The sequence below is a fragment of the Mycobacterium sp. UM_11 genome, from assembly GCF_001414075.1.
Taxonomy (GTDB): domain Bacteria; phylum Actinomycetota; class Actinomycetes; order Mycobacteriales; family Mycobacteriaceae; genus Mycobacterium.
Genome location: NZ_LATC01000003.1, coordinates 57410 through 113416 on the forward strand (window position 1 = coordinate 57410; position 56007 = coordinate 113416).

Consider the following 56007-nt stretch of genomic DNA (forward strand, 5'->3'; position numbering starts at 1 on the left):
CACGGCCTGGTCGCCGACCTGGGCGACGGCTCCGGCGATGACGTCGTCGATCTGCCCCGGGTCCACGCCGGTGCGGGCCACCACTTCCCGCAGGCTGTGCGCCAGCAGGTCGGCCGGCAGCACGTCGTGCAGGGCGCCGGTGGGTTTGCCCTTGCCGATGGGCGTGCGGACGGCTCCGACGATGACGGCGTCGCGGTTCATGGCTCCTCCTCGAGTCCCAGCATCTAGGTATAGATTTCTGTACTCAGGTAAACATCTGGGTACACTAAAAGCAACCCAGCCGGGGAGGTGATCTATGACACTGCTGCAGGGACCGCTGGCCGACCGCGATGCCTGGTCGGCCGTCGGCGAGTGCGCGATCGAGAAGACCATGTCGGTGGTGGGCACCAAGTCCGCGATGCTGATCATGCGCGAGGCGTACTACGGCACCACGCGGTTCGATGACTTCACCCGCCGGGTGGGCATCACCAAGGCCGCCGCCGCGGCGCGGCTGTCCGAGTTGGTCGAGCTGGGGCTGCTCAAGCGGCAGCCCTACCACGAGCCCGGGCAGCGCCGCCGCGACGAGTACGTGCTCACCGAGGCCGGCATCGACTTCATGCCGGTGGTGTGGGCGATGTTCGAGTGGGGCCGGCGGCACCTGCCGGGGCGGCACCGGCTGCGCCTGACGCACGTGGGCTGCGGCGCCGACGCGGAGGTCCAGATACGTTGCACCGAGGGGCATCTGGTGCCGCCCGACGAGCTCGGCGTGCGGCTGGCTAAGCCTGATTGAGCGCGGCCAGCAGCCGGCGGGCCGCGGCCACGCGGCGCGCGGCGGGGCCGGAGAGGGTGTCGAGCGCGCACTCGGGGTCGGCCGGCGGCCCCATGTGTCCGCAGCCGCGCGGGCAGTCCTCGATCGCCTCGGCGAGATCCGAGAACGCCATCAACACGTCGTCGGGCTCGATGTGGGCCAGCCCGAACGAGCGGATGCCCGGGGTGTCGATCACCCAGCCCGACGTCGCGAGCGGAAGCGCCACCGACTGGGTGGACGTGTGCCGTCCCCGGCCGATGTCGGTCACCTCACCGACCGCCCGTTCCGCCTGCGGCACAAGGCGATTCACCAACGTGGACTTGCCGACGCCCGAATGCCCGAGCAGCACCGTGATCTTGCCGTCGAGCAGGTCGGCCACCGCGAGCAGCGGGTCGTCGCGGCCCGCCGCGACCACCGTCAGGTCCAAGTCCACGAACTGCTCGGCGAACGGCTCGGGCGGCGCGAGGTCGGTCTTGGTGAGGCACAGGATCGGCGTGAGCCCGCCGGCGAAGGCGGCGATCAGCGCCCGGTCGACCAGGCCGCTGCGCGGCGGCGGGTCGGCCAGCGCCACCACCATCAGCAACTGGTCGGCGTTGGCGACCACCACCCGCTCGGTCGGATCGGTGTCATCGGCCGTGCGGCGCAACACCGTTCGCCGCTCCGCGCGCCGGACGATTCGAGCCAGCGTGTCCGGCCGCCCGGACAGATCACCCACCACGTCGACGTCGTCGCCGACGACGATCGGCGTGCGGCCCAGTTCCCGGGCCCGCATCGCGGTGACCCGCCGCTGCGGGTCGCCGCCCAGCACGCATCCCCAGCGGCCCCGGTCGACGCTGACCACCATCGCGGCCTCGGCGTCGGCGTGCTCGGGACGAGTCTTGGTGCGCGGTCGCGAGCCCCTGCCGGAGCGGACCTTGACGTCGGACTCGTCGTAATCGCCGGGCCTCAACCGGTGGACCCCGGCTTGATTGTCCGACTCCTCCTCTGGCCGCTCGCGCGGCCCGCATCGTCGCCGGACCCCAGCATGTCCGCCCACAGCCGCGGAAACTCCGGCAGCGTCTTGGAGGTGGAGCCGATGTCGTCCACCTCGACGCCGGCCACCCGCAGCCCGACGATCGCGCCCGCCATCGCCATCCGGTGGTCGGCGTAGGCCCGCCACACGCCTGGGCGCAGCGGGGTCGCGGTGATCACCAGGCCGTCGGGCGTTTCGGCGCAGTCGCCGCCCAGGCGATTGATCTCGGCGCTCAGCGCCGCGAGCCGGTCGGTCTCGTGGCCGCGCAGATGCCCGATGCCCGAAAGGTGGGACACCGAGCCCGGGGTCGCCAGCGCGGCCAGCGCCGCCACCGACGGGGTCAGCTCGCCGACCGCGCGCAGGTCGACGTCGAAGCCGTCATACGCCGCGGACCCCTGCACCTCGAGGAACGAATCGCCTTGATTGACAGTGGCATTCAGCTTGCCCAGCACGGTCAGGATGTGGTCGGCGGGCTGCACGCTGGTTTCCGGCCAGCCGGTGATGCGCACCGTTCCGCCGCTGATCACGGCGGCCGCCAGGAAGGGAACGGCGTTCGTCAGGTCGGGTTCCACCTCCCAGTGCCGGGCCGCGACCGGGCCGGGCCGCACGCGCCAGCGGTTGGGCACCGAGTCGTCGACGTCGACGCCGGCCTGCCGCAGCATCTCCACCGTCATGGCGATGTGCGGCGCCGACGGCAGCGTCGCGCCGGTGTGCCGCACGGTCAGGCCCTCGGTGAACGACGGCGCGCACAGCAGCAGTCCCGACACGAATTGCGAGGACGCCGAGGCGTCGATGTCCACGGTCCCGCCGGCGACCGATCCGCCGCCGTGGACCCGGAAGGGCAGGCCGGCGCCCTCGATCGGCACGCCGAGGCCGCGCAGGGCGTCGAGCAACGGCGCGATCGGCCGCGCGCGGGCCTGTTCGTCGCCGTCGAACTCGACCACCGCCTCGGCCAGCGCCGCCAGCGGCGGCACGAACCGCAGCACCGTGCCGGCCAGGCCGCAATCCACCCGCGCGTCGGGCCCGGGGGCGATCCGGCCACCGACCGTCAGCTCGGACCCGGACCCGTCGACGCGCAGGCCGAGGGCGCGCAGCGCGCCGATCATCAGGTCGGTGTCCCGGCTGCGCAGCGCCCCGCTGATCGTCGGGTTGCCATGCCCTTGCGCGGCGGCCAGGGCCGCCAGCACCAGCGCGCGGTTGGTCTGCGACTTCGAGCCCGGAACGGTCACGGTCGCGTGCACCGGTTTCGGCGCGCTGGGGGCCGTCCACATGCTCACCGGTCCATCATGGCGTGTCGCCACGCAATGCCACTATGGAAGGTATGTGTGGACGGTTCGCGGTCACCACCGATCCGGCGCTGCTGGCCCAGAAGATCAAGGCGATCGACGAGGCCACCGGCGCCTCGGAGAACGCCGGGGCGCCCAACTACAACGTGGCCCCGACGACGACCATCGCGACCGTCGTGACCCGCCACACCGACCCCGACGACGACCCCACCCGCCGGGTGCGGCTGATGCGCTGGGGTCTGGTGCCGCCGTGGATCAAGGCCGGTTCCGACGGCGCACCGGAGACCAAGGGCCCGATGCTGATCAACGCCCGCGCCGACAAGGTCACCACCTCGCCCGCGTTCCGGTCCAGCGCCAAGTCGAAGCGGTGCCTGATCCCGATGGACGGCTACTACGAATGGCGCGTCAACGAACCGGCCGGCGGCAAGAAGTCACGCAAGACGCCGTTCTTCATGTACCGCGAGGACGGCGAGCCGCTGTTCATGGCGGGGTTGTGGTCGGTGTGGAAACCGGCCAAGGAGGGCTCGCCGCTGCTGAGTTGCACGATCATCACCACCGACGCGCCCGGCGAGCTGGCCGAGATCCATGACCGGATGCCGCTGGTGATGCCCGAGCGCGACTGGGACCGCTGGTTGGACCCGGACGCCCCGATCGACGAAGAACTGCTGACGCGGCCGCCCGATGTGCGCGCCATCCGGATGCGCGAGGTCTCCACGCTGGTCAACAATGTGCGCAACAACGGGCCGCAGCTGCTCGAGCCGGCGGACCCGGAGCCCGAACAGGCCACACTGCTTTAGTTGCTGAGGACCAGCTTCCAGTTGCCGTTGATGTTGCGGTCCGGGACGCACCAGAAGTTGTTCCAGTTGCCCGGCGTCGAGGCCTTCACGCCCGGCCCGGCGTCCTGGCAGGCCGCCCGGGTCGGGTAGTTGCCCTCGGTTTGGATGGTGTCGGCGGTGCTGGTTCCGACGCCGACGGTCAGCAAGCCGGCGAACGCGAGCACACCGGCAGCGAAAGATCTGTTGATTGATCGCTTCATGCCGATAACGGTATGCGTAAACGGGCGATCACAAGGGCTTTTTGCGGCGACCGCCGATGCAGGCACGCGATACCGAATTGTGTCCGAAAGGCCCTGTTGCCGTTGCTCTGGGACAGCGGAGCATATTGGCATGACAACCACCGAAAAAGCTGTTTTCGAGGGCCCGCTGCAGCAACTTGCCCGTAGCGCATGGCAGCTGGTTCTCTTCATCGGCATCCTCGCCGTGGCGCTGGGTGTCATCGTCCTGGCCTGGCCCGGCAAGACCCTGTTCGTGGCCGGGGTGCTGTTCGGCATCTACCTCGTGGTTTCCGGAATTGGTTACGTGTTCGCCGCCTTCGGCGCGCACACCGGTGCCGCGATGCGCGTGCTGGCATTCCTGACCGGCGTCGTGTCGTTGGTGCTGGGCTTCTTCTGCTTCCGGGACAGGTTCGAGGCGGCCTGGCTGCTGGCCCTGTGGATCGGGATCAGCTGGGTGTTCCGTGGGATGAGCCTGCTCGCCGCGGCGCTGTCCTTCGACCACCTGCCCGGCCGCGGATGGCAGGTCATTTCCGGGCTGATCATCATCATCGGCGGCGGGGTGCTCATCATCTATCCGCAGGATTCGCTCGCGGTGTTGACCCTGGTCGCGGGGTGCTGGCTGATCGCCATCGGCATCGTCGACGTCATCAGCGCGCTGCAGATCCGCAGCCGGCTTCGGGCGTGACGGTCCGTCACTCAGCCAGGAAGTTGTCGGTCGATCTCGAAGGCCAGGCATAGTTCCGCGAGCTCCGTGGGCCGCGAGAGCGACCGGCCGGTCAACTCCTCGATCCGGCGCAGCCGGTGCCGAACCGTGTTGGGGTGACAGTAGATTCGGGCCGCGGTGTCGTTCGCGGAGCCGCCCGCCTGCAGCCAGGCGCCGAAGGTCTGCAGCAACACGGCGCGCTCCTCGGCGGGCAGTTCGTCCACCCGCCGCAGCAGCTCCGACTTGATCTTGCCCATCACCTCGGGCGCGCTGACCGCCGCGACCGCGAGCGGGGTGCCGTCGAAGACCGCGACGAGTGAGTTTTCCGATCGCTTCTGGCTCAGGGCGATTCGCGCGAAGCGCAGCGCGCCGGTGGTCTCGGTCAGCTCCTGGAACACCGGACTGATCCCCACCCGGGCCGTCGCCGTGTGCCCGAGCACCTCGACGAGGGTGCCGAGCGTGCCGGACGGCGCCGGATTGCGAACGTGCACGATTCCGGCTTGCAGGTCGGGCAGCAGCCGCCACGCCGAGCGGATGTCGCGGGCCCACAGCTTGTTCTCGATCGAGGGCAGGCCGGCCCTGCCGATCGCGGGCAGTTCCGCGGCCACGACGACGTACGGGCCCCCGGTGGGCAGCCGCAGTAGCTCGGCCGCCTCCCAGAGGCTGTGTGCGCCGGTCATCCGGCCCGACAAGAGCGCTTCGACCAAAGCGGACCGCTCTTCCTCGCGCTGAAACATCTGCGCCGTGAGCTGCTGGCGGTACGCGCCGCTCATCGCGTCGGTGAACGTCTCCTGGGCGAAGAAGACCCGCGCGGTCGCGTCCAGGATCGAGTCGGTGGGTATGTGCTCGGCCCGGGCGGTGGCGAGCGTCTGCTCCCACATGAACCGGAAACCGATCCGGTACGCGGTCATGACCGCCGGTAGGGGGACACCCGCCATGGCGCGCTCCGCGCCGGTCCGCTCGGCCGGAGCAACGTCGACGTCGGCGTCGCCGGCGAGGGCATGGAAGATGAAAGTGACGTTGGCCGAGCAACTTTCGGCGACCTGATCCGTCGTCACCAGGCCGCCGTCGCGATACGCGTCGATTTCACGGCACAGCACCTCGGCCATCGCCTTGCCCAATTCGGGGGCCCGGGCCAGCATCAGCCTGCCCAGCCTGACCACCTGCGGGTCGACTCCGGCGCCACCTTGCGCGGAGCGGGGTTTCGATGCCAAACCCATACCGGAAAACCCTAGGCCAGCGCCCGGGCGAATGTGGGCGGTAACACCAAACGGGCCCGGTCGTTGTTAGCGCGGACATTGTGGCGTCAGGGCCGCGGGATCACGCTTTAAACAAGCACTGCAACACTTCCCGGAGCGTCCCATGACCACCTTGAGCGCCAACCTCGTCTCGTCGATGCGACGGCACCCCGAGCGCATCGCGCTGCGCTACGACGACCTGACATTCACCTTCGCCGAATTCCACGCCGCCGCCGCGCGGGTGGCGGCGTTGCTGGAACGGGCCGGGATCCGTCCGGGGGATCGGGTCGGGGTGATGCTGCCCAACACACCGGCCTTCGCGCTCGCCTTCTACGGCATCATGTACCGCGGCGCGATCGCCGTCCCGATGAACCCGCTGCTGAAGGAGCGGGAGATCTCCTACTGCCTGTCGGACAGCGGCGCCGCCGCGCTGTTCGCCACACCGGCCTTCGCCGGCGAGGCCACCGCGGCCGCCGCGCACGTCGGGGCGCGGTGCTGGCTGGTCGATGACGCCGGCCTGATGGAGTTGATCGCCGAGGTGCCGGAGCAACAGACCGCGGTGGAGCGCGGCGGCCACGAGGTCGCGGTCATCGTGTACACCTCCGGCACCACCGGAAAACCCAAGGGCGCCATGCTCACCCACGACAATCTTCGGCACAACGCCGACGTCGGCGTGACCACGCTGCTCGAGTTGGGCCCGGATGACGTGGTGATGGGCTGCCTGCCCCTCTTCCATGTCTTCGGCCTCACCTGCGGGCTCAACGTGTCGGTGCGCGCCGGCGCGATGCTGACGCTCATTCCGCGCTTCGACCCGGTGAAGGCCGTCGAGGTGATCGAGCGTGACGCTGTCACGATCTTCGAGGGGGTGCCGACGATGTACTCGGCGCTGCTCGGCGTGGCGGATAGGGCCCCGAACGGCGCGCTGCGAAGCTTGCGCGCCTGCGCCTCCGGCGGGGCGGCGCTGCCCGTCCAGGTCCTCACGGACTTCGAGCGGGCATTCGACTGCGCGGTTTTAGAGGGGTACGGGCTGTCGGAAAGCACCGCCGTGGCGTCCTTCAACCACCCGCAGCGGCCGCGCAAGGCGGGTTCGATCGGCACGCCGGTCGAGGGTGTCGAGATGCGGGTCGTCGACCCGGCCGGGAGCGAGGTTCCCGAGGGCGAGGTGGGCGAGATCCAAATCCGCGGCCACAACGTGATGACGGGGTACTGGAACCTGCCGGAGGCGACGCAGGCCGCCATCACGTCCGACGGCTGGCTGAACAGCGGCGACGTCGGTCGCGTCGACGAAGACGGGTACTTCTACGTCGTCGACCGCACAAAGGACTTGATCATTCGCGGCGGCTACAACGTCTATCCGCGCGAGATCGAGGAAGTGCTCTACGAGCATCCGGCGGTGGCCGAAGCCGCCGTCATCGGCGTCCCGAACGAATACCTCGGCGAGGAGGTCGGCGCCGCCGTGGGGCTCAAGGAGGGCTGCGAGGCGACCCCGGAGGAACTCCGCGACTACGTCAAAACCCGGGTCGCCGCCTACAAATACCCGCGCCTGGTCTGGCTCGTCGACGAGCTGCCCAAGGGACCGACCGGCAAGGTCCAGAAGCGCGACATCACCGTTCCCGCAACAGAAAGCATGCGATAACCATGGCCACCCAAACCGCCAAAGCCGACGAGCTCGCCGTCCCGCTCGACCTGCTCTTGACGAGCGCCACCAAGCCGTTCGCCAGCCGGATGCTGCCCGACGACACCTGGACCCGCTTCGCCGTCAGCCTCGCCAGGCAGCCCGGCTGGGTGGCCGGCCGGATCGGTGCGCTCACCCGCGAGCTCGGCGCCGTCGCGGCGGGCAACTCGCACCGGGCGCCGGCCCGGGCCGACAAGCGATTCGCCGACCCGGCGTGGGAGCAGAATCCGGTGCTGCGCCGGATCATGCAGGCCTACCTCGCCGGCGCCGAGACCGCCGAGGGACTGCTCGCCGACGCCGGGCTGGACTGGCGGGACCAGGAGAGGATGCGCTTCGTCGTCGACAACCTGGTCGAGGGCCTGGCCCCCAGCAACAACCCGCTGATCAGCCCGCTGGGGTGGAAGGCGATGATCGACACCGGCGGGCTGAGCGCGGCGCGAGGCCTGAAAGCCTTTGCACGGGACATGCTTTCGAAGCCGCGGGTGCCAGCGATGGTCGAACCCGACGCCTATGTGGTGGGCGAAACCTTGGCCCTCACCAAGGGGGCGGTCGTGCTGCGGACGTCCATGTTCGAACTGATCCAATACGCCCCGCAGACCGCGAAGGTCCGTGAGGTGCCGCTGCTGTTGGTGCCGCCGGTGATCAACAAGTACTACATCATGGACATCGCGCCCGGGCGCAGCATGATCGAGTACTTCGTCGCGCAGGGCCAGCAGGTGTTCGTCATCTCCTGGCGCAATCCACAAAAGCGGCACCGGGATTGGGGCTTCGACGCCTACGGCGCGGCGATCATCGAGGCGATGGACGCGGTGCAGAAGATTGCTCGCACCGACCGCACCCACCTGCTGGCCACCTGCTCGGGCGGCATTCTGGCCGCGATGACGGCGGCCCACCTGGCCGACATCGGCGAGGGTGACCGGGTGGCGGGCCTCAACCTGTCGGTCACCGTGCTGGACGAGAACCGGGCGGGGCTGGCCGCCGCGGTGATGAGCGACCGCGCGGCCCACGCGGCGATCCGGGTCTCGAGCCGGAAGGGGTACCTGGACGGCCGCGACATGGCGGAGATGTTCGCCTGGCTGCGGCCCACCGACCTGGTGTGGCGGTACTGGGTGAACAACTACGTCCAGGGCCGCAAGCCGGCGCCGTTCGACGTGCTGTTCTGGAACGCCGACACCACCCGGATGACGGCCGCGTTGCACCGCGACATGGTGCTGATGGCCGTGCGCAACGCGCTCGTCACCCCGGGCGCGCTGACGATGCTGAACAGTCCGGTCGACCTGGGCAAGGTCACCGCCGACGCGTATATCGTCGGCGGCGTGGCCGACCACATCTCCCCTTGGCAGGCGACCTATCGCAGCGCCCGGTTGCTCGGCAGCAAGGACAACCGCTACGTGCTGTCCACCAGCGGCCACATCGCGGCGCTGGTCAACCCGCCGGGCAACCCCAAGGCTTCGTACCGGACCGGTCCGGTCGACGCGGAGGATCCGCAAGAATGGCTCGAGTCGTCGCAGAAGTCCAGCGACTCCTGGTGGCCGGACTACGTGCAATGGCTCGCCGAGCGCAGCGGCCCGGAGGTCAACGCCCCGAAAGCCCTTGGCGGCAAAGGGCTCCCGCCGCTCGGCCCCGCTCCCGGCGGCTACGTGATGGAGAAGTGAATGAAGCGTAGCCCACAGCAGAGGCGCCTGCGGGTGGTGCAGCCGAGCACGGTGGGCCAGGAGCGCTACCTCAACACCGGCGGGCAGCGAATCCGGGTGAACATCCGCCCGGGAACGGGCGTCCCGCTGGTGCTGTGCAACGGCATCGGGGCCAGCCTGGAGGTGCTCGACCCGCTGGTCGAGCAGCTGCCGATGACCGTGGTGAGGTTCGACGTGCCGGGTACCGGGGGATCGCCGACCTCGCCGCTGCCGTACGGCTTTCCCTACCTGGCCTGGGTCTTGGGGCGGGTGCTGTCCAAACTCGACATGGGCGTTGTCGACATCCTCGGGCTCTCCTGGGGCGGCGCGCTGGCGCAGCAGTTCGCTTTCCAGAATCCGCGCCGCTGCCGGCGCATGGTGCTGGTGGCGACGGGCACCGGCGTTCTCATGGTGCCCGCCAGCCCGTTCGTGTTGGCGAAAATGGCCACCCCGCGCCGGTTCTCGGATCCCAACTACGCCGCGGCGATCGCCGGTGACCTCTACGGCGGCACCGTCCGCGCTCACGGGGAAGACGTGGCCAAGTTGTTCGTGCGGCAGCTGCACGCCGGTTCGAAGATGGGTTACCTGCACCAACTGCTCGCCGGGGCGGTCTGGACGAGCCTGTTCGCGCTGCCCGCGGTGCGGCAGGAGACGCTGATCGTCGCGGGCACCGATGACCCGATCATCCCGGTGGCCAACGCCCACATCCTGCACCGGTTGCTGCCCCATGCGATGCTGCACCTGCATTCGGGCGGTCACATCGACATCGTGCACAACGCGACCGAACTCGCCCCCGTGATCGAGGGCTTTCTGAGCGAGGCGGGCGAGCGGGCCTAGGCGCGGATGTCCGCGGTGACCGCATTCGTCAACCGGACCAGGTCCTGCGGCGAAACGCCGACGTCCCAGCCGCGCCGGCCCGCACTGCAGTACACCCGATCCCAGGCGAGGGCGCCCGCGTCCAGCACGGTCGGCAGGGTCCTGCGTTGCCCGAACGGCGACACCGCGCCCACCACGTAGCCGGTGGCCCGCTCGGCGGCGGCGGGCTCGGCCATGCCGGCCTTGGCCACCCCGAGCGCCGCGGCGGCCGCCTTCAGTGAAAGCCGGTGCGGCACCGGCAGTATCGCGACGGCGAGCCCGCCCGGCACCGTGATCACCAGGGTCTTGAAGATCTGCTCGGGCGCGATGCCGCGGTCGGTCAGCGCGTGGACCGCCTCCGCGCCGAACGAGCGTTCGCGGCGATCATGGTCGAAGGCGACGACCTCGTGCGGCACACCGGCTTTCGCCAGCGCCGCCAGCGCGGGCGTCGCGGCGCGGGGCGTCAGGGCTCGGCCCGACTAGGGGCCCGAGTACCCCGGCGGGTTGACCCCGTCGACCCAGAAGTCGACGCCCAGCTGCCCGCCCGGCACGCAGTTGTACACCGACAGGTCGGAAACGCCGGACTCCAGCAGCACGTCCTCACACAGCAGCATGTTGCCGGTGTACTCGCGGGCGGGCTTGTTGAGGATGACGTAGGCCGCGTCGGAGTACACCTCGGGCTTGCGGGCGCGACCCATCGCCTCGTCACCGCCGAGCAGGTTCTGCACCGCGGCGGTGGCCACCAGCGTGCGCGGCCACAACGTGTTCGACGCGATGCCGGCGTCGCGCATCTCCTCGGCGATCCCCAGCGCGCACAGCGTCATACCGAACTTGGCCATCATGTAGGCGGTCGGCTTCAGCCACTCCTTGCCGAGCAACACCGGCGGCGACAGCGTCAGGATGTGCGGATTGTCCGCGGCCTTCAGGTGCGGGATGCAGGCCTGCGACACCGCGTACGTACCGCGCACCTGGATGCCGTTCATCAGGTCGAACCGCTTCATCGGCACCTCGGTGATGGACCCCAGGTTGATCGCCGACGCGTTGTTGACGCAGATGTCGATGCCGCCGAACTGCTCGACGGCCTTGGCCACCGCGGATTCGACGGACTCCGGATCGCGGACGTCCCCGACGATCGGCAGCGCCTGCCCGCCGGCCTCCTCGAGCTCCTTGGCGGCGGTGTAGACCGTGCCCGGCAGCTTCGGGTGCGGCTCGGCGGTCTTGGCGATCAGGGCGATGTTGGCGCCGTCTTGGGCGGCGCGTTTCGCGATCGCCAGGCCGATGCCACGGCTGGCGCCGGAGATGAACATGGTTTTGCCTTGCAGAGACATGGCGTCACAGTAACGCCCGGCGGCCGGCGGCCCGATCGGGGGACAGGCGGCCCAGAATGGCGCCGGGAAATAGCACGTCGGCCCCCGCTGTTGACACAGTCGGTCTCAAAAGTCATGCGGGCGCACCCGGGCGGACAGTGTCGGTGGCAGCCTCTAGATTGGGAGGAGCGGTTTGGTGTCAGCGGCGACGAGCCTGTTGGACCGTCCAATGGGTGCCGAGCAGTTGGCTTGCTTTGCAAGCCCGGTGGCGCTTTCAGCGCTGCCCGGTGACACCGCAGCAGAAGGGACCGGGGTACTCGACATGGCCGACATCGACGGCGCCACCGCAGCGGAGCTGCCCGATCCCGCGGCGCAGGAGACGGACGCGGAGCTGATGGCGCGCTTCGAGCGCGACGCGATTCCCCTGCTTGACCAGCTCTACGGCGGTGCGCTGCGCATGACGCGCAATCCCGCCGACGCCGAGGACCTGCTGCAAGAGACGATGGTGAAGGCCTACGCCGGCTTCCGCTCGTTCAGGGCCGGCACCAACCTCAAGGCGTGGCTGTACCGGATCCTGACCAACACCTACATCAACAGCTACCGCAAGCGGCAGCGGCAACCGGCGGAGTACCCGACCGAGGAGATCACCGACTGGCAGCTGGCGTCCAACGCCGAGCACTCGTCCACCGGATTGCGTTCGGCCGAGGTGGAGGCACTCGAGGCGCTGCCCGACAACGAGATCAAGGAAGCGTTGCAGGCGTTGCCGGAAGAGTTCCGGATGGCCGTCTACTACGCCGATGTCGAGGGTTTTCCGTACAAGGAAATCGCCGAGATCATGGATACGCCCATCGGGACGGTAATGTCACGGCTGCACCGCGGCCGGCGTCAACTGCGTTCGCTGTTAGCTGACGTGGCCAAGGAGCGGGGCTTCAACCGCGGACAGCAGGCGCACGAGGAGGTGTCGTCATGAGCGAGTTCTCCGGCTCCAGCGACACGTGCCCCAACGACGACGCCCACGGCGCCGTCGGCTGCGCCGAGGTGATCCGCCAGGTCTGGCTTCTGCTCGACGGCGAATGCACACCCGAATCCCGCGACCAGCTGCGCCGGCACCTCGAGGCGTGCCCCGGCTGCTTCAAGCACTACGGCCTCGAGGAGCGGATCAAGGCGCTGATCGCCACCAAATGCAAGGGCGAGAAGGCCCCCGAGGGCCTACGCGAGCGGCTACGCCTGGAAATCCGCCGGACCACCATCATCCGGGAATCGCAGTAGCGATCCTCAGGCGTTGGGCCGCTTGCCGTGGTTGGCCTTGCTGTGCTTGCGGTCGCGCTTCTTCCGGCCCCGTTTGGCCATGTTGGAATCCTCCGTTGATTGCGGGCGTCCGGCGCCCGTTAGCTTGCCTCACATTCTCGCACGGCCTGTCGGGGCCCGTGCGCCGCGGTGCGGCGGGGGCCTGTGGTTCGATATACCCGAGCCTGACGGAAGCTTGATGGACCAGCAGCCAGCCTGCGCGATGGCCGAAATGAGTGGGGTGAAGATGGCCGAGGATGTGCGCGCCGAGATTGTGGCCAGCGTGCTCGAAGTCGTAGTCAACGAGGGTGACCAGATCGGCAAAGGCGACGTCGTGGTGCTGCTGGAGTCGATGAAGATGGAGATTCCCGTCCTGGCAGAGGTCGACGGCACCGTCAGCAAGGTGAGCGTCTCGGTGGGCGATGTCATCCAGGCCGGCGACCTGATTGCCGTGATCAGCTAGCCCACGAAAGATCTTGAAGCCTTCTTGTCCAGCCGGGGGATGGCCCGGGGAGTGAGTGATGTCGACTCTCGGTGATCTGCTTGCCGAACACACCGTGCTGCCGGGCAACGCCGTGGACCACCTGCACGCGGTGGTGGGCGAGTGGCAGCTGCTGGCCGACCTGTCGTTCGCCGACTATCTGATGTGGGTTCGCCGCGACGACGGCACGTTGGTGTGCGTGGCGCAGTGCCGGCCCAACACCGCGCCCACCGTGCTGCTGACCGACTCGGTGGGCAGCGTGGTCGCCGCCGACCGGTTGCCGCTCGTCGCCGGAACCTTCGACTCGGGCACGGCGCAGCGGGATCACGATGCGGCACAACGGGATTCGTGGCTGCCCGGCCCGCACGTCGAGGCCTCCCCGGTGCGGTACGGCGGTCAGGTGGTGGCCGTGCTCACCCGGCACCAGACCGCCGTCGCCGCCGACCGCGCGTCCGGCCAGCTGGAAACGGCGTACCGCGACTGCGCCGGCGATCTCGTCCACATGCTCGCCGAGGGCACGTTCCCCGACGTGGGGGACGTGGTCATGTCGCGCTCCACCCCCCGGGCCGGCGATGGCTTCATCCGCCTGGACGTCAACGGCGTCGTCGCCTACGCCAGCCCCAACGCCGTGTCGGCCTACCACCGGATGGGCCTGACCACCGAGCTGGAGGGCCGCAACCTGGTCAAGGTGACCCGCCCGCTGGTCTCCGACCCGTTCGAGGCGCAGGAGCTGGCCGAGCACGTCCTCGACCTGCTGGCCGGCGGGCGCAGCATGCGCATGGAGGTCGACGCCGGCGGCGCCACGGTGCTGCTGCGGACGCTGCCGCTGGTGGTCGACGGCGCCAGCGCCGGGGCGGCGGTGCTCATCCGCGACGTGACCGAGGTCAAGCGCCGCGACCGCGCCCTGATCTCCAAGGACGCCACGATCCGCGAAATCCACCACCGGGTGAAGAACAACCTGCAGACCGTGGCGGCGCTGCTGCGCCTGCAGGCCCGCCGGACGGTCAACGCCGAGGGGCGCGAGGCCCTGATCGAGTCGGTGCGCCGGGTCTCGTCCATCGCCTTGGTGCACGACGCGCTGTCGATGTCGGTGGACGAGCAGGTCAACCTCGACGAGGTCATCGACCGGATCCTGCCGATCATGAACGACGTGGCGTCGGTGGACCGGCCGATCCGGATCAACCGGGTGGGCGACCTGGGTGTGCTGGACTCCGACCGGGCTACGGCCCTGATCATGGTGATCACCGAATTGGTGCAGAACGCCATCGAGCACGCCTTCGACCCGTCCTCCGAAGAGGGCTCGGTGACCATTCGGGCCGAGCGTTCGGCGCGCTGGCTCGACGTGGTGGTCCACGACGACGGCCGCGGGCTGCCGGAAGGCTTCAGCCTGGAGACGTCCGACAGCCTCGGCCTGCAGATCGTGCGGACGCTGGTGTCGGCGGAACTCGACGGCACGCTGGGCATGCGGCAGGCCCCGGCCCGCGGCACGGATGTGGTGTTGCGGGTGCCGATCGGCCGGCGGGCCCGGCTGGTTTTATAGGCGCACACAACAGCGCGGCCCCGACTTTCGTCGAGGCCGCACTGTTGGGTCTAACCGAGTCAGACTCCGCTACGGGCCTTCGTCCGGGCGTTGCGACGCTTGAGTGCGCGCCGCTCGTCTTCGCTCATGCCGCCCCAGACGCCCGAGTCCTGACCGGTGTTCAGGGCCCACGACAGGCAGTCCGTAGTCACCGGGCACCGATTGCAGACCAGTTTCGCGTCAGCGATCTGCGCGAGCGCCGGGCCGCTGTTCCCTACCGGGAAGAACAGCTCCGGGTCCTCGTCGCGACAGACCGCCTTGTGGCGCCAATCCATAAGTAGTTACTCCTCACTGAGTGCGCAGCAAGGCGCACGGCCAATTTCTTCGGCTGTTAACGCGTGCACAAGAAAAGGGTCCGTACCCCTATCTAAATTTCTGCATGCAACCTTTCGATCGTTTCACAGGCCCAACAGATGTCAATAGCGTGCGTTAGCTCGTGGGCTATCTCACTTCGATCGTTCGGTAGCCGAGCCATTACTCCGTTGTACTACACTGACTGGCCGATCTCGGGAAACGTCTTCGCCGCCCGGCCCGAGACCGCTTCGTTTGCGCAGGTCAGACGGTACTTTTGCGCGGGGGTGCGACGACGGCCAGTGCGTCCGGGACCGACCGGAAAGTCATGGTTTCGCGCACGCCGAGGTAATCGCCGTCGAACTGGCAGGCGACCGGGCCGCCGGTCGAGGTGACTCGCAGGCAGGGCACGTCGTCGTCGGTGATCAGGTGGTCGAACGCGAACTTGGGGTGCTTGGCGAACATCTGCCGCACGATGCGCAGGGTGGGGATCGTTTTCATGCTCAGGGGGGCGAACACCCCGAGCCCCGATTCGAAGGTGCAGCCGGGGTTGGTCCATACCGGCCGTTCGTTGGCGAATGTCCAGGGGCTGGAGTTCGAGACGAACGCGAAGCTCACCCCCGTGATGGGTTCGCGGCCGGGCAATTCGAGGGTCAGCATCGGCTCGCGGCGGGTGTAGCCCCACACCGCCGGCACCGCCGCGCGAATGTAGCGCCACGCGGTGACCTTGCCGCCTTTGTCCCGTTCGGCCTCGACCGCGGCCACGACCTCCGCGTCGACGCCCATCCCCGTGTTGAACACGGCCCACCGCTCGCCGCAGTCGATCAGCCCGATGCGGCGCCAGGTGTGGTGGCGGCGGTAGTCGTCGAGCAGCTGAATGAGCTGGTTGGTGGCGGCCACCGGGTCGCGCGAGATCCCCAGCGACCGCGCCAGCACGTTCGCCGAACCGCCGGGAACCACCGCTACCGCCGGCACCGGGCCGGTGGGCTCCGGCGTCGCACCCGGACGGCCGAGCAGGCCGTTGACCACCCCGCTCACGGTGCCGTCGCCGCCGTGCACCACCACCAGGTCGACACCGTCGGCGACCGCCTTCTCCGCCAGTTCGGTGCCGTGACCGCGGTGGTTCGTGTGTTCGACGGTGAGCTGCAGGCGGCTCTTGAGCGCGTGCGCCAGCAGGTCGCGACCGGCCGGGGTGGTGGAGGTGGCTGTGGGGTTCACGATCAGCACGGCGCGCATGAAGCACGAGCTTATGCGGGGTCGGTAAGACCCGGCTGTGGAGCCCGCGCGCGTGACTACGCTGACGCGGGTGACAGTCTTCCGCGACAACCACGGCTCCGCCCCGGCCGCCGTGCGCGGCGCCGGGCTCCTGGTGCTGGCGCAGGGAGCGGCCGCGCTGGTCATGGCGGCGGTGCTGGTGGTGCGCGGCATCGCCGGGTCCGACCAGCACGTGGTCAACGGCTCCCCGGCGAGCGGGTGGTACGCCCAGGGAACGGCGGTCTTCTTCGTCCTGATCGGCGCGGTGGTGCTGGCCGCCGGTCGCGCGCTCCTGCGCGGAAAGCGCTGGGGGCGTGGGCTGGCCGTGATCACCCAGCTGCTGTTGGGGCCGGTGGCCTGGTACCTGACCGTCGACTCGCACCGGCCCGGCTTCGGGATTCCCGCTGGAATCGCGGCGCTGGTCGTGCTGGGCCTGCTCTTCAGCCCCGCGGGCCTGCGCTGGGCCGCCGGCGGCGATCAGGGCGACTCCGCCAGCTCGGCCAACCGCGGGCCCGACAGCCGGTAGGTGGTCCACTCCCGCTGCGGTTCGCCACCGACGCCGTCATACAGCGCGATGGCGTCGGCGTTCCAATTGAGCACCGCCCAGGACAACCGCGTGTAGCCGTTTTGGAGGCATTCGGCCGCCAGCGTGGCCAGCAGGGCGCGGGCCAGGCCGCGGCGGCGAAATCCCGGGCGCACGAACAGGTCTTCGAGGTAGACGCCCGCTACGCCGTCCCAGGTGGAGAAGTTGAGGAACCACAGCGCCATCGCACCGATCTCCCCGTCGACCTCCGCGACGTGCCCGTACAACGTCGGCGTCGCACCGAAAAGCGCTGCGGCAATCTGTTTTTCGGTGACCGTGCATTGATTCGCGGCGCGTTCGAATTCGGCCAGCGCGTGAATCATTTCGGCGATCGCGGCGGCGTCGTCGGGCCTGGCGCGGCGAATGGTCATTGCTCGACGTCCAAGGCGTTGAGAATTGTGGCGAATTTGGTTGTGGTTTCCGCGACTTCCTCGTCGGGGTCGGATTCGGCGACGATGCCGCCGCCGGAGCGGGCGAGCGCGGTGCGGCGGTCCGCCGACAGCTGCGCGCAGCGGATGGACACCACCCAGCGGCCGTCGCCCCGGGCGTCGCACCAGCCCACCGCCCCCGCGTAGAAGCCGCGGTCGCCCTCCAGCTCGGCGATGAGCTCGAGGGCGGCCTTGGTCGGCACCCCGCCGACCGCCGGGGTCGGGTGCAGCGCCAGGGCCAAATCGATTGCGGTGGTTGATATGTCGCGGAGCCGGCCGCTGATCGGTGTGCACAGGTGCCACACCGCCGCGGTGTGGCTCAATTCCGGCTCGGCGGCGACCGTGAGCTCGTCGCACAGCGGCTCCAGGGCGGCCCGAATGGTCTCGATGACCAGCTGATGCTCGTGGCGGTCCTTGGCCGAATGAGCCAGTGCGGCGCCGCTGGCGGCGTCGGCTTGCGGGTCGGCGGCGCGCGGGGCCGACCCGGCGAACGGCCGGCAGGTGACGCGGTCCCCGGACCGCGCCACCAGCAGCTCCGGGCTGGCGCCGACCAGCGCCGCGCCGGCGTAGTCGCCGCCGGCGGCGGTCAGGTCCACCAGATAGCCGTAGGCGGCCGGGTCCGCCGCGACGAGCCGGCGCAGGATGACGCGGGCGTCCAGGGGGGCGTCGGCGACCAGCCGCAGCGCGCGGGACAGCACCACCTTGCTCAGCAGGCCGTCGGGCGCGACGAGCTGGTCGCGGGCCCGGCTGATGCGGCGGCGGTAGTCGTCCTGCGACGGGTCGGCGGCGGCGATCCGCACCGACGGCAGCGGCCCGGTCGGCCAGTCCGGCGGCGCGGCGGTGCGGCGCACGGTGTCGGGTGTCAGCAGCGCCGCGGGGCGATCCACGTCAAACGGCAACGCGCCCAACACTATTGGCGCAGATCCAGAACGCAGCGCGTCCTGGGCGGCCGCCACGTCGCGGTAACGCTCCCGCACGCCCTCGGCGACCAGGGTCTGGTTCGGTCCGCACAGTGCGAACGGCGGCTGGATGCTCACCCCGGTTTGATGGCCTGCGGCTGGCTGGTCAACCCGAGCGCGGCGAGTTGGCGCACCCCGTGCTCGAAACCGCACACCGCGATGGAGCCGGCCAGCATCCAAAACCGGCTGCCTTCAACCAGCGGTAGCTCCACCCAGCGCGTGATGACCGAGCGGGAGAAGTGACTGTGCCCGACGAACACCACATCCCGGTCGCTCATGTGCTCCAGCGCGAACGCGACGGCCCGATCTGCGCGGTCGCTGACCTGCGCCACGCTCTCGCCGCCGGGGCAGCCGTGCGTCCACACCAGCCAATCGGGATCCGATTCGTGGATCTGCGGGGTGGTCAGGCCCTCGTATGCGCCGTAATCCCATTCGGCCAGCAGGGGAGAGACCTCGTCGACGTCGAGCCCGGCCAACTTGGCCGTCGTCAGCGCGCGGATGCGCGGGCTGCTGACCACCAGCGGATCGGTGAGGTTGAGTTCGCGCAGGACGCGGCCGGCGAGCTCGGCCTGGACGCGGCCGGTGTCCGTGAGCTCCAGGTCGGTGCGGCCCGTGTGCTGGCCGGATTTCGACCACTCGGTCTCGCCGTGGCGGAGCAGTACCAATCGGTGATTGTGCAGGCCCATATCGACCGATTCTGCCGGACGACATGCCGGGCCCGTCGGCCGCAGCACGCGGCGATCGAACATGCCAGGATGGGCACTGTGACCGTGGCAACAAGGAGGGGCGGGCGCTGGTGACTAAGACCCGGGTATTGGCCGTGGCCAACCAGAAGGGCGGCGTCGCCAAGACGACGACCGTTGCCTCGCTGGGCGCGGCGATGGTGGACGAGGGTAACCGGGTGCTGTTGGTGGACCTGGATCCGCAGGGCTGCCTGACGTTTTCGCTCGGCCAGGATCCCGACAAACTCCCGGTGTCGGTGCACGAGGTGCTGCTGGGCGAGGTCGAGCCCAATGCGGCGCTGGTCACCACGATCGAGGGCATGACGCTGCTGCCGGCCAACATCGACCTGGCGGGCGCCGAGGCGATGCTGCTGATGCGCGCCGGCCGCGAATACGCGCTCAAGCGTGCGCTGGCCAAGGTCGCCGACGACTTCGACGTGGTCATCATCGACTGCCCGCCGTCGCTGGGGGTGCTCACCCTCAACGGGTTGACCGCCGCTGACGAGGTGATCGTGCCGCTGCAGTGCGAGACGCTCGCCCACCGGGGCGTCGGTCAGTTCCTGCGCACGGTCGCCGACGTCCAGCAGATCACCAACCCCGACCTGCGGCTGCTCGGCGCGTTGCCGACGCTGTACGACTCGCGGACCACGCACACCCGCGACGTGCTGGCCGACGTCGCCGACCGCTACAACATGCCGGTGCTGGCCCCGCCGATCCCGCGCACCGTGCGGTTCGCAGAGGCCAGCGCCTCGGGTTCGTCGGTGATGGCCGGGCGCAAGAACAAGGGCGCGTCGGCCTACGGCGAGTTGGCGAAGGCGTTGCTCAAGCACTGGAAGACCGGCAAGCCCCTGCCGACGTTCGCCGTCGAGGTCTAGCGGTTGGGGCGAGCAGCCGCAAACTCGCACGCCGACCGGCGCTTTCATGCGATTTTGCGTCTGCTCGGCCGACGCGATATCAGCCCAGGGCCACCACGGTGTCGCCGCGCTGCTCGAACACCCGGGATCCCGCGACGGCCGGAACGACCGCGCGCCCCGGCGGGCTCGGCGCCCGGTTCACGGTGAGGTAGCGCTCGGGGGCGCCGCTGAGCGGGTCGTAGACGCCGATCGCGCCCGTGACCGGCACCAGCAGGCGGCCCGCCATCATCGCGCCCGGCCCCAGCGGCACGGTCGTGTCGCCGGCGGCGATGGTGTAGCGCAACGTCAGATTGCCGGTGTCGAACGCCAGCACGGAATCGCCGGTCCACCAGGTGATCAGGCTGCCCGCGTGCGAGACCGCCCCTGGGCTCGACGGCGGCTTGGGTAGCAGGGTGCTCGACACGGTGGTGCCGGTCTCGTCGACCACGTCCACCCGGGGCCGCGGCGAGGGCAGGTAAACCGCGGTGTTGTTCTCCCACACGGTGAGCACCCGCGCGCCCGAGTCCGCCGCGATCCCGGGTTCCGCCACCACCCGCTGCTGGGGCTCGTCGTCATCCTTGCCCGGCCGCAGCAGCACCAGCCGCAGGTCGGCCTGGTTCACGCAGGCCTCCAGCACCGACACCGCCGACGAGCTGGCGGCCGCCGAGACCAGCTTGCAGCCCGAGTGCAGGCCGCGTGCCGAGGGCTTCACCCTGGCGTCGGTCTCGCCGTAGGCCACCATCCGGACCATGTCCGAGCGCCACAGCTCCAGGCGGGTGTCGCCGGCCGACAGCACCGTCGTGCCGTCTGAGGACAGCTGGACGTGCTGGTCGGCGTAGCCGCTGCGGGCGGGCCCGCGACGCCCCGTTGCGCCGTCGAGCGTGCTCACCTGCCCACACCCGCGGTCGTCGGAATAGACGGCGACGGCGTAGTGGTAGATCCAGGACACCCCGCACAGGCCGCCGTCCCGCTCATAGCTCCACTGGGACTTGCCCGAGCCGGGGTCCCGCCCGTCGACCCGGTGGCCGTCGCCGGTAACGACGGTCCCGCCCACCGTCACGGGTGCGGTGGTGGCCGGGCTGGCCGCGGTCCACAGCTCTTTGAGCGTGGTCGGCACCTGCCGGGCCGGGGTCGGGTTGGGCGCGGGAACGGCGGCGGGGCGGCTGATGGTGGCCCGGGCGTCGCTGGTCCACCAGATCAGCGCGGCGACGGCGGCCACCACGACCGCGATCGCCACGGCGGCCAGGACGTCGCCCCTGGTCCGGCGCTCGGGTCTGACCATCCGTGGGTGCGCGGCTCAGTTGGCGGGCGCGCCGGCTTCGGCGGGCTTGCGGCGACGACGGCGACGCCGGCCGTTTCCGGAGTTGCCGGACCCCTCCGCCGCGGCTTCGCCGTTGGAACCGCCCGCCGCGGCGTTCCCGTCGGGATGTCCGGAAACCGGCTGGCCGCCGCGGGTGCGACGGCGCGGTGCGCCCGAGCGGGCGCGGCCGGACCGCTCGGCCTTCTGGCCGTCACGCTCGCTCGTGCGGCGCTGGCCCTGCGGCTTCTTCGGTGTGCCGATGCTGCCGCGCGCCGCGGCGGGGATGCCCATCTCTTCGTAGAGGTGCGGCGAATTCGAGTAGGTCTCGGCGGGCTCGGGGTTCTCCAGGCCCAGCGCCTTGTCGATCATCGACCACCGGGGCAGCTCGTCCCAGTCCACCAGGGTGACCGCGATACCGGTTTTTCCGGCGCGGCCGGTCCGACCGATGCGATGCACGTAGGCCTGTTCGTCCTCGGGAATCTGGTAGTTGATGACGTGGGTGATGTCGTCGATGTCGATGCCGCGCGCGGCCACGTCGGTGGCGACCAGCACGTCGATGTCGCCGCTGCGAAAGGCCTTGAGCGCCTTCTCGCGGGCGATCTGCCCCAGGTCGCCGTGCACCGCACCGACCTTGAAGCCGCGCTCGGCCAGTTCGTCGGCGACCTTCTGCGCGGTGCGCTTGGTGCGGGTGAAGATCATCGTCGCGCCGCGGCCCTCGGCCTGCAGCACCCGGCTCACCAGTTCCACCTTGTCCAGCGCGTGGGCCCGGTAGACGAACTGCTCGGTGGTGTCGTGCGTGGCGGCCGAATGCGGCGCCTCCGCGCGGATGTGGGTGGGTTGGTTCATGAACGTGCGGGCCAGCGTGATGATCGGGCCGGGCATGGTCGCCGAGAACAGCATGGATTGCCGGTCCTCGGGGATCTGGCGCAGGATGCGCTCGATGTCGGGCAGGAAGCCCAGGTCGAGCATCTCGTCGGCCTCATCGAGCACCAGGACCGACAGCCCGCCCAGCTGCAGGTGGCCCTGCTGGGCCAGGTCGAGCAGCCGGCCGGGGGTGCCCACGACGACGTCGGCGCCGGCGCGCAGCGCCTCGATCTGCGGCTCGTAGGGGCGACCGCCGTAGATCGAGACGACGCTCAGCGGACGGTCGCCATCGGCCTTGAGGTACTTCGCCGCGGTGGCGAGGTCACCGTGGACCTGCAGGCACAGCTCACGGGTGGGCACCACGATCAGGGCCCGGGGGGTGCCGTTGAGCTCCCGCACGCCGACTCCGGACGTGATGCGGTTCAACAGCGGCACGCCGAAGGCGAAGGTCTTGCCCATGCCGGTGCGGGCCTGGCCGATCAGGTCGTCGCCGGCGAGGGCCAGCGGCAGGGTGAGTTCCTGGATCGCGAAGGGACGCTCGATGCCCTTCTCCGCGAGGGCGCGGACGATTTCGTCGCGAACGCCGAGATTGGCAAAAGTCATTTCAGTTGTGTCGGTGAGTGCGCTCATGCGTGGGTAGTAAGCCTTTCGGTGACATATCGGTTTGTGTCGGTGTTTCTCTGTCGCGGTCACGCGCGCACGAGTTCCGACTCCGAATACGTCGCCGAGTCGCGGGCCCCTGCTCGATCTGGGTGGGCCAGCTGTGCACGCACATTTCGCCGATAGCGGCTCGGAAAAAGAAATACAGCCGCTATCTACATCCATGATAGCTGGTCGACAGCTGGCACCCAGTTGGCGCCGGGTCCGCCGACTAGAGTGTTGCCATGACCCGGCCCTCTTGCGAGCCCTCCGAAGCCGACCTCGAAGCCGACCGGGCGGACGATTCGCCCGCCCCACGGCTGTCGGCCGACCACCCGGGCGTCAACGAGTTGTTCGCGGTCTTGGCCTACGGCGAGATCGCCGCGTTCTACCGGCTCACCGACGAGGCGCGGATGGCCCCTGACCTGCGCGGACGCATTTCGATGGCGAGCATGGCCGCCGCCGAGATGCAGCACTACGAGCTGCTGCGCGACGCCCTGGAAAGCCGGGGCGTCGACGTGGTGTCGGCCATGTCGAAGTACGTCTCGGCGCTGGAGAACTACCACCGGCTGACGATGCCCAGCACGTGGCTGGAGGCCCTGGTGAAGACCTACGTCGGCGACGCGCTGGCCGCCGATCTGTACCTGGAGATCGCCGACGGCCTGCCCGACGAGATCGCCCACGTGGTCCGCGCGGCGCTGTCGGAGACCGGGCACTCACAGTTCGTCGTCGCCGAGGTGCGCGCCGCGGTGACCGCCAGCGGCAAGCAGCGCAGCCGGCTGGCGCTGTGGTCGCGTCGCCTGTTCGGTGAGGCGATCACCCAGGCCCAGTTCCTGCTGGCCGACCACGACGAACTGGTCGACCTCGTGGTTTCGGGAGCGGGCAGCCTGGGTCAGCTGAGCGCGTTCTTCGACCGGCTGCAGCACACCCACGACCGGCGGATGCAGGAGCTGGGCCTGAGCTGACGACCCATCGGACTCAGCGCCGGCAGGTCGCCAGGCTCGAGTTCGTGGTCGACGCGGCCACCAGCTGACCGGCGGCGTTGACGATCGAGCAGTTGAGCTGGCCGTAGAAGCTGGTCGCGACCACCGACGGGGTTTGCACGCCGGGGTTCAGGATGACCGCCTTGGTCCACGGCAGCGACACGTTGAACTCGGTCTGCGAGTAGCCCTGCCCGTCGGTGTAGACGATGTTCACCAGGTCCAGCAGCTGCTTGGTGCCCGTCACGCTGTAGACGACGGTGCGCGGGTTCAGCGCGGCCGGCGGCGGGGGCGTCAGCGTCAGGGGTGGAGCGGCGGTGGGCGTCGCCGTCGGCAGGGTCGGCGAGGCGCTCGGCGTGGTCACGGTGGTGACCGTCTCGGGTGGCAATTGGGATGGGCTGGGCTGCGCGCTCGGCGGGGCGGAGCTCCTCGTCGTCGCCGGAGCGGACGTCACCGGCTGGGGCGCCGGCGCCACCGTTGCCTTGGTGGTGGCGCTGTCGCCGCTGTTGATGATGACGGCGGTCGCGATCGCGCCGACGGCCACGACGGCGCCCAGGATCGCCGTGAGCGGACGCCAGCGCAGCTCGGCCGGCCAGCCGGTCCAGTTGTAGTCGCCCTCGGGCAAGGCGCCGGCACGGTAAAGCTCATCGGTCTGGTCGTCGGGGTAATCCCGCACCTCGTCGAGATCGGCCAGTGTGGTACCCATGGGGCCGAAGTTAGCGATGAGAAAACACGGATCGGGCTTGGGACCCGGCTCCGAGACGAGCTGCAAGCGAATCGTTATCCGTTCGCGACCGGCGTTTCGCTCAGCGCGAAGCGCGCGGCGGGGGCCGTGGCCGATGCGGGCCCGCGCCGTCCACTAGCCTGCAGCTGACAGGTCTGTCGACTTCAATACCAACGGAAAGGGGTGACCGTGGAGGTCAAGATCGGTATTACGGACAGTCCGCGTGAGCTGGTGCTCTCCAGCGCGCAGACGCCGGCCGAAGTCGAAGAGCTCGTCAGCGCCGCGCTGAGCGAGGGATCGGGCCTGCTGAGGCTGACCGACGAGCGGGGACGCCGGTTCCTGGTTCACACCAGCAAGATCGCCTACGTCGAGATCGGTCCGGCCGACGCGCGCCGCGTCGGCTTCGGCATCGGCGCCGAACTGCCCAAACTCACCGGCAGGGGCGCTAAAGGCGAGTAAGCGGCACGTGTGACAGCCCGCCCCAGGCGAACTGGACGGTGCCCTCGACGGCGTCCGCCTTGGAGATCGGGCGGTCGGAGTCGAGCCAGTAGCGGGCGCAGTCGACGCTGACGCCGACCAGCCCCACGGCGATCATCCGGGCGCGATGCGGGTCGAGCCCCGAATCCTCGCTGATCAAGGCGAATACGGCGTCGATGCACGATTCGGTGGCGACGCGCACCTGCGCGGCCACCTCCGGCTCGGTGACGTAATCGTTTTCGAAGATCAGCCGGTAACCCTGGCTGTCGTGCTCGATGAAGTCGAAGAACGCCTGGACCGCCGCGTGCAACCGCCTGCGGTTGTCGGTGGTGGTGTTCAACGCCTGCTGCACGCCCGAGACCAGGTTCTCGACGTGCCGGGCGAGCACCGCCAGGTACAACTCGAGTTTGCTCGAAAAGTGTTGATAGAGAACGGGTTTGCTGACACCGGCCCGGTCGGCGATCTCGTCCATGCCGGCGGCGTGGTAGCCGCGATCGACGAAGACGTCGCTGGCGACGACGAGCAGCTGCCCGCGGCGCTCGTCCCGGGGCAACCGGTTGCCGCGCCGGCTCGAAGCCGCGACGCCGTCCCCCGGCCGAGCGCGGTCGGCCGACCTGACGGCGCGCCGCGCCGCGGGTTTGGCGAGTTCGCTCATCGAGTCCTCATCTGATGTGTGGGCAACCGGCCGCCGGCATACTGCGCCAGCCGCGCGCGGCTCGTGGCACAGACCTTACTACCCATGTGGTTCGGTTGATCGGCGTTGCCGCCGTCGTCGCTGGCAGAAGTGGTGTCGTGCGGCGCATTCGGGCGCGCCACGGACGGGCCCGCCGGATGACTGTGTAATCCTGGGGAAATGACGTCCCAGCGGCCTTCGCGCGGCACCGGTCGCGTCCCGGTGCTGCGCGACGAGTGGCGCGAACCGCTGCGGGCCCTGCGCGACCCGATCGCCCGCGACGCTGGACGCACCCGCGCCGGCCGGGAGCGGCCGAACCAGTGGCGCAAGCAGACGCGGCTGGGGCGGTTCGTGTCCACCTACGGCTGGCGCGCCTACGCGCTGCCGGCCTTGGTGGCGCTCACCGTGGTGGTCGTCTACCAGACCGTCACCGGCACCACCGTGACCAAGCCGACGGCGAGTCAGCCCATTCAGAGCCCGCAGGCGATCGACGCGGTCGGCACCTCGATCATCGACGCGCCACCGCGTGGGCTCGCCGCGTTCGACGCCAACCTGCCGGCCGGGACGCTGCCCGACGGCGGCCCGTTCACCGAGGCGGGCGACAAGACGTGGCACATCGTGCCGGGCACCACGCCGCAGATCGGCCAGGGCACCGTCAAGGTGTTCCGGTACACCGTCGAGGTGGAAAACGGCATCGACCCCACGATGTTCGGCGGCGACGAGGCGTTCGCCGAGATGGTCGACCAGACGCTCGGCAACCCCAAGGGCTGGACGCACAACCCGCAATTCGCGTTCGTTCGGATCGATAACGGCAAGCCCGACTTCCGCATCTCGCTGGTCTCCCCGGTGACGGTGCGCGGTGGCTGCGGCTACGAATTCCGGCTCGAAACCTCCTGCTACAACCCGGTTTACGGGCCGGACCGCGAGTCGCGGGTCTTCATCAACGAGGCCCGCTGGGTGCGTGGAGCCGTGCCGTTCGAGGGCGACGTCGGTTCCTATCGGCAGTACGTGATCAACCACGAGGTGGGGCACGCCATCGGGTACGTCCGCCACGAGCCGTGCGAGCAGCAGGGCGCCCTGGCGCCGGTGATGATGCAGCAGACGTTCTCCACGTCGAACGACGACGCCGCCAAGTTCGACCCGGATTTCGTCAAGGCCGACGGAAAGACCTGCCGGTTCAATCCGTGGCCGTTCCCGATCGCCTGACCGCGGCCAGTTGAATTCATTGCCGTCCACCGCGGCTGCTGCTGTGATGGATACCGACGACGAACCGCAACGCGAGACCGAGGAGATGTTCGGGCGTGTCGAGTTCCCAGACAGCGCTGCCGCCCCTCGTGGCGCCGGCAGACCAGCTGACGCGCGATGAGGTGGCCCGCTACAGCCGCCACCTGATCATCCCCGACCTGGGCGTCGACGGGCAGAAGCGGCTCAAGAACGCGCGCGTGCTGGTGATCGGCGCCGGTGGGCTGGGCGCGCCGACGCTGCTCTACCTGGCCGCGGCGGGCGTCGGGACGCTCGGCATCATTGACTTCGACGTCGTCGACGAGTCCAACCTGCAGCGCCAGATCATCCACGGCGTGGCCGACGTCGGGCGGTCCAAGGCCCGGTCGGCGCGCGAGTCGATCGCCGCGATCAACCCGCTGGTCACCGTGCGGTTGCACGAGTTCCGGCTGGACTCCAGCAACGCCGTCGAGCTGTTCGGGCAGTACGACCTGATCGTGGACGGCACCGACAACTTCGCCACCCGGTATCTCGTCAACGACGCGGCCGTGCTGGCCGGCAAGCCCTACGTGTGGGGGTCGATCTACCGCTTCGAGGGCCAGGCCTCGGTGTTCTGGGAGGACGCCCCCGGCGGGCGGGGCCTCAACTATCGCGACCTGTATCCGGAGCCGCCGCCGCCCGGCACGGTCCCGTCGTGCGCCGAGGGCGGCGTGCTGGGCATCGTCTGCGCGTCCATCGCGTCGGTGATGGGCACCGAGGCGATCAAGCTCATCACCGGCATCGGCGAATCGCTGCTGGGCCGGCTGCTGATCTACGACGCGCTGGAGATGTCCTACCGCGCCATCGCAATCCGCCGGGAACCCGATGACGCCTTGCGGCCGAAGATCACCGAGCTGATCGACTACGAGCAGTACTGCGGCGCGGCCCCCGACGACCAGGGCGTCACCGGATCCGCGATCACCCCGCGGGAATTGCGCGACATGCTGGACTCGGGCAAGAAGCTGGCGCTGATCGACGTCCGCGAGCCCGTCGAATGGGAGATCAACCACATCGACGGGGCCCGGCTGATCCCGCAGTCGTCGATCAATTCCGGTGAGGGCCTGGCAAAGCTGCCGCACGACCGCACGCCGGTGCTCTACTGCAAGACGGGGGTGCGCTCGGCCGAGGCGCTGGCGGTGGTGCGCAAGGCCGGATTCGCCGATGCGGTGCATCTGCAGGGCGGGATCGTGGCGTGGGCGCAGCAGATGCAACCCGACATGGTGATGTACTGACCCGGAACGCTTGTTGGACTCGTTTAGAGTACCGGTGTGAATGTCGAGCCACCGCCGGAGCATGTGCTGGCGGCGTTTGGCTTGACCGGCGTGCAGCCCGTCTATCTGGGGGCCAGCTGGGAGGGCGGCTGGCGCTGCGGCGAAGTCGTTCTTTCGCTGGTGGCCGACCACGCCCGGGCGGCATGGTCGGCCCGGGTGCGCGAGACATTGTTCGTCGACGGCGTCCGGCTGGCCCGACCGGTCCGCTCGACGGACGGGCGGTACGTGGTTTCCGGGTGGCGGGCGGACACCTTCGTCGCGGGCACGCCCGAACCCCGGCATGACGAAGTGGTCTCGGCGGCGGTGCGGCTGCACGAGGCGACCGGCAAACTGGAACGCCCCCGATTCCTGACCCAAGGCCCCACCGCGCCCTGGGGAGACGTGGACATCTTCATCGCCGCCGACCGCGCCGCGTGGGAGGAGCGGCCGCTGGCCTCGGTGCCGCCGGGCGCCCGGACGGCCCCGCCGACGGCCGACGCCGAGCGGTCGGTGGAGCTGATCAACCAGCTGGCCACGCTGCGCAGGCCGACCAAGAGTCCCAACCAGCTGGTGCACGGGGACCTTTACGGCACAGTGCTTTTCGTCGGCACCGCCGCCCCGGGGATCACCGACATCACCCCCTACTGGCGGCCCGCGTCGTGGGCGGCCGGGGTCGTCGTCGTCGACGCCCTGTCCTGGGGCGAGGCCGACGACGGACTCATCGAACGCTGGAGTGCGTTGCCCGAGTGGCCGCAGATGTTGTTGCGCGCCTTGATGTTTCGCCTGGCGGTCCATGCGCTGCACCCGCGGTCGACGGCCGAGGCGTTTCCCGGCCTCGCCCGCACCGCGGCGCTGGTCCGCCTGGTGCTCTAGCGCCGGAATTCGTAGCGGACCTCACCCAGCGCGATCTTGCCGTCGGTGGCCAGGATCCCCTCGGCCCGCAGCAGCTCCAGCTGCCGGGTGGTCAGATGACGCGCGGGGCGCCCCGAGGCGGTGATCACCCGGTGCCAGGGCAGGTCCGAGGAGTCGGTCCGCATGATCCAGCCGACGATGCGCGGGCTGGAAAGCCCTGCGACAGAAGCGATGTCGCCGTAGGTGGCGACCCGGCCGGCCGGAATGGCCGCGACCAGCGCGCGCACCCGCTCGACCTGCTCGTCGGTCACCGGCGCCACGATCAGCGGGCTTCCAGCAATTCGCGCGTCAGCGCGGCGACGTCGGCCGCCGCGGCGTAGGGCACCATGTGGTTGCAGTCGAAATCCAGCAGCCGGAAATCGGACCCCAACCGTTGCTGCAGCGCCGCGACGAGTTCGTCGCTGACATACGGCGGCGAGGTGCGCTTCGCGCGCACCAGCACCGTCGGCGTCCCGGCCGGGGGGAGCACCGCGTCGCGGGCCAGCTCGCTCCAGTACGCCATCATCGCCGGCAGGCTGACGCGCCAGCCGTACCGGCCGCTCGGCAGCGCGATCAGGTGCTCGTCGAGCTCGGCGTCCAGCAGCGCGGGGTCGACGTCGGACCACGACCCGTGCACCTTCTCCAGGCGCGCCTCCTGCGCGTCGGGGTAGTCGGGCGAGGACAGCATCGCCTCGGCGATCTCGCGCATCCACTCGCCGTCCAATCCGACCGCCGGGTCCAGCAGCAGCAGCGCCGCCACCCGGTCCGGGCGCGCCGCGGCCAGCTGCATCGCGAGCGCCCCGCCGAACGAGTGCCCGACGATCAACACCGGCGGGCCGGCTTCGCCGTCGAGCAGCGCGGCCATCGCGGCGACGTTGGCGTCGATGGTCCACGGCGCCGCCCACGACGACCGGCCATGGCCGATCAGATCCGGTGCCGCGAACGGGATTTCGGGCAGCAGGCCGGCCAGCTGCTGCCAGCGCTGCCCGTGGCCGGTCAGCCCGTGCAGCGCCAGCACCCGGACCGGATTCGGCGGGCCGTAGCGGTGCACGTGGAGGGTGGCGGTCACGGGTCGATCGTGCCGGCTCAGCGGTCGTCGTCCCAGTCGTCCTCGGTGGGAACGACGTAGGCCTGCTCGATCACGTCGGCCTCGTTGGCCTCCCGGTCGGCGGCGGTCAGATAGTCGATGTCCAAGCCGGCTTCGTCGTCGTCGGCGTCGACGGGTTGCAGTTGTTCCGCGGCGTCGCCCTCGGGCGCTTCGTCGTCGGGAAAGTCCGTCACGGTTACCTATCCCTCCATTGGTCGGCTGCTCGCGGCTCCATCGTAGGGGCCGGCGGCGCCGCCGGTCGGGCCGACTTGTCGGACCCTGGTGGTTGCATGCAGCCATGTCGTTCACCTGGGACACCGAGGCGTTGGCTCTGCTGGCGCCCGGCGCGCGCGGGCTGGTCCGGGTGCTGGGCGGCCCCGGCACGGGCAAGAGCAGCCTGTTGGTGGCGGCCGCGGTCACCCAGATCGACGCCGGCCTCGACCCGGAATCGGTTCTGCTGCTTAGCGGTTCCGGCCGGCTGGGGATGCGGGAGCGCAGCGCGTTGACGACGGCGCTGTTGCGGCCGCGCAGCGCCGGGCCGTGCCGGGCCGCCGTTCGCGAACCGTTGGTTCGGACCGTGCACGGCTACGCCTACGCGGTGTTGCGGCGGGCGGCCGAGCGGGCCGGGGACGCGCCGCCGCGGCTGGTCACCAGCGCCGAGCAGGACGCCATCATCCGGGAACTGCTGGCCGGTGACCTCGAGGACGGGCCGCGCGCGGCCGCGGCGTGGCCCGCGGATCTGCGGCCCGCGCTGGCCACCGCGGGTTTCGCCACCGAACTGCGAAACCTGTTGGCGCGCTGCGCCGAACGCGGGGTGGACCCGCAGGAACTGGAGCGGCTGGGCCGTCGGTGCCGGCGACCGGAATGGACCGCCGCCGGCCAGTTTGCCCGCCAGTACGAGCAGGTGATGCTGCTGCGGGCGGCGGTGGGGACGGCGGCACCCCAGGCGACGACGCCCGCGCTGGGCGCCGCCGAACTGGTGGGCGCCGCGCTGGAGGCCTTCGCGACGGACCCCGAGCTGTTGGCCGCCGAGCGGGGCCGGGTGCGTGTCCTGTTGGTCGACGACGCCCAGCAGCTCGACCCGCAGGCGGCCCGACTCGTCCGGGTGCTGGCGGCGGGCGCCGAGCTGGCCGTCATCGCGGGCGACCCCAACCAGGCGGTGTTCGGCTTCCGGGGCGGCGAATCCGCCGGGCTGTTGGACGAGGACTCGCCCTCGGTGACGCTGACGGTGTCGCACCGCTGCGCCCCCGCGGTGGCGCGCGCCGTCAGCGGCATCGCGCACCGACTGCCCGGCGGCAGCGGCGGCAGGCGCATCGAGGGCACCGGGCCCGAGGAGGGATCGGTCGCCGTCCGCCTGGCCGCATCGGCGCACGCGGAGGCGGCGGTGATCGCCGACGCGCTGCGGCGTGCGCACCTGGTCGACGGTGTGCCGTGGTCACAGATGGCGGTCATCGTCCGGTCGGTGCCACGGGCCGGCGCGCGATTGCCGCGCGCGCTGGCCGCCGCGGGCGTGCCGGTGGCCCCGCCGGCGGCGGGCGGGTCGCCGTCCGACGAGCCCGCGGCCCGGGCGCTGCTCACCGTCCTGTCGGTCACCGCCGACGGGCTCGACGGCGAACGGGCGCTGGCGCTGCTGACCGGCCCGATCGGGCGCGTCGACCCGTTCGCGCTGCGGCAGCTGCGCCGAACGCTGCTGCGCGCCAACGCCGATCGCCCCTCGGACGACGTGGCGGATCTGTTGGTGGACGCGCTGACCGGTGACGCACCGCCGGCGGGGCCGCAGTTCCGCCCGGTGCAGCGGGTGCGCGCGGTGCTAGAGGCGGCCGCGCGCTGCCACCGGGACGGCCAAGACCCGCGCTACACCCTGTGGGCCGCGTGGCAGCGGTCCGGCCTGCAGCGCCGCTGGTTGTCGGCCGCCGAGCGGGGCGGGCCCGCCGGCGCCCAGGCCACCCGGGACCTGGAGGCGGTGACGGCGTTGTTCGACATCACCGATCAGTACGTGTCCCGCACCTCGGGCGCGTCGCTGCGCGGGCTCGTCGACCACGTTGGCGCGCTGCACCTGCCGAGCGCACAACAGGAGCCGATGGCGGCCGTCGAGCAGGTGCGGGTGCTCAGCGCGCACGCCGCCCTGGGGCACGAATGGGACGTCGTGGTCATCGCCGGGGTGCAGGAGGGGTTGTGGCCCAACACGGTTCCGCGCGGCGGCGTGCTGGGCACCCAGCGGCTGCTGGACGTGCTGGACGGCGTCGCCGAGGAAGCGTCGGTGCGAGCACCGCTGCTGGCCGAGGAGCGACGGCTGCTGGTGGCGGCCATGGGCCGCGCCCGCCGCCGACTGCTGGTGACCGCCGTGGACAGCGACGCGGGCGCTGCGGACGACCAGGCCGCGCTGCCGTCGTCGTTCTGCTACGAGCTCGCGGCGTGGACCGACGACGGCGATCTCGCTGCGGCGCAACCCCTCTCGGCGCCCCGGGTGCTCTCCGCGCCGGCCCTGGTGGGCCGGCTGCGCGCCGTGGTGTGCGCGCCCGACGGCGCGGTCGAGGACGCCGTCCGGGCATGCGCGGCAACGCAATTGGCGCGGCTGGCCCAGGCCAGAGTCCCGGGCGCCGATCCGGCCGGCTGGCACGGCCTGCTTCCGGTCAGCACCACCGAGCCGCTGCGCGGCGACGGCGATGCTGTCACCCTGACGCCGTCCACGCTGCAGACGCTCAACGACTGCCCGCTGCGCTGGCTGGCCGAACGGCACGGGGGCACCAACCCGCGGGATCTGCGTTCCACCATCGGTTCGGTGCTGCACGCCCTGGTCGCCGAACCGCACAGCAGCGAGCCGGAATTGCTGGCCGGCCTGAACCGCGCGTGGCGGCACCTGCCGTTCGAGGCCGAGTGGCATTCGGCCAACGAGCTGGCGCGCCACCGCGCGATGATCGAGGCGTTCATCGAATGGCGGGCGCAGACCCGCGACGCGCTGACCGAGGTCGGCGTCGAGGTGGAGATCGACGGAACGCTGGCGGCGTCCGGCGAGGGCGGCGGCGAGATCCGGCTGCACGGCCGGGTCGACCGGCTGGAGCGCGATGCCGCCGGCCGGCTGGTGGTCGTCGACATCAAGACCGGCAAGACGCCGGTCAGCAAGGACGATGCCCAACAACACGCCCAGTTGGCGCTGTATCAGCTGGCGGTGGCCGAAGGCATGGTGTCCGGTGAGCCGGCCGACGCGGAGCCGGGCGGCGCGCGGCTGGTCTATGTCGGCAAGGCCGGGGCGTCGGGCGCCACGGAACGCGAACAGGATCCGCTGACGCCGGCCGCCCGCGAGGAATGGCGCCAGCTGGTCCGCCGCGCGGCGGCCGCGACCGCCGGGCCGCGGTTCATCGCCCGGCGCAACGGCGGTTGCGCGCACTGTCCCGTCCGGCCCTCGTGCCCCGCCCACGCCAACGGGGTGGCGCAGTGAATCCGCGCTACAGCCCGGGCGAATTGGCTTGCGCGCTGGGGCTTTTCCCGCCGACCGACGAGCAGGCCGCGGTCATCGCGGCCCCGCCCGGGCCCCTGGTCGTCATCGCGGGCGCCGGCGCCGGCAAGACCGAAACGATGGCGGCCCGGGTGGTGTGGCTCGTCGCCAACGGTTACGCCGAACCCGGCCAGGTGCTGGGGTTGACGTTCACCCGCAAGGCCGCCGGTCAGTTGCTGCGCCGGGTCCGGTCCCGGCTGGCGCGGTTGGCGGGTGTCGGCCTCGGCGCCGGGGAACCCGCGGGCGCCCCGGCGGTCAGCACCTACCACGCGTTCGCCGGTTCGTTGATCCGCGACTACGGGCTGCTGTTGCCCATCGAGCCCGACACCCGGCTGCTCGGCGAGACCGAGCTGTGGCAGCTGGCGTTCGACGTGGTGTGCCGTCACCGCGGGGAGCTGCGCACCGACAAGACCCCGGCCGCGGTGACGTCGATGGTGCTGCGGTTGTGGGGCCAGCTGGCCGAACACCTGGTGGACACACGCCAGCTCGGCGATACCCATGTAGAGCTGGAGCGGCTGATCCACGCCCTGCCTGCCGGCCCCTATCAGCGCGACCGCGGGCCCAGCCAATGGCTGCTGCGCCTGCTGGCCACCCAGACCCAGCGCGCCGAGCTGGTGCCGCTGCTCGACGCCCTGAACGAGCGCATGCGCGCCGCGAAGGCGATGGACTTCGGCGTGCAGATGGCCTGTGCCGCAAGGCTGGCGGCGGGCTTCCCGCAGGTCGGCCAAGACCTGCGCGGCCGCTACCGGGTGGTGCTGCTCGACGAGTACCAGGACACCGGGCACGCCCAACGGGTCGCGCTGTCGGCCCTGTTCGGCGGTGGTGTCGACGACGGGCTGGCCCTGACGGCCGTCGGCGACCCGATTCAGTCGATTTATGGCTGGCGCGGCGCCTCCGCGACGAACCTGCCGCGCTTCACCACCGACTTCCCCCTGTGCGACGGCACGCCCGCGCCGGTCCTGGAGCTGCGGACCAGCTGGCGCAACCCGCCGCGAACCCTGCGGCTGGCCAACGCGATATCGGCGGAGGCGCGCCGCCGGTCGGTCGCCGTGCACGCGCTGCGGCCGCGCCCGGACGCCCCGCCCGGGACCGTCCGGTGCGCCCTGCTCCCCGACGTGCAGGCCGAACGGGAGTGGATCGCCGACGAACTCGCCGCGCGATACCGGCGGGCCGACGGGACGAGCCCGCCGACGGCCGCGGTGCTGGTGCGCCGCAACGCCGACGCCGCCCCCATCGCCGATGCCCTGCGCGCCCGGGGCGTCCCGGTGGAGGTCGTCGGGTTGGCCGGGCTGCTGTCGGTCCCGGAGGTCGCCGACGTGGTCGCCATGCTGCGGCTCGTCGCCGACCCGACCGCGGGCGCGGCGGCGATGCGGGTGCTCACGGGTCCGCGGTGGCGCCTGGGGGGTCGCGACATCGCCGCGCTGTGGCGACGCGCCCGCACACTCGGCGAGGGGCTGGGTGCCGCTGCGGCGTCCTCGCCGGAATCGATCGCGGCCGCCGCCGGCCCGGACACCGACTCGGCGTGCCTGGCCGACGCCATCGCCGATCCTGGCCCGGCCGACGGGTACTCGGCGGCGGGATATCGGCGCGTGACCGCCCTGGCCGCCGAATTACGTTATCTGCGTGGCCAGTTGGGCCACTCCCTGCCCGACCTGGTGGCCGAGGTGCGCCGCGTGCTGGGCGTCGACTGCGACGTCCGCGCCGCGGCGGGAGTGCACGCGGGTTGGAGCGGCACCGAACACCTCGACGCCTTCGCCGACGTCGTCGCCGGCTACGCCGAACGCGCCGACGCCACCGTGACCGACCGCACGGCCTCGGTGGCGGGCCTGCTGGCGTACCTGGAGGTGGCGGAGTCCGTCGAAAACGGCTTGCCGCCGGCGCCGTTGGCGCCCGCGCGCGACCGCGTCCAGGTGCTGACGGTGCACTCCGCGAAGGGGTTGGAGTGGCAGGTGGTGGCGGTGGCCCACCTGTCGGGCGGAATCTTTCCGTCGACCGCGTCCCGGAGCACCTGGCTCACCGACGCGTCCGAGTTGCCGCCGCTGCTGCGGGGCGACAGTGCCGGCGCGCTGGGCGTCCCGGTGCTGGACACCTCGGACGTCACCAATCGAAAGCAGCTGTCCGACAAGATCTCCGAGCATCGCCGCCAGCTGGACCAGCGGCGCATCGACGAGGAGCGCCGGCTGCTGTACGTCGCCATCACCCGGGCCGAGGACACCCTGCTGGTGTCGGGTCACCACTGGGGGGCCACCGGGATGAAACCGCGCGGCCCCTCCGACTTTCTGTGCGAGATCAAGGACGTCATCGACCGTTCGGCCGCGGCCGGGGAGCCCTGCGGGGTGGTGGATCAGTGGGCGCCCGCACCGGCGGACGGCGACCGGAATCCGTTGCGCGACAACGTGGTAGAGGCGATGTGGCCGGCCGATCCGTTGACCGCGAGGCGCGCCGAGGTCGAGCGCGGCGCGGCGCTGGTGACCCGGGCGATGGCGGGCGACGCGGTCGCCGACGGCGCCGACATCGAGGGCTGGGCCGACGACGTCGACGCCCTGCTCGCCGAGCGCGCGCGGCTGGCGCAGCCGCCCACCGCCGCGCTGCCCGGCCAGCTGTCGGTCAGCGGTCTGGTGGACCTGGCACGCGACCCCGCGGGCGCCGCGCAGCGGCTGAGGCATCGGCTGCCGCCCCGACCGGATCCGCACGCGTTGCTGGGCAACGCCTTTCACGCCTGGGTGCAGCGGTTCTACGGGGCAGAGGGCCTGTTCGACCTCGCGGACCTGCCCGGCGCGGCGGACTCCGACGTCGGCGACACCCGGGAATTGGCGGCGTTGCAGGCGGCCTTCACCGCATCGCCGTGGGCGGCCCGCACACCGATCGCCGTCGAGGTGCCCTTCGAAATGCCGATCGGCGACACGCTGGTCCGGGGCCGCATCGACGCGGTCTTCGCCGACCCCGACGGCGGCGCCACCGTCGTCGACTGGAAGACGGGCGAACCGCCGAGGGGGCCGGAAGCCATGCGCCAGGCGGCCGTCCAGCTCGCCGTCTACCGCCTGGCGTGGGCCGCGTTGTCCGGCGTCGAGGAGTCGTCGGTGCGCACGGCCTTCTATTACGTGCGTGCCCGCACCACGATCGCCCCGGACGATCTGCCCGCGCCCGCCGAACTGGCCGGATTGCTGGCGGGCTCCGCCGCCGGCTGACCTGCGCTGCCCGAGTACGGGCGGGGCGATCGTGGTTACATGGAGTCGTGCCTCTCACCTGCGCCGGCGTCGAGCCGATGACGGACCGCCGTGCGCAACGGTAGGTCTCGGCAACTGAGCGGTCTGGACGAAACGCTCACCGCCCAGCGAGGCCACCAGTTGGTCGGCGTGGTGCGCATCCCCGAGGATCACGCCAGCCCCATTCGCGTCATCACCCGCCGCGTCGCCATCGCGCTGGTGGTGTTGTTCGCCGCGGCCGTCATCGTCTACGCGGACCGCAACGGATATCGCGACGTGCGGGGCCAGCCGCTGACCTTCCTGGACTGCGTGTACTTCTCGGCGGTGTCCCTGTCGACGACCGGTTACGGCGACATCACCCCGTACACCGAAACCGCGCGGTTGGTGCACACGTTGATCTTCACCGCGCTGCGGATCGCGTTCCTGGCCGTGCTGGTCGGCACGACCCTCGAAGTGCTCTCCGAGCGGTCCCGGCAAGGGTGGAAGATTCAGCGTTGGAGGAGCAGAGTGCGCAACCACACGATCGTGATCGGCTACGGCACCAAGGGCAAAACGGCGGTGGCCGCGATCCTCAGCGACGAGGCCGCCCAGGGCGAGGTCGTCGTCGTCGACACCGAGCGCAGCACCCTCGAGCACGCCGCGAGCGCCGGCCTGGTGACGGTGCACGGCGACGCCACCAAGGCCGACGTGCTGCGGCTGGCGGGGGCGCAGCACGCGGCGTCGATCATCGTCGCCACCAGCCGCGACGACACGGCGGTGCTGGTCACGTTGACGGCGCGGGAGCTCGCGCCCAACGCCAAGATCGTCGCCTCGATCCGGGAGACCGAAAACCAGCACCTGTTGCAGCAATCCGGCGCGGACTCTGTGGTGGTCTCGTCGGCGACCGCGGGTCGGCTGCTCGGGCTCGCCACCACCACGCCCAGCGTGGTGGAGATGATCGAGGACCTGCTGACCCCCGACCTGGGGCTGGCGATCGCCGAGCGCGAGGTGGAGCCGACCGAGGTCGGCGGTTCCCCGCGGCACCTGCGCGACATCGTGCTCGGCGTGGTGCGCGACGGCCACCTGCTGCGCATCGGCGCGCCGGAGGTGGACGCGGTCGAGGCCAACGACCGGCTGCTCTACATCCGCCACGCGGGGCACTGATGGCGATCGCGAGCGCGGCGGAGCCGGGCGAAGCGGGTCGCCATCAATCGGGTCCGATCGCGAGCGCGGCGGAGCCGGGCGAAGCGGGTCGCCATCAATCGGGTCCCATTCCGATCGCCGACTTTCGGCTGCGGGACGTCCCGCTGCTGTCGCGCGTCGGCGCCGACCGTGCCGACCAGCTGCGCACCGACGTCGACGCGGCCGCTGCCGGCTGGGCCGACGCGGCGCTGTTGCGGGTGGACAAGCGCAACCAGGTGCTCGTCGCCGACGGCCGCGTGGTGCTCGGCGCCGCGGCCAAGCTGGCCGACAAGCCGCCGCCCGACGCGGTGTTCTTGGGGCGCCTCGCCGACGACCGCCACGTGTGGGCCATCCGCGGCGCGCTCGAGGCGCCGGCGGACCCGGACGTGCGCGCCGAGGTGGTGAACCTGCGCGGCCTCGGCGCGATCCTCGACGACACCAGCGGCCAGCTGGTGTCCTCGGCGCTCGCGCTGCTCAATTGGCACGACTCGGCGCGGTTCAGCTCGGTCGACGGGTCACCGACCCGGCCGGCGCGGGCGGGCTGGGCGCGGGTCAATCCGGTCACCGGTCACGAGGAGTTCCCGCGCATCGACCCGGCGGTGATCTGCCTGGTCCACGACGGCGGGGACCGCGCGGTGCTGGCGCGTCAGGCCGTCTGGCCGGAGCGAATGTTCTCGCTGCTGGCCGGATTCGTCGAGGCCGGCGAGTCGTTCGAGGCCTGCGTCGCGCGCGAAATCCGCGAGGAGATCGGGCTCACCGTCCGCGACGTGCGCTACCTGGGCAGCCAGCCGTGGCCGTTCCCGCGCTCGCTCATGGTCGGCTTCCACGCCGTGGCGGACCCGGCCGAGGAGTTCTCCTTCAACGACGGGGAGATCGCCGAGGCGGCGTGGTTCACCCGCGACGAGGTGCGCACCGCGCTGGCGGCCGGTGACTGGTCCAGCACGGCGGAGTCGAAACTGCTGCTGCCCGGGTCGATCTCGATCGCCCGCGTGATCATCGAATCCTGGGCCCAGATCGACTGAGCGGCGCTACTTGATGCGGTCCGTCACCGTCTGCAGGACGGTGTTGGCGATCTGCTCGGTGGGTTCGATGCCCAGCACGCCGACGGACACCAGCACCGCGGATTTCACCGTGTAGAGGTGGATCCAGCCGTCGGAGCCGAGCTTCAGGGTCGCGGTGTCCGGCTTGTTCAACGCGAAGTCGTAGGCGGTGTGGTGCAGGGACACACACTGGTCCAGCGTCGCGTGCAGCTGGTTGAGGGCGCCGTGCGCGGCGGCCGCGTCGGGGTAGACGACGACGGCGTTGGTCACCTCGTTGATCGGCGCGATGCCGCCCGGCCTCAGGTCGTCGGTCGAACCGGCGTAGGCGACCGAACGGTACTCTTTCCAGCCGCCCGCGAACGTCAGGTCCGTGGCCCCCACGGCTCGGCATGGGGCCGGCGGGTTGCCGACGGTCTCCCGCGGCGGGTCGTGCCGGTCGGCGTACGAATACGGTTGCAGGCCTTCAAAATTGGCGATCCGACGCGCGTCTTGAAGGCTGATGATCAGCGAATTGGCGTAGGCGTGTTCGGTGGGGGTCGCCGCAGTGCCGCCCGGCGAGTGCGAGCACGCCGACGCGACGGCGACCGTGGCCGCGGCTGTGCCGATCACGCACCGACGCCACAGAGACCGAAAACTCGACGCCATGGTCGCTTATGTTAGGGCCGCTCCCGGCGGCAGACGGGGCACTTGGTCAACGTCGGCGCGTTCGGGGCCGACGGCTCAGGCGCCGGCTTGGGCCAGCTTCGCCTTGACTTCGGCCGCACTCGGGTTGGTCAGCGTCGACCCGTCGGCGAACTTCACCGTCGGAACCGTCCGGTTGCCGCCGTTTACCGAACCCACGAACTCCGCCGCCGCGGGGTCCTGTTCGATGTCGACCGTCTCGTAAGCGATTCCGTTGGACTTCAGCACGGTCATCAGGCGGTGGCAGTAGCCACACCAGGAGGTCGTGTAGACGGTGATCGGCGCGTTGCTCATAGCTCGTTAACGTAGCCGGGCGGACCTGTGTTCCGCCCCGCGGGCACCCACCCATTCCGGCGACAACTCGCCGACGCGCACTGGGCGGGGACGCGGTTTGTCGGCCACCGCTGCCAAGATGGACGCCATGCCGATGGTCGCGGACGCCCTGACCGCCGGGCTGGACGACGAGCAGCGCGACGCCGTGCTGGCTCCCCGCGGCCCGGTCTGCGTGCTCGCGGGCGCCGGCACGGGCAAGACTCGCACCATCACGCACCGGATCGCGCAGCTGGTGGCCAGCGGTCATGTGGCCGCCGGGCAGGTGCTCGCCGTCACCTTCACCCAGCGGGCCGCGGGGGAAATGCGGTCCCGGTTGCGGATGCTGGACGCGGCCGCGGACACGGACACCGGCGTCGCCGGGGTGCAGGCCCTGACGTTTCACGCGGCGGCGCACCGGCAACTGCGGTACTTCTGGCCGCGGGTGGTCGGTGACACCGGCTGGCAGCTGCTCGACACGAAGTTCGCCGTGGTGGCGCGGGCGGCCAGCCGCTGCCGGATCAATGCCAGCACCGACGATGTCCGCGACCTGGCGGGCGAGATCGAGTGGGCCAAAGCTTCGCTGATCAGCCCCGAGGAATACCCCGCCGCCGTGGCCGCGGCGGCGCGGGACATCCCGCTGGACGCCGCGCGGGTCGCGACGGTGTACGGCGCCTACGAAGCCCTGAAGGTGCGCGACGAATCGGTGACGCTGCTCGATTTCGACGACCTGCTGCTGCACACCGCGGCCGCCATCGAAAACGACGCCGCCGTGGCCGACGAATTCCGGGGCCGCTACCGCTGCTTCGTCGTCGACGAATACCAGGACGTCACGCCCCTGCAGCAGCGCGTGCTGACGGCGTGGCTGGGGGACCGGGACGACCTGACCGTCGTCGGCGACGCCAACCAGACCATCTACTCGTTCACCGGGGCCTCGCCGCGGTTCCTGCTCGACTTCTCCCGGCGGTATCCCGACGCCACCGTCGTGCGCCTCGAACGCGACTACCGCTCCACCCCGCAGGTGGTGTCGCTGGCCAACCAGGTGATCGCCGCGGCCCGCGGCCGGGTCGCCGGCAGCAAGCTGCACCTGTCGGGACAGCGCCCGCCCGGGCCGGCGCCGTCGTTCCACGAGCATCCCGACGAACCGGCCGAGGCCGCCGCCGTCGCCGCGTCGATCGGCCGGCTGATCGAAGCCGGCACCCCGCCGTCGGAGATCGCCGTGCTGTACCGCGTCAACGCGCAGTCCGAGGCCTACGAGGAGGCGCTGACCGAGGCGGGCATCCCGTATCAGGTCCGCGGCGGCGAGGGGTTCTTCACCCGCCAGGAGATCAAGCAGTCACTGCTGGCGCTGCAGCGCGCGGCCGAGCGCGGCGCCGACGGGCCGCTGCCCGAACTCGTGCGGGCGGTCCTGGAGCCGCTGGGGCTGACGGCGCAGCCGCCGGTCGGCACCCGCGCCCGCGAGCGCTGGGAGGCGCTGACCGCGCTGGCCGAGTTGGTCGACGACGAGGTGGCCCAGCGCCCGCAGCTTGACCTCCCGGGACTGCTGGCCGAACTGCGGTTGCGCGCCGACGCGCGGCATCCACCGGTGGTGCAGGGCGTCACGCTGGCCTCGCTGCACGCCGCCAAGGGGCTGGAATGGGACGCGGTGTTCCTGGTCGGGCTGGCCGACGGCACGCTGCCCATCTCGCACGCGTTGGCGCACGGCCCCGAAAGCGAGGCCGTCGAGGAGGAGCGCCGGCTGCTCTACGTCGGAATCACCAGGGCGCGAACGCATTTGGCGCTCAGCTGGGCGTTGGCCCGCAGCCCGGGCGGGCGGCAGGGCCGCAAGCCGTCGCGGTTCCTCAACGGCATCGCGCCGCAGGCGCGCGCCGACGCCGCGCCGAACCGGGCCCGGCGCAACCGGGGCGCCGCGGCGCGCTGCCGCATCTGCAACAAGGACCTGGCCACCGCCGCCGCGGTGATGCTGCGGCGCTGCGAAACCTGTGCCGCCGACGTCGACGAGGAGCTGCTGCTGCGGCTCAAGGCGTGGCGGCTCGACATCGCCAAGGAGCAGAAGGTGCCCGCGTACGTCGTGTTCACCGACAACACGCTCATCGCGATCGCCGAGTTGCGCCCCGACGACGAGGACGCGCTGATCGCGATCCCCGGCATCGGCGCCCGCAAGCTGGAGCAGTACGGGCCCGACGTGCTGGAGCTGGTGCGCGGGGGCTGAGCCGCAAACGCGCAGGTCAGAAAATCGGTTGTTCCGGACGTCGGCGACGGTTTACCCTCGAAGCTGCGTTCTGGCACGACGAAGGGAGGTGGCCACGATGATCAACGACGCGTTCGGTGTGGACGTGGCCGCCGCGGCGGCCGCGCTCAAGCATGCCGCCCACACCGCCGTGCCGGCGGCCGCGCTGAAGCATCGCGCCGCCGCCGCCGCGACGAACGCGTCCGTGGGACTCGAGGTCCACCGAATGGCCACCTGACAGCCCGGTTTTCACCGAACGGCCACGGACCCGAAGTCAAGGATCCGTGGCCACAGTTTTTTCGGGCTCCAGCACAAGCCCGCTACCTGGTCCGGATCACCGAAAGAGGAAGCCCCGACCAGGAAGCAGGTGAGCAGGACATGTCGGCACTGACAGTCCCCAGACAACCGGTGTTGCCGTGCCACGCCGGCGATCCCGACCTCTGGTTTGCCGAGACCCCGGCCGACCTCGAGCGCGCCAAGGCGCTCTGCGCGGGCTGCCCGATCCGGCGCCAGTGCCTGGCGTCGGCGCTGGAGCGGGCCGAGCCCTGGGGGGTGTGGGGCGGCGAGATCCTCGACCGCGGCGCGATCCTGAACTTCAAGCGACCGCGCGGACGTCCCCGCAAAGACGGGGTCGCCGCCTAGATGACGGCGCTGTCGGGCTCGGCGAAGCCGGGAATCAGCTCCTCGGACAGGGCCTTGATCGGCACCCGCGCGTCCAGCTGACACAGGATCGCGGCCACGGACGCGATGACACGCATCGGGATGGCCAGCTTGGGCGGCAGGTCCATCTGCCGGGCCGTCTTGATCTGGGACACCGAACGGTCGATCTGGCCGACGGTCATGCGCTGCAACCACTTACGCGTGTAGTGGAAGACGTCGACCTCGATGGGCTCGACGTACTGGCGCAGCATTTCGTCGATGTCGCGCACCGACACCTGCTGACCCTTCTGGATGAAGCCCACCTTCTCCATCGTGGGCAGCAGCAAGTCGTAGTTCTTGTCGCGGGCCAGCCGGATCGTCATCCCGAGCTCGACGGGGTAGCCACCGGGCAGCGGTGCGACGGCGCCGAAGTCGATGACGCCCATCCGGCCGTCGGGGAGCAGCATGAAGTTCCCCGGGTGGGCGTCGCCGTGCAGCATCCCCAGCCGCCGGGGCGCGTCAAAGGTCAGCTCGAGCAACCGGGTGCCGATCAGGTCGCGCTGCTCGCGGGTGCCGTCGCGGATGATCTGCGCCAGCGGCAGCCCTTCGATCCACTCCTGGACCACGACCTTGGGCGCGCTGGCGACGACGTGCGGTATCGCGAAGTGCGGGTGGCCCTCGTAGGCCTTGGCGAAGGCGCGCTGGTTGTCGGCCTCCAGGCGGTAGTCGAGCTCCATCTCGGTGCGCTCGACCAGCTCGTCGACGATGCCCTGGACGTCGGCGCCGGGGGCGAGCTGTTTGACCACGCCGACCATCCGCTGCATGGTCTTCAGGTCGGCGCGCAGCGCCTCGTCGGCGCCCGGGTATTGGATCTTGACCGCCACCGGGCGCCCGTCGGCCCACACCGCCTTGTGCACCTGGCCGATGCTGGCCGAGGCGATGGGCTTGTCGTCGAACGAGCTGAACCGCTCCCGCCACTTGGTGCCGAGCTGGGCGTCGAGCACCCGGTGCACCTTGTTGGCCGGCAGCGGCGGGGCGTCCTTTTGCAGCTTGGTCAGCGCCTCGCGGTAGGGCTCGCCGTACTCGTCCGGGATGGCGGCCTCCATCACCGACAGGGCCTGGCCCACCTTCATCGCTCCGCCCTTGAGCTCGCCCAGGACGGTGAACAGCTGGTTGGCGGCTTTCTCCATCAGCTCGGCCTGGACCTCGTCTCGCGATTTGCCGGTCAGCCGTTTCCCGAACCCCAGCGCCGCCCGGCCGGCGAAGCCGACGGGGATGCTGGCCAGCTTCGCGTTCCGCGCCGCACGGCCGCGTTTGATGTCTGCCACGTATCCATCATCCATGACGCTTCGGCCGACTCGCGCTTGATCTTCGCAACACCGCTCGCCGGCGCGGCTGGGCTCGGCGCGGCTAGCGCCCCACGTCAACACGAGCACAGCGGGTGCCGGGTCCACTGCCGCGCCACGATGGCACCTGCGTTGAGATCGAATTCCAGGGTGGCGTTGAGGGTTTGGGGCGGCACCGCGTCCTGTTTGCGCACGGCGGCGATCACCCGATTGACCTGGCTGAGTGCCAGCGCGGCCGTCCCCAGCAGCGTGGCCCGGTCGGCGACGCCGACGGTTTCCCGCAGCTGCGCCGAGATGGCCGGCCACGCCGCGTCCCGGTCACGACGATGCAGGTCGGCACAGCCCAGACAGCTGGTCGTGCCGGGGATGACGAGGGGGCCGACCAGCCCGACGCCGTCGCGGACGCGCACCGGCAGGTGGGGGACACCCTGGGTGTGCAGGTCGCGGACCATGCGCGGATCGGCGATCAGGTAGTCCGACAGCACCACCAGGTCGACGGCGGCGCCGGACACGGCGGCGTGCGGTTGGCTGCTGTGCGCGATGCGGGCGCCCGAGCGGCGCAACGCCCCGACGAGCAGCTCCGAAAGCGGCCCGCGGCCGTGGATCCGGACGGACGGCGCCCGACCCCGCGACGTCGCGCATTGGGTGGCGACCCCCGCGCCGACCAGCTGCGTGACCAGGCCCGTCAGCCCCTCGGCGTCCCGCAAGCCGCGGTCGGCGGCCCGCCGCTGCAGCTCGGGCAGGGGTGTCGGGGACCGCATGGACCGCAGCAGCGCGGCCAACTCCGCCGCGGCCAGGCCGCCCGGCGGGCGCACCAGCACGGCCCGGCGGGGATCCCAGCCGACCTGCACGGCCCCATCGGGCCGCAGCAGCACCGGCATCGCCGGGTCCAGCGCGTAGGTGGAGAGGGTGGCCGCGGACACCGGTGCACTCTGGCACGCGGGCGGTGACCGCCCCGATCAGTTATCCACAGGACCCGCTCCGGGGTCCTCCTCGAGTTTGGCGATCGCCTCGTCGATCCCGCTGGTGTCGCCGCCGATCACCCGGTCGATGAAGCCGGCCGGCTCGTCGAGGTCCTCTGCGGCGGGCAGCAGATCGGGGTGTTGCCAGATGGCGTCGCGGGCGTCCACGCCGGCGGCCTCGGTGAGGCGCTCCCACAGCGCGGCCGCTTCGCGCATCTTGCGGGGCCGCAGCTCCAGGCCCACCAGCGTCGCGAACGTCTGCTCGGCCGGGCCGCCGGTGGCGCGGCGGCGGCGCAGCGTCTCGCTCAGCGCGGCCGCGCCCGGGATCCGGTCGCCCAGGGCCGCGGTCACCACCACCTGCACCCAGCCCTCGATCAACGCGAGCAGCGTCTCGAGGCGCTCCAGCGCCTGCGTCTGTGCCGGCGTGGCCTTGGGCTCGAAAACTCCTTGGCCCAAAAGGTTTTCGATCGCCGCCGGGTCCGACAGCGTCGCCGGGTTGAAATCGCGGGCCAGCTCCTCGATCCCGCTCATGTCGATCTGCATGCCCATCGCGTAGGCCTCCACCGCGCCCAACAGCTGGCTCGACAGCCACGGCACGTGACTGAACAGCCGGTGGTGGGCGGCCTCGCGGGCCGCCAGGAACGTCAAGATCTCGCTGCGGGGCTGCTCGAGGCCGGCGGCGAACGACTCCACGGCGTCGGGCAGGATGGCGGCAATTCCCTTGGGCCCCAACGGAAGACCGATGTCCGTCGACGTCAGCACCTCGCGGGACAACCGGCCGAGCGCCTGGCCCAGCTGGGAGCCGAAGGCCATCCCGCCCATCTGCGACATCATCGCCATCAGCGGTCCGGCCATGCTCTTGGCCTCCTCGGGCAACGACGACGCCCACACCGTCGAAATCTGTTGGGCCATCGGGTCACACAGCCGCTTCCAGGTCTGCAGGCTGTTGTCGACCCAGTCGGCCGGGGTCCATCCCACCGCCTTGCTGGTGCCGGCGGGCAGCGCCGTGGCGCCGTCCAGCCAGGTCTCGGCGAGGTGGACCGCGTCGGCGATCGCCGAGTTCGTCGTCGACGGGATCGGCGCGACGAAGCCGATCGAGTTCGTGGCCACCCGGCGGGCCAGCTCGTAGTTGACGGGCCCCGAGGATTGGCCGCCGCCCATTCCCGCGCCCGCGCTGGAGAACATCTGACCCAGCTGGGTGAAGATCTGTCCCAGGTCGCCCATGCCGAACTCGCCGCCCATGCCGAATGCGCCGAGCGGATCGGAGCCGCCAGAGCCCGAATTGGGATCTTTCTTCCCGGGTTTGTCGGGGTCTTCCCCGGAGGAGAAGCCGAAAGGCAGGTCAGCCATACCGTCAACGGTACTCACCGCAATAACGGGACGGGCGCTCTCGGGTCAGCTTGTGGCTGAATCGGGCGCAGCGGGCTCCGTCTAGTCTGATCGGCGTGAACAGGCGGATTCTGACCTTGATGGTCGCGCTGGTGCCGATCCTGGTCTTCGGCGTGTTGCTGGCGGTGGTGACCGTGCCGTTCGTGTCGCTGGGCCCCGGGCCCACCTTCGACACGCTCGGCGAGGTCGACGGCAAACAGGTGGTGGCGATCGAGGGCACCGCGACGCATCCGACCACCGGGCACCTCAACATGACCACGGTGTCCCAGCGGGACGAGCTGACGCTGGGCGAGGCGCTGACGCTGTGGCTTTCGGGGCAGGAACAGCTGGTACCGCGCGACCTGATCTATCCGCCCGGCAAGTCGCGTGACGAGGTCGACAAGGCCAACAACGCCGACTTCAAGGAGTCCGAGGACAGCGCCGCGTACGCCGCCCTGGGCTACCTGAAGTACCCGGCCGCGGTCACGGTCGCCAAGGTCACCGACCCGGGCCCCTCGGCGGGCAAGCTGAAGGACGGCGACGCCATCGACGCGGTCAACGGCACCCCGGTCGCCGACGTCGACCAGTTCACCGGATTGCTGAAAACCACCAAACCCGGCCAGACGGTGACCATCGACTACCGCCGCAAGAACGAGCCGGCCGGCGTCGCGCAAATTACGCTGGGCGCGAACAAGGATCGCGACTACGGCTTCCTCGGCGTCGCCGTGCTCACCGCGCCCTGGGCGCCGTTCGTCGTGGACTTCAACCTCGCCAACGTGGGCGGCCCGTCCGCCGGCCTGATGTTCAGCCTGGCGGTGGTCGACAAGCTCACCACCGGGGACCTGACCGGGTCGAAGTTCATCGCCGGGACCGGCACCATTTCCGCCGATGGGAAGGTGGGCCAGATCGGCGGCATCACGCACAAGATGGTCGCCGCGCACGCGGCGGGGGCGACCATCTTCCTGGTACCGGCCAAGAACTGCTACGAGGCGAACTCGGACAACCCGTCCGGGATGCGCCTGGTGAAGGTGGAGACGCTCGGCCAGGCGGTCGACGCGCTGCATGCGATCACGTCGGGGGGCCAGCCGCCGAGCTGCTGAAGCGTGGCCGGGATCGCACGTCGCCCGGTGCGTAGAGTTGTCACCGTCGATCAATCGAGCAGGGAGCGTAGCCAGTGGGGATGCGGCCCACCGCACGGATGCCGAAGCTGACTCGGCGTAGCCGGATTCTGATCCTGATCGCGCTGGGTGTGATCGCTTTGCTGCTGGCCGGTCCGCGGCTGATCGACGCGTACGTGGACTGGCTGTGGTTCGGCGAGCTCGGCTACCGCTCGGTTTTCACCACCGTGCTGGTCACCCGGTTCGTGGTCTTTTTGGTGGCCGGTCTGCTGGTGGGCGGCATCGTGTTCGCCGGTCTCGCGGTGGCCTACCGCACCCGCCCGGTCTTCGTGCCGAGCAACGACAACGATCCGGTCGCCCGGTACCGCACCGTCGTGCTGTCCCGGCTGCGGCTGGTGGCCATCGGGGTGCCGGTCGCGATCGGCCTGCTGGCCGGCATCATCGCGCAAAGCTACTGGGTGCGCATCCAGCTGTTCATGCACGGCGGCGACTTCGGCATCCGCGATCCGCAGTTCGGCAAGGACCTCGGCTTCTACGCGTTCGAGCTGCCGTTCTACCGGCTGCTGCTCAGCTACCTGTTCGTGGCGGTGTTCCTGGCGTTTTTGGCCAACCTGTTGGCGCACTACATCTTTGGCGGCATCCGGCTGTCCGGGCGCACCGGCGCGCTGAGCCGCTCCGCGCGGATCCAGCTGGTGACCGTGGTGGGGGTGCTGGTGCTGCTCAAGGCGCTCGCGTACTGGCTGGATCGCTACGAGTTGCTGTCCCACACCCGCGGCGGAAAGCCGTTCACCGGCGCCGGGTACACCGACATCAACGCGGTGCTGCCGGCCAAGCTGATCCTGATGGCGATCGCGATTATCTGTGCGGCCGCGGTGTTCTCCGCTATCGTGCTGCGCGACTTGCGGATTCCGGCCATCGGCCTGGTGCTGCTGCTGCTGTCGTCGTTGATCGTGGGCGCGGGATGGCCGCTGATCGTCGAGCAGATCAGCGTCAAACCCAATGCCGCGCAGAAGGAAAGCGAATACATCGGCCGCAGCATCACCGCGACGCGGCAGGCGTACGGCCTGACGTCGGACGTGGTCACCTATCGCACCTACGCCGGCGACACGCAGGCCACCGCGCAGCAGGTGGCCGACGACCGGGCCACCACCTCCAACATCCGGCTGCTCGACCCGACCATCGTCAGCCCGGCGTTCACCCAGTTCCAGCAGGGCAAGAACTTCTACTACTTCCCCGACCAGCTGTCCATCGACCGGTACCTGGACCGCAACGGCTCGCTGCGCGACTACGTCGTCGCGGCCCGCGAACTCAACCCCGACCGGCTGATCGAAAACCAGCGGGACTGGATCAACCGGCACAGCGTCTACACGCACGGCAACGGGTTCATCGCGTCGCCGGCCAACACGGTGCGCGGCGTCGCCAACGACCCCAACCAGAACGGTGGCTATCCCGAATTTTTGGTCAACGTCGTCGGCGCCAACGGCAACGTGGTGTCCGACGGCCCGGCGCCGCTGGAGCAGCCGCGCATCTACTACGGGCCGGTGATCTCCAGCACGTCCGCCGACTACGCGATCGTCGGGCGCAACGGCGCCGACCGCGAATACGACTACGAGACCAGCTCCGACACCAAGAACTACACCTATACCGGCCTCGGCGGAGTGCCGGTCGGGGACTGGTTGTCCCGCAGCGTGTTCGCCGCCAAGTTCGCCGAGCGAAACTTCCTGTTCTCCAACGTGATCGGCTCCAACAGCCGCATCCTGTTCAACCGCGACCCGGCCCGGCGGGTGGAGGCGGTGGCGCCGTGGCTGACCACCGACAGCTCCGTGTACCCCGCGATCGTCAACAAGCGGCTGGTGTGGATCATCGACGGCTACACCACCCTGGACAACTACCCCTACTCCGAGCTGACCTCCCTGGAATCGGCCACCGCCGACTCCAACGAGGTGGCGTTCAACAAGCTGGCCCCCGACAAGCAGGTCTCCTACATCCGCAACTCGGTCAAGGCCACGGTGGACGCCTACGACGGCACCGTCACGCTGTACCAGCAGGATGAGCAGGACCCGGTGCTCAAGGCGTGGATGCAGGTCTTCCCCGGCACGGTCAAGCCGAAGAGCGACATCACCCCCGAACTCGCCGAGCACCTGCGCTACCCCGAAGACCTGTTCAAGGTGCAGCGGATGCTGCTGGCCAAGTATCACGTCAACGATCCGGTGACGTTCTTCTCCACGTCGGACTTCTGGGACGTTCCGCTGGACCCGAACCCGACGGCCAGCAGCTATCAGCCGCCCTATTACATCGTCGCGAAAAACATTGCCAAGAACGATAATTCGTCGTCATATCAGCTAACGAGCGCGATGAACCGGTTCAAGCGTGACTACCTGGCCGCCTACATCAGCGCCAGCTCGGACCCCGCGACGTACGGGCGGATCACCGTGCTGACCATCCCCGGCCAGGTCAACGGGCCCAAGCTGGCCAATAACGCCATCACCACCGACCCGGCGGTTTCCCAGGACCTCGGCGTGATCGGGCGCGACAACCAGAACCGGATCCGGTGGGGCAACCTGCTCACCCTGCCGGTGGGCCAGGGCGGCCTGCTGTACGTCGAACCCGTCTACGCCTCGCCGGGGGCCAGCGACGCCGCTTCGTCGTACCCGCGGCTGATCCGCGTCGCGATGATGTACAACGACAAGATCGGCTACGGGCCTACCGTGCGCGACGCCCTGACCGGCCTGTTCGGTCCCGGTGCGGGCGCGGCCGCGACGGGTATCCAACCCACCGACGCCGGCAACCCCCAGGCGCCCCCACCGGTGACTCCGCCCGTGCCTGCCAGCCCTCCCGGATCGCCGCCGCCGACGGCGGTTCCGCCGGTGCCGGACGGATCGGTCACCCTGTCCCCGGCCAAATCGGCTGCCCTGCAGGAGATTCAGGCCGCGCTCGGCGCGGCCAAGGACGCCCAGAAGAAGGGCGACTTCGCCGGCTACGGCGCCGCGCTGCAGCGGTTGGACGACGCGATCACCAAGTACAACAACACCAAGTAGTTTTCACGCGAATGCCGTTCGGAATCGTTCCCGATAGGCCTTGGGGCTGATGCCCAGGTGGTTGACGAACACCCGCCGCAAGGTCTCGATGCTGCCGAAGCCGGCCATGTCCGCGGTCTCGCTGACGGACCGGCCGGATTCCAATGCGCCACGGGCGAAGTCGATTCGAACGAGCTCGACGTAGCGGGCCGGGGTCATGCCCAGCTCGGATTGGAAGAGCCGGGTCAGCTGGCGGGTGCTCAATGACGCCCGGGCCGCAAGGGATTTCACGCTGTGGTTCGCGGCCGGGTCGGCCGCGACCGCGTCGATGACCGCGCGCAGCGGCGACTGCGGCGGCGGATCGGCCTCCACCAACACCGAGAACTGTGATTGGCCCCCAGCGCGTTTGAGGTAGACCACCAGCCACCGGGCCACGTTGCGGACCAGTTCGGTCCCGTAATCCATTTCGACCAGCGCCAGCGCCAGGTCGATGCCGGACGAGATCCCGGCCGAGGTGAACACGTCGCCGTCGCGGACGAAGATCGCGTCGGGATCGACGGTGACATCTCGAAAGGCCCGGGCCAACAGCCGGGTCTCGTTCCAGTGCGTGGTGGCGCGCCGGCCGCTGAGCAGGCCGGCCTGCGCGAGGATGAACGACCCAGTGCAAATGGATGCCGTCCGCCGGGATCGCGTCGCTATCGACCTGACGGCCTCGACGAGCGCGGGATCCACTGGCCGCCGGGGCAGGTGGTCGCTGCCGGCCACCAGAACGGTATCCGCGGATTCGATCGACGAAATCCGGTCGGTGACACCCAGCCGACTGCCGATCGACGTGGTGACATCCCGGCCGTCCACCGACGCGATCTTGAGCCGGTAGTCGGCTCCGAACCGGTTCGCTTCGACGAACACCTCGCCGGTCCCGGCGACGTCCAACAGCGTCACGTCGTCGAAGACGACGATCACCACCACCCGCGAACGCGCTCCGGTTTCGCCCACTAGGACATTGTGTCGCTTTCTGTGGAGAGGACGGCTCGAACGCCCACGCTCGGCCGGCGCGTGCGGCCGCAGACTGAGTGCACGGTCACCGGAAGAAGGAGACGAGAACATGACCACCAGCTCCATCGAAAGCATCGGCGGCATCCGCATCCCCGACTCGGCGCTGGTGCGCGAGGCCACCGAGTTCATTCGCGACGCCGAGGACGACCTGCTGTTCCACCACTCGCGCCGGGTGTTCCTCTTCGGCGCGCTGCAGGGCAGGCGCCGTGGGCTGCAGCCCGACCTGGAGCTGCTCTACGTCGGCGCGATGTTCCACGACCTCGGGCTCACCGAGCGCTACCGCACCTCGACCGTCCGCTTCGAGGTCGACGGCGCCGACGCGGCCCGCGACTTTCTGACCGCGCGCGGCGTCGACAAGGCCGACGCCGACAAGGTGTGGCTCGGCATCGCCCTGCACACCACCCCGGGGGTGCCCGAGTTCATGGCGCCGGAGGTCGCCCTGCTGCAAGCCGGGGTCGAGGTCGACGTGGTCGGCATCGGCCGCGACGACGTGGGCCCCGAGGCCCTCGCCGCGGTGACCGCCGCCCATCCGCGCCCGCAGTTCAAGCGGCGCATCCTGGCGGCGTTCAACGACGGCATGAAGCACCGCCCGCACACCACGGCCGGCACCATGAACGCCGACGTGCTGGCGCACTTCGATCCCACCTTCGAGCGTGTCGACTTCGTCGACAAGATCCTCAACAACAGCTGGCCCGAATAACCGGAGAGGAGCGAAAGAAATGGACATTCACGAGGCGCTCTACACCACCAGGATGATGCGCCGGCTGCGGCCGGACCCGATCCCGCTGGAAACCCAGGCCCGCATCCTCGACGCGGCCGTGCGCGCCCCGAACGGGGGCAACACCCAGCGGTGGCACTTCGTGGCCGTCGACGACCGCGAACTCATCGGCAAGTTCGCCGACCTGTTCCGGCGGGCCCGCGCCATCGAGTACGAGAAGTTCAGCGCGGGAGCGGGACCCATGGTGGCGACGGCCCCCGGTGCCGATCCGGCGCAGCACGCGGAAACGATGCGCCGGATGCAGGGTTCGGGGAATTACCTGGCCGACCATTTCGACGAGATCCCGCTGTTGCTCTTCGTCTACGCCATCGACGACCTGGGCGGCGCCAACATCTACCCGGCGATCTGGAGCGCGCTGCTCGCCGCCCGCGCCGAGGGCGTCGGCGGTGTGATGACGATGGTGCTCCGCAATTTCACCGACGAGGTCAACGAGTTGCTGGGCGTGCCCGCCGAGCAGGGCTGGAAGATGTCGGCCATGCTGACCCTCGGCTACCCGCGGGGCAAGTGGGGCGTGGCGGCCAATCGGCGCCCCGTGCACGAGGTTTCGTCCCGCAACGGCTGGGGCAAGCCATTCGGAGTCGAGGTGCCGCAGCCGCTGTGGCCGCCGCACGAAGTGGCGGACCTGGCCGCGGCGGGATGACGGGCCCAGGAGTGAGTCACATGACCGAGCGCAACGAAATCGGCGTCACCGTGGTGCAGCCCGGGGAGGGCGAGTACGTCGCCCTCCCCGGTTTCGGGGCGGTGTTCAAGCTGACCAGCAAGACAAACGGCGGCGAGGTGTCCATCGTCGAGCACCCGTTCGCCGTCGGTCTCCTCACCGCGGCGCACCGGCACACCCGCGAGGACGAGCACTCGATCGTGCTGGCGGGCGAGATCGGCTTCCGCTCCGACGACAGCGAGGTGGTGCTGGGTCCCGGCGGCTACATCACCAAGCCGCGCGGGCAGATGCACGCGATGTGGAACGCGGGCAGCGAGCCGGGCCGCATCATCGAGGTGATCACCCCGGGCGGATTCGAAAACTATTTCCGCGAGCTCGGGGAGTTGCTCGTCGAGCACGCCGACGACCCGGTCGGCAAGGTCCTGCACGAGTTGCCGGAGTTCGGCGAACTCGCCGACAAGTACGGCCTGACGTACGGGTCGCCCGACTGGATGGACGACATCGCCCGGCGCTACGGGCTGAACCCGCCGTCACACTGAACTGCGGGTCGCCGAGATTGCCGTCACGGCTGTGGTCGGCCGCCGACCCACGACCATGGCGGCAATCTCGGCGCGCGAACCCCGCTGAGCCCGCGATTTGGTCGCCGTGACGCCGGTTCGGTAACCTGGCATTCACCAACGCGGGGTGGAGCAGCTCGGTAGCTCGCTGGGCTCATAACCCAGAGGTCGCAGGTTCGAATCCTGTCCCCGCTACCAAGTGAAACGGCCCCCGGAGGATGCTCCGGGGGCCGTCTTCGTGCGCAACAAAACCTCAGGCGGGGTCCAGGCGGATCGGCAGCCGAGTCGGTCCGCGTAGCGAGCTGTGACGCGACCACTGCGTCGGACCCGCTGGAGTGATTCGGGCGACGCGGGTGACGAGGTGACGCAGTACCGCCTGGGCTTCCATGCGCGCCAGCGGTGCGCCCAGGCACATGTGTGCGCCGTAGCCAAAGGCGACGTGCGTGCGCGGGTCACGGTCGGCGCGATACTCATCGGGTTCGTCGAACGCGGTGGGGTCACGGTTGGCCGCTCCGAACGACAGCAGGATGCGTGAACCGTTGGGAATGGTGACATCACCGATCCGATAGTCGGCGCGGGTGTAGCGGTAGAGATTCTGGATGGGGCTTGTGAAGCGAAGCTGTTCCTCGACGGCCAGCGGAATGAGATCGGGTTGGCTGCGGATCAATTCGTACTGGTCGGGGTGATGGGCCAGCGTGTCGAACATGCCGCCAAGCAGATTGGTCGTCGTCTCATTACCGGCGATGAGTAGATGGATCGCGATGAGCAGTAGCTGGCGGTCGGTGAGGCTGCCGTCGGTGTTGTGCTCGATGAGCCGGCCGAGCACGGTGTCGGACCCCTTGAGCCCGCCCGCGGCGAATTGCTTTGCGAAATACCGCAGTAACGCCGCCATCGCCGACATCGACTTCGTCGCGTCGACGACGCCCGAGAGGGTGGGCGTCAGCTCCATGACACCCACGGCGCGTTGCGACCACCGTCGAAAATCGCGGATGTCGGAGTCGGGCACCCCGAGGATCTGGGCGATCAGGCGTATCGGCATCGGTATCGCCAAGCGCTGTACGACGTCGCAGCCGGGGTCGCTCATCACGTCGGTGACAAGGTCGATGGCCAGCGTCTCGGTCATCTCCTGCCAGGACTTCATCGCGCCCTTGCTGAATCCCGGCTGGACTTGCTTGCGCAGCCGGGTGTGTTCCTCACCGTCGGTGAGCACCGCCAACGGAGCGGACATGCGCAGGCGCGTGACCCCTTGGGTGCTCGTGACCCGGTCGGTGTCGCGCAACGCGGCCCGCACGTCGCCAAGGCGGCTGACGATGAAGGTGGCGCGCCGGGGGTTGTAATGGACGCGGCCGGTTCGGTGCAGGGCGCGGTACGCGTCGAACGGGTTCGCGGCGGTGGCCTGGTCCTGCGGGTCGTAGTCGGTGTTGACCGCACCAATCCACCCGTCGTGTCCGCGGTGGCGGGTGCGGACGGCGGCCGAAACGTTCATCCGCACGGTGCTAACGACCGGTCTGAGGGCATCGGTCGCCTGGCGGGCGGCTTCGCTGATAGGCACCTCGGCTCCTAACCGGATCGCTGGCCGCGCCGCGTGCGAAGTTGGGTCCGAAGGATGCTGATCGTCAGATACGTGAGGTAGCAAGCGGATACGACGGTGGATGGTCGACGCGTGCGCGCGCGCAGCAGCAAGACCCCGATCGTTGTTTCGATCGCGCCGTGGAGGTGGGTGAACTCGCGAGCGTGGCCGGGGAAACCGAGGCGATTGAAGGGGTCGAAGATCCGCGGAACGAGGAAGTGCGCCAGCCCGATCAGGATGGTTATCAGGCCGAGCGCGCTACGCGTGTCGATGTCCGCCATCGCGGTGTCGTTCTCCTTCGGTACGGCCACATTTACGAGAAAATTATTCTCGTAAATGGTGCCACATCGGCGCGCCGTTGCCTAGGCGCGGCGACGCAGCAGTGCTCTAGGTTCACCGTGTGAGCCAATCCCGGCGGGGACGACCGCGGAGCGCGGCCGTGCACGAGGCGATCCTGGATGCCACCCGCTCGCTCCTCGTCGAAGCCGGCTACAGGGGTGTCTCGATGGACAAGGTCGCCGCGATCGCGGGCGTGGCCGTCCAATCTGTGTATCGACGTTGGCCGTCGAAAGCCCCCCTGGTAACCGAGGCGGTTATGCGGGC

Annotated in this window: 58 protein-coding genes and 1 tRNA gene (2 of these 59 only partly in view); 31 read left to right on the forward strand and 28 right to left on the reverse strand. The window is 70.3% G+C overall.

What is annotated here, in order from left to right; all coding sequences use genetic code 11:
- A protein-coding gene (locus tag WU80_RS01685; protein WP_055399052.1) for a thiolase family protein crosses the window boundary here: on the reverse strand, positions 1 to 201 show its 5' portion. 972 nt of this gene lie to the left of the window's left edge; 201 of the gene's 1173 nt are visible here — the first part of the coding sequence; it begins with the start codon at positions 199 to 201; its stop codon lies off the left edge, out of view.
- A gap of 94 nt (positions 202 to 295) precedes the next feature.
- On the opposite strand from WU80_RS01685, the gene WU80_RS01690 reads away from it, so the two are divergent.
- On the forward strand, positions 296 to 769 hold the full coding sequence (locus WU80_RS01690) for a helix-turn-helix domain-containing protein (protein ID WP_055399050.1): 474 nt from the start codon (positions 296 to 298) through the stop codon (positions 767 to 769).
- On the opposite strand, the gene rsgA is transcribed toward WU80_RS01690, so the two are convergent.
- A complete protein-coding gene (gene rsgA / locus WU80_RS01695) occupies positions 756 to 1736 on the reverse strand; it encodes a ribosome small subunit-dependent GTPase A (protein ID WP_055399048.1) in 981 nt (326 codons plus the stop codon). The genes WU80_RS01690 and rsgA overlap by 14 nt on opposite strands.
- Positions 1733 to 3076, reverse strand: a complete 1344-nt coding sequence (gene aroA, locus WU80_RS01700) for a 3-phosphoshikimate 1-carboxyvinyltransferase (RefSeq protein WP_156349388.1) — start codon at positions 3074 to 3076, stop codon at positions 1733 to 1735. Before aroA ends, rsgA begins: the two co-directional genes overlap by 4 nt.
- A gap of 44 nt (positions 3077 to 3120) precedes the next feature.
- On the opposite strand from aroA, the gene WU80_RS01705 reads away from it, so the two are divergent.
- Complete coding sequence (locus tag WU80_RS01705; RefSeq protein WP_055399046.1) at positions 3121 to 3882, forward strand: SOS response-associated peptidase; 762 nt, start codon at positions 3121 to 3123, stop codon at positions 3880 to 3882.
- Here WU80_RS01705 and WU80_RS01710 read toward each other — a convergent pair.
- Complete coding sequence (locus WU80_RS01710) at positions 3879 to 4127, reverse strand: hypothetical protein (protein WP_055399162.1); 249 nt, start codon at positions 4125 to 4127, stop codon at positions 3879 to 3881. The genes WU80_RS01705 and WU80_RS01710 overlap by 4 nt on opposite strands.
- A gap of 124 nt (positions 4128 to 4251) precedes the next feature.
- Here WU80_RS01710 and WU80_RS01715 point away from each other — a divergent pair, with 124 nt between their 5' ends.
- Positions 4252 to 4824, forward strand: a complete 573-nt coding sequence (locus WU80_RS01715) for an HdeD family acid-resistance protein (protein ID WP_055399044.1) — start codon at positions 4252 to 4254, stop codon at positions 4822 to 4824.
- An 11-nt stretch (positions 4825 to 4835) separates the two neighbouring features.
- Here the strand turns inward: WU80_RS01715 and WU80_RS01720 are convergent, their stop codons facing one another.
- Positions 4836 to 6062: a CdaR family transcriptional regulator gene (locus tag WU80_RS01720; RefSeq protein ID WP_082459684.1), complete on the reverse strand. Its 1227-nt coding sequence runs from the start codon at positions 6060 to 6062 to the stop codon at positions 4836 to 4838.
- A gap of 142 nt (positions 6063 to 6204) precedes the next feature.
- Here WU80_RS01720 and WU80_RS01725 point away from each other — a divergent pair, with 142 nt between their 5' ends.
- The 3 genes from WU80_RS01725 to WU80_RS01735 are packed head-to-tail and all read left to right on the forward strand — an operon-like array spanning position 6205 to position 10265.
- Positions 6205 to 7716, forward strand: coding sequence for a long-chain fatty acid--CoA ligase (locus WU80_RS01725; RefSeq protein ID WP_055399043.1), 1512 nt, complete (start codon positions 6205 to 6207; stop codon positions 7714 to 7716).
- Between the two features lie 2 nt (positions 7717 to 7718).
- A complete protein-coding gene (locus WU80_RS01730; RefSeq protein ID WP_055399041.1) occupies positions 7719 to 9410 on the forward strand; it encodes an alpha/beta hydrolase in 1692 nt (563 codons plus the stop codon).
- Entirely contained in the window at positions 9411 to 10265 is an 855-nt protein-coding gene (locus WU80_RS01735) for an alpha/beta fold hydrolase (protein ID WP_055399039.1), read from the forward strand.
- Here the strand turns inward: WU80_RS01735 and WU80_RS01740 are convergent.
- Together WU80_RS01740 and WU80_RS01745 are read right to left on the reverse strand one after the other, a co-directional pair.
- Positions 10262 to 10699, reverse strand: a complete 438-nt coding sequence (locus WU80_RS01740) for a YbaK/EbsC family protein (protein WP_231633708.1) — start codon at positions 10697 to 10699, stop codon at positions 10262 to 10264. The genes WU80_RS01735 and WU80_RS01740 overlap by 4 nt on opposite strands.
- Before the next feature lie 63 nt (positions 10700 to 10762).
- Positions 10763 to 11611 carry an NAD(P)-dependent oxidoreductase gene (locus tag WU80_RS01745; RefSeq protein WP_055399035.1) on the reverse strand — a complete coding sequence of 283 codons (849 nt, stop codon included), beginning with the start codon at positions 11609 to 11611 and terminating at the stop codon, positions 10763 to 10765.
- A gap of 301 nt (positions 11612 to 11912) precedes the next feature.
- Here WU80_RS01745 and WU80_RS01750 point away from each other — a divergent pair, with 301 nt between their 5' ends.
- Complete coding sequence (locus WU80_RS01750) at positions 11913 to 12560, forward strand: sigma-70 family RNA polymerase sigma factor (protein WP_055399033.1); 648 nt, start codon at positions 11913 to 11915, stop codon at positions 12558 to 12560.
- A complete protein-coding gene (rsrA, locus tag WU80_RS01755; RefSeq protein ID WP_055399031.1) occupies positions 12557 to 12859 on the forward strand; it encodes a mycothiol system anti-sigma-R factor in 303 nt (100 codons plus the stop codon). Before WU80_RS01750 ends, rsrA begins: the two co-directional genes overlap by 4 nt.
- Positions 12860 to 12865: 6 nt before the next feature.
- On the opposite strand, the gene WU80_RS26595 is transcribed toward rsrA, so the two are convergent.
- A complete protein-coding gene (locus WU80_RS26595) occupies positions 12866 to 12940 on the reverse strand; it encodes a 50S ribosomal protein bL37 (protein ID WP_011728008.1) in 75 nt (24 codons plus the stop codon).
- Between the two features lie 184 nt (positions 12941 to 13124).
- Here WU80_RS26595 and WU80_RS01760 point away from each other — a divergent pair, with 184 nt between their 5' ends.
- Positions 13125 to 13340 (forward strand): biotin/lipoyl-binding carrier protein, encoded by a 216-nt coding sequence (locus tag WU80_RS01760; RefSeq protein WP_044512934.1) that lies wholly within the window; start codon positions 13125 to 13127, stop codon positions 13338 to 13340.
- Between the two features lie 58 nt (positions 13341 to 13398).
- The gene (locus WU80_RS01765; RefSeq protein WP_055399029.1) at positions 13399 to 14898 is read left to right on the forward strand and encodes a sensor histidine kinase; all 1500 of its coding nucleotides are present in this window, start codon (positions 13399 to 13401) and stop codon (positions 14896 to 14898) included.
- A 59-nt stretch (positions 14899 to 14957) separates the two neighbouring features.
- Here the strand turns inward: WU80_RS01765 and whiB1 are convergent, their stop codons facing one another.
- Together whiB1 and WU80_RS01775 are read right to left on the reverse strand one after the other, a co-directional pair.
- Positions 14958 to 15212: a transcriptional regulator WhiB1 gene (gene whiB1, locus WU80_RS01770; RefSeq protein ID WP_007168139.1), complete on the reverse strand. Its 255-nt coding sequence runs from the start codon at positions 15210 to 15212 to the stop codon at positions 14958 to 14960.
- Positions 15213 to 15492: 280 nt separating this feature from the next.
- The gene (locus tag WU80_RS01775; RefSeq protein ID WP_055399027.1) at positions 15493 to 16464 is read right to left on the reverse strand and encodes a diacylglycerol kinase family protein; all 972 of its coding nucleotides are present in this window, start codon (positions 16462 to 16464) and stop codon (positions 15493 to 15495) included.
- Between the two features lie 70 nt (positions 16465 to 16534).
- Here WU80_RS01775 and WU80_RS01780 point away from each other — a divergent pair, with 70 nt between their 5' ends.
- Positions 16535 to 17008: a hypothetical protein gene (locus WU80_RS01780; RefSeq protein WP_055399156.1), complete on the forward strand. Its 474-nt coding sequence runs from the start codon at positions 16535 to 16537 to the stop codon at positions 17006 to 17008.
- On the opposite strand, the gene WU80_RS01785 is transcribed toward WU80_RS01780, so the two are convergent.
- The 3 genes from WU80_RS01785 to WU80_RS01795 are packed head-to-tail and all read right to left on the reverse strand — an operon-like array spanning position 16960 to position 19138.
- On the reverse strand, positions 16960 to 17436 hold the full coding sequence (locus WU80_RS01785) for a GNAT family N-acetyltransferase (protein ID WP_055399025.1): 477 nt from the start codon (positions 17434 to 17436) through the stop codon (positions 16960 to 16962). The two genes, WU80_RS01780 and WU80_RS01785, sit on opposite strands and share 49 nt — an antisense overlap.
- Positions 17433 to 18530, reverse strand: a complete 1098-nt coding sequence (locus WU80_RS01790) for an isochorismate synthase MenF (protein WP_055399023.1) — start codon at positions 18528 to 18530, stop codon at positions 17433 to 17435. The genes WU80_RS01785 and WU80_RS01790 overlap by 4 nt, the downstream gene beginning before the upstream one ends.
- Complete coding sequence (locus WU80_RS01795) at positions 18527 to 19138, reverse strand: acid phosphatase (RefSeq protein WP_055399021.1); 612 nt, start codon at positions 19136 to 19138, stop codon at positions 18527 to 18529. The genes WU80_RS01790 and WU80_RS01795 overlap by 4 nt, the downstream gene beginning before the upstream one ends.
- 110 nt (positions 19139 to 19248) lie before the next feature.
- Here WU80_RS01795 and WU80_RS01800 point away from each other — a divergent pair, with 110 nt between their 5' ends.
- On the forward strand, positions 19249 to 20049 hold the full coding sequence (locus WU80_RS01800) for a ParA family protein (RefSeq protein ID WP_055399154.1): 801 nt from the start codon (positions 19249 to 19251) through the stop codon (positions 20047 to 20049).
- Positions 20050 to 20128: 79 nt separating this feature from the next.
- On the opposite strand, the gene WU80_RS01805 is transcribed toward WU80_RS01800, so the two are convergent.
- Positions 20129 to 21349, reverse strand: a complete 1221-nt coding sequence (locus tag WU80_RS01805) for a hypothetical protein (RefSeq protein ID WP_055399019.1) — start codon at positions 21347 to 21349, stop codon at positions 20129 to 20131.
- Positions 21350 to 21364: 15 nt separating this feature from the next.
- On the reverse strand, positions 21365 to 22861 hold the full coding sequence (locus tag WU80_RS01810) for a DEAD/DEAH box helicase (protein ID WP_055399017.1): 1497 nt from the start codon (positions 22859 to 22861) through the stop codon (positions 21365 to 21367).
- Positions 22862 to 23115: 254 nt separating this feature from the next.
- On the opposite strand from WU80_RS01810, the gene WU80_RS01815 reads away from it, so the two are divergent.
- Positions 23116 to 23835, forward strand: a complete 720-nt coding sequence (locus WU80_RS01815; protein ID WP_055399014.1) for a ferritin-like fold-containing protein — start codon at positions 23116 to 23118, stop codon at positions 23833 to 23835.
- A 13-nt stretch (positions 23836 to 23848) separates the two neighbouring features.
- Here the strand turns inward: WU80_RS01815 and WU80_RS01820 are convergent, their stop codons facing one another.
- On the reverse strand, positions 23849 to 24556 hold the full coding sequence (locus WU80_RS01820; protein ID WP_055399012.1) for an MmpS family transport accessory protein: 708 nt from the start codon (positions 24554 to 24556) through the stop codon (positions 23849 to 23851).
- 207 nt (positions 24557 to 24763) lie between these two features.
- On the opposite strand from WU80_RS01820, the gene WU80_RS01825 reads away from it, so the two are divergent.
- Entirely contained in the window at positions 24764 to 25033 is a 270-nt protein-coding gene (locus WU80_RS01825) for a DUF3107 domain-containing protein (RefSeq protein ID WP_055399152.1), read from the forward strand.
- Here WU80_RS01825 and WU80_RS01830 read toward each other — a convergent pair.
- Positions 25020 to 25706 carry a TetR/AcrR family transcriptional regulator gene (locus WU80_RS01830; protein WP_055399010.1) on the reverse strand — a complete coding sequence of 229 codons (687 nt, stop codon included), beginning with the start codon at positions 25704 to 25706 and terminating at the stop codon, positions 25020 to 25022. The two genes, WU80_RS01825 and WU80_RS01830, sit on opposite strands and share 14 nt — an antisense overlap.
- Before the next feature lie 198 nt (positions 25707 to 25904).
- Between WU80_RS01830 and WU80_RS01835 the strand changes: the two genes are divergently transcribed.
- From WU80_RS01835 to WU80_RS01845, 3 genes are all read left to right on the forward strand, one after another.
- The gene (locus WU80_RS01835) at positions 25905 to 26930 is read left to right on the forward strand and encodes a DUF3152 domain-containing protein (RefSeq protein WP_055399008.1); all 1026 of its coding nucleotides are present in this window, start codon (positions 25905 to 25907) and stop codon (positions 26928 to 26930) included.
- Between the two features lie 95 nt (positions 26931 to 27025).
- Positions 27026 to 28216 (forward strand): adenylyltransferase/sulfurtransferase MoeZ, encoded by a 1191-nt coding sequence (moeZ, locus tag WU80_RS01840; protein WP_055399006.1) that lies wholly within the window; start codon positions 27026 to 27028, stop codon positions 28214 to 28216.
- Positions 28217 to 28252: 36 nt separating this feature from the next.
- Complete coding sequence (locus tag WU80_RS01845) at positions 28253 to 29107, forward strand: TIGR02569 family protein (protein WP_055399004.1); 855 nt, start codon at positions 28253 to 28255, stop codon at positions 29105 to 29107.
- Here WU80_RS01845 and WU80_RS01850 read toward each other — a convergent pair.
- Genes WU80_RS01850 through WU80_RS01860 form a run of 3 tightly spaced genes read right to left on the reverse strand, consistent with a single transcriptional unit; the run spans position 29104 to position 30406 of the window.
- Positions 29104 to 29406 (reverse strand): MGMT family protein, encoded by a 303-nt coding sequence (locus WU80_RS01850; RefSeq protein ID WP_055399002.1) that lies wholly within the window; start codon positions 29404 to 29406, stop codon positions 29104 to 29106. The two genes, WU80_RS01845 and WU80_RS01850, sit on opposite strands and share 4 nt — an antisense overlap.
- Positions 29407 to 29408: 2 nt before the next feature.
- The gene (locus tag WU80_RS01855; RefSeq protein ID WP_055399000.1) at positions 29409 to 30194 is read right to left on the reverse strand and encodes an alpha/beta fold hydrolase; all 786 of its coding nucleotides are present in this window, start codon (positions 30192 to 30194) and stop codon (positions 29409 to 29411) included.
- 17 nt (positions 30195 to 30211) lie between these two features.
- The gene (locus WU80_RS01860; RefSeq protein WP_055398998.1) at positions 30212 to 30406 is read right to left on the reverse strand and encodes a hypothetical protein; all 195 of its coding nucleotides are present in this window, start codon (positions 30404 to 30406) and stop codon (positions 30212 to 30214) included.
- Positions 30407 to 30510: 104 nt separating this feature from the next.
- On the opposite strand from WU80_RS01860, the gene WU80_RS01865 reads away from it, so the two are divergent.
- The 4 genes from WU80_RS01865 to nudC all read left to right on the forward strand — a co-directional run bounded on the left by WU80_RS01865 (position 30511) and on the right by nudC (position 39097).
- Positions 30511 to 33651 carry an ATP-dependent DNA helicase gene (locus WU80_RS01865; RefSeq protein WP_055398996.1) on the forward strand — a complete coding sequence of 1047 codons (3141 nt, stop codon included), beginning with the start codon at positions 30511 to 30513 and terminating at the stop codon, positions 33649 to 33651.
- Positions 33618 to 36896, forward strand: a complete 3279-nt coding sequence (locus tag WU80_RS01870) for an ATP-dependent helicase (protein ID WP_369808477.1) — start codon at positions 33618 to 33620, stop codon at positions 36894 to 36896. The genes WU80_RS01865 and WU80_RS01870 overlap by 34 nt, the downstream gene beginning before the upstream one ends.
- Before the next feature lie 90 nt (positions 36897 to 36986).
- On the forward strand, positions 36987 to 38057 hold the full coding sequence (locus tag WU80_RS01875; RefSeq protein ID WP_055398994.1) for a TrkA family potassium uptake protein: 1071 nt from the start codon (positions 36987 to 36989) through the stop codon (positions 38055 to 38057).
- 107 nt (positions 38058 to 38164) lie between these two features.
- Complete coding sequence (gene nudC / locus WU80_RS01880; protein ID WP_055399147.1) at positions 38165 to 39097, forward strand: NAD(+) diphosphatase; 933 nt, start codon at positions 38165 to 38167, stop codon at positions 39095 to 39097.
- A 6-nt stretch (positions 39098 to 39103) separates the two neighbouring features.
- On the opposite strand, the gene WU80_RS01885 is transcribed toward nudC, so the two are convergent.
- Positions 39104 to 39724: a sensor domain-containing protein gene (locus WU80_RS01885; protein ID WP_055398992.1), complete on the reverse strand. Its 621-nt coding sequence runs from the start codon at positions 39722 to 39724 to the stop codon at positions 39104 to 39106.
- A 111-nt stretch (positions 39725 to 39835) separates the two neighbouring features.
- A complete protein-coding gene (mrx1, locus tag WU80_RS01890; RefSeq protein WP_055398990.1) occupies positions 39836 to 40090 on the reverse strand; it encodes a mycoredoxin Mrx1 in 255 nt (84 codons plus the stop codon).
- A 127-nt stretch (positions 40091 to 40217) separates the two neighbouring features.
- Here mrx1 and WU80_RS01895 point away from each other — a divergent pair, with 127 nt between their 5' ends.
- The 3 genes from WU80_RS01895 (at position 40218) to WU80_RS01900 (ending at position 42977) form a co-directional block, all read left to right on the forward strand.
- On the forward strand, positions 40218 to 42317 hold the full coding sequence (locus WU80_RS01895; RefSeq protein WP_197281002.1) for an ATP-dependent DNA helicase UvrD2: 2100 nt from the start codon (positions 40218 to 40220) through the stop codon (positions 42315 to 42317).
- A 97-nt stretch (positions 42318 to 42414) separates the two neighbouring features.
- On the forward strand, positions 42415 to 42573 hold the full coding sequence (locus WU80_RS26035; protein ID WP_197281000.1) for a hypothetical protein: 159 nt from the start codon (positions 42415 to 42417) through the stop codon (positions 42571 to 42573).
- A 140-nt stretch (positions 42574 to 42713) separates the two neighbouring features.
- Positions 42714 to 42977, forward strand: a complete 264-nt coding sequence (locus WU80_RS01900) for a WhiB family transcriptional regulator (protein WP_055398986.1) — start codon at positions 42714 to 42716, stop codon at positions 42975 to 42977.
- Here the strand turns inward: WU80_RS01900 and WU80_RS01905 are convergent.
- The 3 genes from WU80_RS01905 to WU80_RS01915 all read right to left on the reverse strand — a co-directional run bounded on the left by WU80_RS01905 (position 42974) and on the right by WU80_RS01915 (position 46650).
- On the reverse strand, positions 42974 to 44317 hold the full coding sequence (locus WU80_RS01905) for an AarF/ABC1/UbiB kinase family protein (protein WP_055398984.1): 1344 nt from the start codon (positions 44315 to 44317) through the stop codon (positions 42974 to 42976). The genes WU80_RS01900 and WU80_RS01905 overlap by 4 nt on opposite strands.
- A gap of 80 nt (positions 44318 to 44397) precedes the next feature.
- Positions 44398 to 45201: a cyclodehydratase gene (locus WU80_RS01910; RefSeq protein WP_197281015.1), complete on the reverse strand. Its 804-nt coding sequence runs from the start codon at positions 45199 to 45201 to the stop codon at positions 44398 to 44400.
- Between the two features lie 78 nt (positions 45202 to 45279).
- Positions 45280 to 46650: a zinc-dependent metalloprotease gene (locus WU80_RS01915; RefSeq protein WP_197280998.1), complete on the reverse strand. Its 1371-nt coding sequence runs from the start codon at positions 46648 to 46650 to the stop codon at positions 45280 to 45282.
- A gap of 77 nt (positions 46651 to 46727) precedes the next feature.
- On the opposite strand from WU80_RS01915, the gene WU80_RS01920 reads away from it, so the two are divergent.
- Positions 46728 to 47750 (forward strand): PDZ domain-containing protein, encoded by a 1023-nt coding sequence (locus tag WU80_RS01920; protein ID WP_055398978.1) that lies wholly within the window; start codon positions 46728 to 46730, stop codon positions 47748 to 47750.
- A gap of 74 nt (positions 47751 to 47824) precedes the next feature.
- Positions 47825 to 50806, forward strand: a complete 2982-nt coding sequence (locus WU80_RS01925; RefSeq protein ID WP_055398976.1) for a UPF0182 family protein — start codon at positions 47825 to 47827, stop codon at positions 50804 to 50806.
- Positions 50807 to 50809: 3 nt separating this feature from the next.
- On the opposite strand, the gene WU80_RS01930 is transcribed toward WU80_RS01925, so the two are convergent.
- Entirely contained in the window at positions 50810 to 51754 is a 945-nt protein-coding gene (locus WU80_RS01930; RefSeq protein ID WP_055399145.1) for a GlxA family transcriptional regulator, read from the reverse strand.
- 136 nt (positions 51755 to 51890) lie between these two features.
- Between WU80_RS01930 and WU80_RS01935 the strand changes: the two genes are divergently transcribed.
- From WU80_RS01935 to WU80_RS01950, 4 genes are all read left to right on the forward strand, one after another.
- A complete protein-coding gene (locus WU80_RS01935) occupies positions 51891 to 52541 on the forward strand; it encodes an HD domain-containing protein (RefSeq protein ID WP_055398973.1) in 651 nt (216 codons plus the stop codon).
- Between the two features lie 19 nt (positions 52542 to 52560).
- Positions 52561 to 53259, forward strand: coding sequence for a nitroreductase family protein (locus WU80_RS01940; RefSeq protein ID WP_055398971.1), 699 nt, complete (start codon positions 52561 to 52563; stop codon positions 53257 to 53259).
- Between the two features lie 20 nt (positions 53260 to 53279).
- Positions 53280 to 53816 (forward strand): cupin domain-containing protein, encoded by a 537-nt coding sequence (locus WU80_RS01945; protein WP_055398969.1) that lies wholly within the window; start codon positions 53280 to 53282, stop codon positions 53814 to 53816.
- 139 nt (positions 53817 to 53955) lie between these two features.
- Positions 53956 to 54032: transfer RNA gene (locus WU80_RS01950), tRNA-Met, on the forward strand.
- Positions 54033 to 54087: 55 nt separating this feature from the next.
- On the opposite strand, the gene WU80_RS01955 is transcribed toward WU80_RS01950, so the two are convergent.
- Complete coding sequence (locus WU80_RS01955; RefSeq protein ID WP_082459680.1) at positions 54088 to 55320, reverse strand: cytochrome P450; 1233 nt, start codon at positions 55318 to 55320, stop codon at positions 54088 to 54090.
- Positions 55321 to 55394: 74 nt separating this feature from the next.
- Positions 55395 to 55685, reverse strand: coding sequence for a hypothetical protein (locus tag WU80_RS01960; RefSeq protein ID WP_055399143.1), 291 nt, complete (start codon positions 55683 to 55685; stop codon positions 55395 to 55397).
- 158 nt (positions 55686 to 55843) lie between these two features.
- Here WU80_RS01960 and WU80_RS01965 point away from each other — a divergent pair, with 158 nt between their 5' ends.
- Positions 55844 to 56007, forward strand: partial view of a TetR/AcrR family transcriptional regulator gene (locus WU80_RS01965; protein WP_231633711.1) — the 5' portion only. 394 nt of this gene lie beyond the right edge of the window; the window shows 164 of its 558 coding nt (coding positions 1–164); the start codon lies at positions 55844 to 55846; the stop codon falls past the right edge of the window.

Coding starts and splice junctions, on each gene's coding strand:
- WU80_RS01940 (WP_055398971.1), top strand. CDS start 52,561: ATGGACATTCACGAGGCGCTCTACACCACCAGGATGATGCGCCGGCTG.
- WU80_RS26035 (WP_197281000.1), top strand. CDS start 42,415: ATGATCAACGACGCGTTCGGTGTGGACGTGGCCGCCGCGGCGGCCGCG.
- WU80_RS01785 (WP_055399025.1), bottom strand. CDS start 17,436: ATGACCATTCGCCGCGCCAGGCCCGACGACGCCGCCGCGATCGCCGAA.
- WU80_RS01760 (WP_044512934.1), top strand. CDS start 13,125: ATGGCCGAGGATGTGCGCGCCGAGATTGTGGCCAGCGTGCTCGAAGTC.
- WU80_RS01735 (WP_055399039.1), top strand. CDS start 9,411: ATGAAGCGTAGCCCACAGCAGAGGCGCCTGCGGGTGGTGCAGCCGAGC.
- WU80_RS01935 (WP_055398973.1), top strand. CDS start 51,891: ATGACCACCAGCTCCATCGAAAGCATCGGCGGCATCCGCATCCCCGAC.
- WU80_RS01820 (WP_055399012.1), bottom strand. CDS start 24,556: ATGGGTACCACACTGGCCGATCTCGACGAGGTGCGGGATTACCCCGAC.
- WU80_RS01960 (WP_055399143.1), bottom strand. CDS start 55,685: ATGGCGGACATCGACACGCGTAGCGCGCTCGGCCTGATAACCATCCTG.
- WU80_RS01765 (WP_055399029.1), top strand. CDS start 13,399: ATGTCGACTCTCGGTGATCTGCTTGCCGAACACACCGTGCTGCCGGGC.
- WU80_RS01955 (WP_082459680.1), bottom strand. CDS start 55,320: ATGAACGTTTCGGCCGCCGTCCGCACCCGCCACCGCGGACACGACGGG.
- WU80_RS01900 (WP_055398986.1), top strand. CDS start 42,714: ATGTCGGCACTGACAGTCCCCAGACAACCGGTGTTGCCGTGCCACGCC.
- WU80_RS01795 (WP_055399021.1), bottom strand. CDS start 19,138: ATGGGCCTGCACAATCACCGATTGGTACTGCTCCGCCACGGCGAGACC.
- WU80_RS01775 (WP_055399027.1), bottom strand. CDS start 16,464: ATGCGCGCCGTGCTGATCGTGAACCCCACAGCCACCTCCACCACCCCG.
- WU80_RS01905 (WP_055398984.1), bottom strand. CDS start 44,317: ATGGATGATGGATACGTGGCAGACATCAAACGCGGCCGTGCGGCGCGG.
- WU80_RS01815 (WP_055399014.1), top strand. CDS start 23,116: ATGACCCGGCCCTCTTGCGAGCCCTCCGAAGCCGACCTCGAAGCCGAC.
- WU80_RS01720 (WP_082459684.1), bottom strand. CDS start 6,062: ATGGGTTTGGCATCGAAACCCCGCTCCGCGCAAGGTGGCGCCGGAGTC.
- WU80_RS01730 (WP_055399041.1), top strand. CDS start 7,719: ATGGCCACCCAAACCGCCAAAGCCGACGAGCTCGCCGTCCCGCTCGAC.
- WU80_RS01895 (WP_197281002.1), top strand. CDS start 40,218: ATGCCGATGGTCGCGGACGCCCTGACCGCCGGGCTGGACGACGAGCAG.
- WU80_RS01690 (WP_055399050.1), top strand. CDS start 296: ATGACACTGCTGCAGGGACCGCTGGCCGACCGCGATGCCTGGTCGGCC.
- WU80_RS01865 (WP_055398996.1), top strand. CDS start 30,511: ATGTCGTTCACCTGGGACACCGAGGCGTTGGCTCTGCTGGCGCCCGGC.
- WU80_RS01835 (WP_055399008.1), top strand. CDS start 25,905: ATGACGTCCCAGCGGCCTTCGCGCGGCACCGGTCGCGTCCCGGTGCTG.
- WU80_RS01945 (WP_055398969.1), top strand. CDS start 53,280: ATGACCGAGCGCAACGAAATCGGCGTCACCGTGGTGCAGCCCGGGGAG.
- WU80_RS01810 (WP_055399017.1), bottom strand. CDS start 22,861: ATGAGCGCACTCACCGACACAACTGAAATGACTTTTGCCAATCTCGGC.
- WU80_RS01705 (WP_055399046.1), top strand. CDS start 3,121: ATGTGTGGACGGTTCGCGGTCACCACCGATCCGGCGCTGCTGGCCCAG.
- WU80_RS01750 (WP_055399033.1), top strand. CDS start 11,913: ATGGCCGACATCGACGGCGCCACCGCAGCGGAGCTGCCCGATCCCGCG.
- WU80_RS01910 (WP_197281015.1), bottom strand. CDS start 45,201: ATGCCGGTGCTGCTGCGGCCCGATGGGGCCGTGCAGGTCGGCTGGGAT.
- WU80_RS01745 (WP_055399035.1), bottom strand. CDS start 11,611: ATGTCTCTGCAAGGCAAAACCATGTTCATCTCCGGCGCCAGCCGTGGC.
- WU80_RS01805 (WP_055399019.1), bottom strand. CDS start 21,349: ATGGTCAGACCCGAGCGCCGGACCAGGGGCGACGTCCTGGCCGCCGTG.
- mrx1 (WP_055398990.1), bottom strand. CDS start 40,090: ATGAGCAACGCGCCGATCACCGTCTACACGACCTCCTGGTGTGGCTAC.
- whiB1 (WP_007168139.1), bottom strand. CDS start 15,212: ATGGATTGGCGCCACAAGGCGGTCTGTCGCGACGAGGACCCGGAGCTG.
- WU80_RS01725 (WP_055399043.1), top strand. CDS start 6,205: ATGACCACCTTGAGCGCCAACCTCGTCTCGTCGATGCGACGGCACCCC.
- WU80_RS01715 (WP_055399044.1), top strand. CDS start 4,252: ATGACAACCACCGAAAAAGCTGTTTTCGAGGGCCCGCTGCAGCAACTT.
- WU80_RS01830 (WP_055399010.1), bottom strand. CDS start 25,706: ATGAGCGAACTCGCCAAACCCGCGGCGCGGCGCGCCGTCAGGTCGGCC.
- rsrA (WP_055399031.1), top strand. CDS start 12,557: ATGAGCGAGTTCTCCGGCTCCAGCGACACGTGCCCCAACGACGACGCC.